Here is a 57,184-nt window from a genome sequence, read left to right as displayed (position 1 = left end):
ATATTTTCTATCACCTTGGATACTTTTCTTGTTGATACTCCTTGAACATACATTTCTAGCATGGTTGCAAATAGTGCTTTTTCATTTCTTTGATATCTTTCAAAGACTTCTGTTGAGAATTTACCATCTCTTGTCCTAGGTACTCTTAAAGTTAATGTTCCTATTTTGGTTGTATAGTCACGTTCATAGTAGCCATTACGATAAGTAGTTCTACTAGGATCTCTTTGATAGGCTGTATTTTCTAAATATTCATCTCTCTCTTTTTCCATAAGTTCATTAAAAACTTTTGTTAAGATAGATTTGGCAATTTTATTATCTACAGATTCATTAATTAAATTTTGTAATTCTTCTTGATTAATTGTAAAATGTAATTGGGTCATTTGTTCCTCCTAGTTTAGTTTTGGACTGTTAAAAACATTGTACTAGTTTAGGTTTCAAATGACCTTTTTCTTTTTACACAATTATACGGACTCTATCTCAATTTTTATTTTCAAAATTTTATATTAAATTTTCTGTTTTAAGAACTTCTCCATATAGTGGAAAAATTTCATTTATTACAAACTCATGTTGTTTCTCTTTTGGAGCTGATATTGCATCTTCAACAAAATATATCTTGTAGTTTAGTTGATATCCATCTCTTGCAGCTGTATCTATACCTATATGGGTAGAAACTCCTGCAAAAACAAGATTTTCTACATTATGACGTCTTAATTCTAAGTCCAAGTCTGTTCCGAAAAAAGCACTAAAACCTCTTTTTGTAACGAGATAATCGTTTTGTTTGAAATCTAATCTATTATCAATTTGATCAAAACTTTCTTTTAAATCTGAAAGAGATCGTAAGTTCTTATCTGCAGGTAAAATGTCTATATTATCTATAAAAGCAGTTCTAACAAAGGCTATAAAGCCATTTTCTTTTCTGAAATTTTTTATCAAATTGTTAGTATTTGCAATAATTTGTTCTGCCTTATGAGGTTTTAAGTCAACAGCAGTTACTCCTTTTTGCAAATCTATTAATATTAAAGCACTTTTTGAAATATCCATTTTAGTATTCTCCTTCTTAAATAAATTGTAAATAAATGTTCTTTATTTCTTCTTCTAAACAGAACTATACCTGTTTTTTGTTTTGATTTTCAACAAAATATAATAAATTGAAAAAAATTTTTTAATCAGTATAATATTTAAAATAGAATATTATAATTAAAATCATAAAGTATTGTAAAAATCGGATATTTATTCATTAAAAAAGTTGAGATGTATTAATATTTTAGTAATTGTGCAAGTACTTTAGCGTCTATTTTTATTGTAGTATGTAAGACTATGAGTGAAACTTGATGTGGCTGATAAGTAAGAAAATTATAGATGTATAAAAATTATCGTTTTGCTGCATTAAGAAATAAACTAAATAAAGGAAAAAATGTAAGATTAAATGATTCGTTAATAAAGAATTTAATTTTAGTATTTAAACAGTGAAAGGAGTTTCATATGAAAATTAGTGCCGCTCAAGCTTTGTTAAAAGAATTGGAACGTTGGGGAATTGATCATATTTATGGTATACCTGGAAGTTCTTTAAATGGAATGATGGATGCACTTGAAAAAGAAAAAGATAAGATAAGCTATATACAAGTAAGGCAAGAAGGAGCAGGTGCTATGGCAGCTACTGCTGATTATAAATTTTCTCATAAAATAGGGGTAGCATTCGGTTCAGGCGGGCCTGGTGCTAGCAATATGCTTAATGGACTTTATGATGCAAAGCTTGATAGAGTTCCTATGCTTGCTCTTGTAGCCCAAGGAGATTCTACTTTACAAAATACAAGTGGTTTTCAAGAAACAGAAGTTTTACCTTTGTATGAAAATGTAGGTATCTACAATAGGAAAGCTATGAATGCTAAATCTATTCCTTATATGGTAGAAGATGCAATTAGGGCAGCTTATGAATATAAGGGACCAGCTGTTATAATTTTGCACAATGATTTTATGGAGGAGAAAATTAAATATAAACCACTAAGAACTCCGTTAAATGAATTTCAATCACCTCATTATCCAATAAAGGATGAGCAAATTGACGAGGTTGTTGATTCTCTGTTAAAGGCGGAAAATCCTGTTTTATATCTTGGAGAAGGGGTTAGAGGATATAGAGATTTGGCTGTTGCAGTTTCAGAAAAATTTAATTTACCTACTTTATCATCAGCTCTTTCTACTGGGAATTCTTTCCCAAGTGAGCATAAAAATTATCTTGGTGCTTTTGGTAGACTCGGAACAAAGCCTGCTTTTGAAATAATGCAAAATACTGATTTAGTTTTATATGTTGGTTCAAATTTTCCGTTTGCCAGATATTGGAATAAATCTATAAAATTCATTCAAGTTAATAATTCATATAGAGATTTGGGTAGACAAATGCCTTCAGATTTGTCAATCTTAGCAGACAGTGGAGATTTCTTGAATGCTTTATTAGATAGAAAAGAAACAAGAAAAGAAAGCAAATTTTTACTTGCTGCAAGAGAAAATATGAAAAATTGGAGAGATTGGCTAAGGCAAATTGCTGATAGCGAAGCACCACATTTACTTGGGGAAACAGTAATGCTTGCTATAAAGGATAAACTAGCTAAGGATGATTCCTTGTTTGCTCTTGATGTAGGAAATAATAAGGCTCATGCTATAAGAAATTTACCTTTTAATGAGAACCAAAAGATGATTATGAGCGGTAGATTCGCTACTTTAGGTTATGGTCTACCAGGAGGTATTGCAGGAAAAATTTCATATCCTGATAGGGAAGTTTTCACTATTCAAGGAGATGGTGGCTATGCCATGAATATGCAAGAGATTGTAACTCAAGCAAAATATAATTTACCAATTATTAATATTTTGCTTACAGATTTAAGTTTTGGTTTTATTGAACATTCACAAAAAGAAAATTTAGAATATCCTTTTGGTATAAAGATAGCAGATGCAGATTGGGCAAAGACTGCTGAAGCTATGGGAGCTATAGCTTTTAGTGTAAAAACTAAAGAAGAATTAGATAAAGCTATAGAAGAAGTCAATAAATTACAAGAAAATGGCAATAGCAAACCAATTTTTATTGAAGCTAAGATTCTTTATAGGGATCCAGTTGATACAGGAAATATGAAACTTGATTTCAATAAATATTCAAAGGAAGAGATAGAAAAATTTAAAGAAGAATATAAAATAGATCTTCCTAATTATGAAGATTTGATTAAAAAATATTAAGAAAATAAGAAAATTTTAAATTGAGTTAATAAAAACACTCGAATAAGAAGTGTAAAATTTTATGTAAAAAATAGAACAAAAAAACTTAGTTGAGTCTATCCACAAAGTCAAGATTATTATATTTTGTAGATTAATCTATTTCGATATTTATTAATATTATAGTCTTATATAAATTATAGAAAACCATATTCACTCCTCGATTATATAAACGAGGAGTGAACCTATTAATAGGAGTCAGTTTCTTCTTCGTTTAAGTAAAAAAGACTTTTCGAATCTTTCATATAGTATTTCAAATCTTTTTTGTTAGCTATTATCTTATTCATATTTGATGGATATTTATTCTTTCATTTTTATGATTAGTTTTATATTTGTTATTTTTAAAATTGCTTTCAAGTCTTCTCTGATTCTTTTGTGTTTTTCTTTATCTAATATATTTTTATTAGGAGATACAATTAATTTAGAGTATATATTTCTTTAAAAGTTCTAATTTTAGATTTACTATCTCTAGTTTTTGATACTCTTAGATTTAAAGTACCTATTTTTGTTTTATAAACACGTTTAAAGTTATGCTTTCTTATCTAAATACTCATCTTTTTATTTCTACACAATTAAAGTGGTATCCTATTTTTAATCTTGCAAGATAAAGAATATTTTGCAAGATTTTTTATTTCACTAATTTCTACAAAAAAATACAATTAAGTATATAATAATATTAGGAAGAAAGGGAGGGTATTTATGACTTATGTGGAAAATTTTATATCATTTTTGTCCCTTATTAGGATAACTGATATTATTGATATAGCTTTGATTGCCTTTATTACCTACAAGCTATTTTCACTTTTGAAAAATACTAGGGCTGAACAGGTAATGAAGGGGTTTATTTTTGTCTTATTTTTTGCATCAATAGCTGATATTTTTAATCTTAATACAGTATCTTGGCTTATGAATCAATTTTTTACAGTAGCACTTATTTTTATAATTGTAGTTTTCCAACCAGAGTTAAGATCTGCTCTTGAAAGAATAGGTAGGGGGAAGAATTTTTTTGTAAGTGATTCTTATAATAAAAATGAAAGATCTATAGATGAGCTTGTTTCAGCTATGAGTTCTCTATCTAGGCAAAAAATAGGAGCTCTAGTAGTTCTTGAAAGAAAGGTTGGACTTAATGATATTATTGAAAGTGGAACCAATCTTTCAGCTGAGATATCAAGCGAGCTTTTGATTAATATTTTTATACCTAACACACCACTCCATGATGGAGCAGTTATAATAAGAAATGACATAATTGAGGCTGCAGCTTGCTATCTCCCACTTACTTCGAGCAATACCGTAGCAAAAGAGCTTGGTACAAGGCATAGAGCAGCTATAGGAATTAGTGAGAAAAGCGACTGTGTTGTTGTAGTAGTAAGTGAGGAGACAGGAACTATTTCTCTTGTAGAAAATGGAGTTATTAATAGGTACTTTGATGATGAATCTTTAAAAGATAGGCTTAAGAAAGAGCTAATAGAGGGTGAAGATTCAATATTTGATTTTGGAAAGAGTGATAAAGATGAATAAAAAAAATGATAGAAAGTTAATGATTTTATCCATTCTTGTTGCAATCATAATGTGGGCATTTGTTATGACTTCAACTAATCCATCCTTATCGAAGACTATAAGATCTGTTCCACTTACTATTAAAAACCAAGAACAAATCCAAGAACAAGGTTATGCTATTGTTGGAAAAGATGAGGTTTCTAGTGTAAATGTGAGAGTGGAAGGGGCAAGGTCAGATTTAATAGGACTTTCAAGTGAAGACCTTATAGCAAGTGTTGACTTAGGTTCAGCTAGTGAAGGAATAAAGACTGTAAATGTAAAGGTCAATGGACCGAGTGGGATAAGGGTTGAAAGTATTACTCCTTCAAACATAAATTTTAAGATCGAAAAGATTGTAGAAAAGAAATTACCTGTTGACATAAAGATTGATGATAAGATTAAAGATTCAAAGATTATTGAAGTTGCTGAGCAATCTCCTACAGAAGTTTCTGTAAAGGGACTTAGAAAAAATGTTGATAAGGTAGAAAAAATCTTGCTTAAAGTAAAAGATGAGAAGGTGCTAGATGGAAAAATTCATGACATAGGTATAATACCTGTTGATAAAGATGGAAATCTGGTCGAAAAAGTAGAACTTTCTCAAAATGATGTTTCAATTTCTTTTGATGTTTTAGCAAGTAAGGAAGTTGATGTTAAACTTGATACTGTAGGAAGCCTTCCTAATAATATGCAAATCAAAGAAGAGGATATTAATCCTCAAAAGGTAGTAATAAAGGGAGAGGCGGCTGTAGTTGAAAAAATCAATTCTATTTCTACTAAAAAGATTAACCTATCTGAGATTAGTGATAAGAATTTTGAAAAAAGTGTGGAGCTTGAAATTCCTAATGGGATATCCTTAAATGATAATGATGGTTATGTGAATGTTTCATTTAAAGTAGGAAAGTAAAATGAAAGATTATGAAAAAATCTTAAAAAGACTTGAGGAAAATGACTTTGAGTCCTATCTTGTCGGAGGCTTTGTAAGAGATAAACTTATGGGAAGAGAAATTCACGATGCCGATATTGCTACAAGAGCAAGACCAAAAGACATTATGAAAATATTCTCTGACATGAAACTTATAGATATAGGGAAAAAATTTGGAACTATTAAAGTAATATATAATTCAAAAGAATATGAAATAACAACATTTAGGGGAGAGGCTAAATATAAGGATAGAAGACATCCTGATGAGATTGTTTTTTCTGACAAAATCGAAGATGATCTTAAAAGACGAGACTTTACTATAAATGCGATGGCTGAAAGATTCGGAGAAATTATTGACCTATATAAGGGAAGAGATGACTTGAAATTGAAGGTCATTAAGTCTGTCGGAGATCCATTTGAAAGGATTGAAGAAGATTATCTAAGGAGTATGAGAGCTATTAGATTTGCTACAATTCTTAATTTTAGCATTGATGATGATTTAAAAAAAGCTATAAAAAAAGAAGCAGAGTATATTAATTATATAGCTAAAGAAAGAATTTCTGAGGAGTTCAACAAAATCCTTCTTTCAGATATTCCTTCTTATGGAATTAGACTCTTAGATGAGTGTAATCTTTTAGGTGAAATACTCCCAGAAATAAAGGTTATGGTAGGTTTTAATCAAAAGTCATCTCACCATGACCTTTCTTTGTTTGATCATACAATGAAAGTTTTAGATAATACTCCCAAAAACTTAAAGGTGAGAATGGCAGCCCTTTTTCATGATTCAGGAAAACCTGCTTCTATGTTTATAGATGAAAATGGTGAGGGAAGATTTTTTGGTCATCAAGATATATCAGCACAAATTGTAAAAAAAAGATTGAGAATTTTAAAATATCCCAAAAATTTTATAAAAGATTGTGAAAAACTTGTAGCTCATCATATGGATAATACCAATACATATACTAAAAAGTCAGTAAGAAAATTACTTAGAAAAGTTGGAGATGATAATATCTATGATTTATTTGAGCTTCAATGGGCAGATACAGCCGCAACTGTAAATCCATATATAGAAAATATAAAAAATGCCAAGGTTTTATTAAAGGAAATCTATGCAGAAAATTTACCTACAAAGAAAAAAGACCTAGCAATAGATGGTAGAGATATAATGAATTTGGGCTTTAAAGAAGGTAAGATAATAGGTATCATATTAAATGATGTATATGAATTAGTTTTTAATGAGTTATTAGTAAATAAAAAAAATGAAATTATTAAATATATAAAGAATAACTACATTGAAGTTGATAGAAAATAGTAGTATATTAAAATAATGAGTATGCAGTGTTTTAGGAGGAAATGATGACAGAATTAAAATCACATGAAAATAATATAGCAAAATTTGACCTAACAGTATCAGCAGATGACTTTGCTAAGGCTGTTGACAATGTATATAGAAAAAATAGGTCTAAATACAGGATAGATGGATTTAGAAAAGGAAAAGTGCCTAAAAAAATCATAGAAAAGATGTATGGTCCAGAAGTATTCTATGATGAGGCTATTCAACAAGTTTTCCCTGAACCTTATAACAAGGCTATTGATGAATTAGAGCTTGAAGTAATAGATCAACCATCAGTAGATTTTGACGATATTGAAAAGGGAAAGGATGTAGTATTTAAGATAGAAGTCGAAACAAAACCACATCCAGAACTTGGAGACTATTCAGAGCTTGAAGTTGAAGAAATTCCAACAGAAGTTACAGATAGCGATGTAGAACATGAACTTTCTCACCAACAAGATGAAAATGCGAGAATTATACCTATAGAAGATGGTGAAGCTAAAGAAGGAGATACAGTAAATATTGACTTTGATGGATTTCTTGATGGGGAAAGATTTGAAGGTGGAAAAGCCGAAGGATATGATTTAGTACTTGGATCAAAGTCATTTGTAGATGATTTTGAAAAGCAAGTCGAAGGTCACAAAGTAGGAGATAAATTTGAAGTTAATGTAACCTTCCCAGAAGATTATCAAGCTAAAGAATTCCAAGGCAAAAATGCTAAGTTTGAAGTTGAGATTAATTCGATTTCAAGAAAAGAACTTCCAGAAATTGATGATGAATTCGCAAAAGATATTTCAGAATTTGAAACTTTAGATGAGTTAAAAGAAGACATTAGAAAAAACCTCAAAGATAGAAAAGAAAAAGCAGTAAAAACACAAATTCAAAATGAGGCTATAAGAACCCTTGTTGAAAAATCAGATGTAAAGGCACCAGAAGCATTAATCAAACAAGAGATTGATCTTGAAATGCAAAATCTTGATCAAAGATTACAACAAATGGGTATCTCACTTCAACAATATATTGAAATGACTAAGATGGACCTAGATGCTATAAGAGGCCAATATAGAGCGATTGCTGAAGATAAAGTAAAGTCAAATCTTGTAATGGATGAAGTAGCCATAAAAGAAGGCATTGAAGTTACAGATGAAGAAGTAGAAGAAGAAATTAAAGATGCTGCTAAACAATATGGAGTAGATGATTACGAAAAATTCAAAGAAATCTTCGAAAAAAACATTTCTAGAGCCACAGTTGAAGAAAACATTAAGAGAAGAAAGGCTGTAGAAATTCTAGAAAAAAATGTAAAGTTAGTTCCTAAAAAGGAAGAAGAAAGTAAGGAAGATTAGTAACATAAACTCCAAGAATATAGAAGGAGATTTTATGAACGCAAAAAACTTTTTAGTTCCAACAGTTATAGAGCAAACTAATAGGGGAGAGAGAGCCTATGATATTTATTCAAGACTTCTTAAGGATAGGATTATATTCCTAACAGGACCTGTAGAAGATGGAGTAAGTGATATTATAATAGCTCAATTACTATTTTTAGAAAGCGAAGATCCTAACAAGGATATTCAATTTTATATTAACTCACCAGGTGGAGTTGTTACAGCAGGACTTGCAATTTATGATACCATGAACTATATAAAACCAGATGTATCAACAATTTGTATAGGTCAAGCTGCGTCAATGGGAGCAGTTCTCCTATCATCTGGAGCAAAAGGAAAGAGATTTTCTCTCCCAAATTCAAATATCTTAATCCACCAACCATCAGGCGGGGCTCAAGGACAAGCTAGCGATATACAAATTCAAGCTGAACAAATTTTAAAGATTAAGAAAAGACTTAATAAAATATTGGCTGATAATACTGGTCAATCAATTGATAAGATTCACAAAGATACAGATAGAGACTTTGCTATGGATGCCTATGAGGCTAAAGAATATGGCTTAATAGATGAGGTTATTGAGTAATTAGTATGAGTAGAATGGAATTAGAAGAAAATAGATGTTCCTTTTGTGGGAAAAGGGCTGATGAGGTTGATAGACTAATCGCAGGACCTGATGTATTCATTTGTAATGAATGTATCGAGCTTTGCTCATCTATTATAGAAAGGGAGAATATGGTGGAAAATACCTATTCTGAGCTAGAACTTGCTACACCAAGTGAGATAAAAGACTATCTTGACCAATATGTTATCCAACAAGAAATGGCAAAAAAGACCCTTTCAGTGTCAGTTTATAACCACTATAAGAGAATCAATTCAAATTATGCTCAAGACTCAGATGTTGAGCTTCAAAAGTCAAACATCTTGATGCTTGGACCAACAGGTTCTGGTAAGACCCTTCTTGCCCAAACTTTAGCTAAAAAGCTAAATGTACCATTTGCGATTGCAGATGCAACAAGCCTAACAGAGGCAGGATATGTTGGTGAAGATGTTGAAAATATAATCCTTAAATTGGTACAAGCTGCAGACTATGATATAGAGCTTGCTCAAACAGGAATAATCTATATAGACGAAATTGACAAAATAACTAGAAAAAGTGAGAATCCTTCTATAACTCGTGATGTAAGTGGTGAAGGTGTTCAACAAGCTTTACTTAAATTAATTGAAGGTACAGTAGCCAATGTTCCACCACAAGGCGGCAGAAAACACCCTAGCCAAGAATATATTCAAGTAGACACTACAAATATTTTGTTTATAGTAGGCGGAGCCTTTGATGGTATAAAGGATATTATTAAGCAAAGAACTAGCAAAAAATCTATAGGTTTTGGAGCAGAAGATAGCGAAAATAAGGATATTTCTTTAAATGATGTATCTACAGAAGACCTCCTTAAATATGGACTTATACCAGAATTTATAGGAAGGGTTCCTATAGTAGTATCGCTTGAAGACTTAGATGTAGATAGTCTTGTTAGAATTTTAAAAGAGCCAAAAAACTCCCTAATCAAGCAATACCAAAAGCTTTTTGAATTAGACGGAGTAAAGCTTACTTTTGAAGATGAGGCTATAAAAGAAATAGCAGAAAAAGCTTTCAAGCAAGAAACTGGAGCAAGAGGTCTAAGGACAATACTTGAAGACTTACTTCTTGATGTGATGTTTGATATTCCTTCAAAAACTGATATAAAAGAAGTGATAGTACCAAAAGGTGCAATAAAAGATAATAATAAATTAATATATAAGTAAAGGGAGACGTGGGTGCTCCCTTTTCCAACATAAGGAGTTAAGATGAATCTTATCTATAAAATAGATACAAATGAATATCCTATGGTCCCAGTTAGGGGGTTATGGGCATTTCCTGATACGCTAGTCCACTTTGATTGTCAAAGATCAGTCTCAAAAAAAGCGGTAGAAGATGCACTTTTAAATGAAACAGACATATTCTTGGTAAATCAAAAGGATATCTTAGAAGAAAATCCTAAAAAAGATGATGTATACGACTTTGGTACAGTTGCATCTATAAAACAAACCTTTAACCTTCAAAATGGAGAGCTTAGGGTTCTAATAGAGGCTAAGTCTGTAGCAAAGATTAAGGATATAACAATTAAGGAAGGTTTCTTTAAGGCAGAAGTCGAAGAGTATATTTTTAATGAAGAAGACTTTGAATTAAATCCAACTCTTGAAGCCTTGAATAAGCTTCTTATAGAAGACTTTCAAGCTTATGTTGCAATAGATAACTCTATACCTGCAGAAGTTGTATTCTCTCTTATAGAAGTTGATAACCTTGACAAACTATCAAATCTTATAGCCTACTACCTTCCCTTATCTCCCTCCGAAAATTACAAACTTTTAAAAGAACTTGATATAGAAGAAAAAATGCTAAATCTTCACAAGTTTATCCAAAAGGAAATTGAAATTAAAAATTTATCCAAAAAGATAGACCAAAAGGTGCAAGAATCTATAAATAGGGGTCAAAAGGAATATTATCTAAGAGAAAAACTTGATGCAGTCAAGAAAGAACTTAATGAGGTAATAGGAAAAGACCTAAATGAGGCTGATGGATTTAGGAAAAAAATATCTAAACTTAAAATACCGAAAGAAGACAAGGATATCTTACTTAAAAGTGTAGATAGGCTTGAAATGATACCAGAGATGAGTCCTGACTATGGTGTTATAACTTCATACCTTGACTTTGTTTTGGGACTTCCATGGGCTAAGAAATCAAAAGATAACCTTGATATAGACCATGCTCAAAAAGTACTTAATGAAGATCACTACGGACTTTATGAAGTAAAGGAAAGAATCCTTGAATCTATTGCAGTAAGAAAGAAAAAGGCTAACAACCAGGGCTCTATAATCTGTCTTGCTGGTCCTCCAGGAGTAGGAAAAACATCTATAGCTAAGTCCATAGCTCGTGCCCTAAACCGTAAATTTGTATCAATGAGATTAGGTGGGGTTACAGATGAGTCTGAAATAAGAGGCCATAGAAGAACCTACGTAGGAGCTATGGCGGGTAGAGTTTTATCAAATATCAATAGAGTAAAGGTCAAAAACCCAGTATTCTTGTTAGATGAGATAGATAAGCTTGGATCAGATTTTAGAGGAGATCCATCATCAGCCTTACTAGAAGTATTAGATCCTGAGCAAAATGATAAATTTATAGATCGTTATCTTGATATAGGATTTGACCTATCAGAGGTTTTCTTTATAACAACAGCTAATGATATATCTCAAATTCCCCAAGCACTTATAGATAGACTTGAGATTATTGAAATATCAGGTTATACCCAAAGGGAAAAAGAGGAAATAGCCAAAAGATATCTTATAAAAAAAGAAAAAGAAAACAATGGTCTTAAAGAATATGAGCTTTCAATATCTGATAATGTTATAGAAAAAATTATAAAATCTTATACCAGAGAGGCAGGAGTAAGAAATCTCGAAAGAAATGTAGCAAAAATAGCAAGGCGTGCAGTAAAAGAGATTTTACAAGGAAAAGAAAGGGTACAAGTAAGCCTAAATAACTATCAAAAATACCTTGGTAAGGAAAGATTCTTTGAAGATCAAAGACTTAAAGAAGATAAGGTGGGCGTTGCAAATGGTCTTGCTTGGACACAAGTAGGTGGTACCATCCTTACAATTGAAGTAAATGCTATGGAGGGAAAAGGAAACAATATGTTTACAGGCTCATTGGGAGATGTAATGAAAGAATCGGCTCAAGCAGCTATAACATATCTTAGAGCAAACTCCAAAGATTTTGATATAAACAAGGACTTTTACAAAACAAAGGATATCCATGTTCATGTTCCAGAAGGGGCGACACCAAAAGACGGACCTTCTGCTGGAATTACCATGACTACAGCCATAGCAAGTGCTCTTTCAGATAAAAAGGTAAGAAGCAATCTTGCCATGACAGGAGAGGTTACAATAACAGGAGAAGTTCTACCTATAGGAGGACTCAAAGAAAAAGCTCTTGCAGCCTACTCTTACAATATTACAGAGGTTATAATACCAAAAGATAATATAAAAGATATAGATGATATAGACAAGGATATAAGGGATAAGATAAACTTTATACCTGTCTCCAATGTAAAAGAAGTATTAAGGAAAGCATTAATATGAAGATAAAAAGTGTAAACTTAGACCAAGTGGCAGGATTTCCTAGCCAATTTCCAAAAGATGATTTTGATGAGATTGCCTTTGCAGGCAGGTCTAATGTTGGTAAATCTTCCTTTATAAATTCGTTTTTGGGAAAGAAAAACCTAGCTAAAACTTCATCAAAGCCTGGAAAGACAAAGACTATAAACTTCTACAAGATAAATGACAAATTTAGGCTTGTAGACCTTCCAGGTTATGGTTTTGCAAGGGTAAGCAAAAAGGAAAAGGAAAAGTGGAACAAGCTAATCCACGATTACCTTTATACAAGAGAAAACCTAAAAGAAGTTTTTCTTTTAGTTGATATAAGACATGCTCCAACAAAACAAGATATGCAAATGTATGATTGGATAATAGATTCTGGATTTACAGGTTTTGTTATAGCAACCAAATACGACAAGATTCCTAAAACACACCTTAAAAAACATATCAAAGAGCTTACAAAAACCCTAAACATAGATGATGAAGGTCTTGTATTTGCTTATTCATCTCTTACAGGACATAATAATGATGTTTTACTTGAACAAGTTGGAGTAATAATAGATAGTTAATTTAGCGATTTCAGATTGTATACAATAGATAAAATTTTAAAATTCTATCTACTTTATTTACACTCCAAGAGAGGTTATTGCAAAATTATGAATTTATATAGTTCCATCATTACAAGTTATTCATAGACAATTTGAGAATAGCCTGTAGGTTTATTAAGGTCAAATTGTTGTAATAATGATCTTGAAACTATTAATTCATTCTGCAGCAGCCTCTTTTTTGTGAAGAAATTTATAAGTTTTTTATTAGAAATTAGTCACATGAATTTATCTTCAAAAATTCGGGGATATTGGCTAAGAAATTTTCAAAAGATTATAATTATATATGGATATTTTTAATAATTTAACACATTTGATATTATTGACAATTAGATAATAAAATAAATCTTTGTACTTTTGAAATGAAAAGAATATGGAAATTTCTAGCCTGAAATCTTTCTACTAACAATTTTATTAGTGGTTGAAAATATTAAAAAAATATTAAAAATAAAAAAAGATGGCTTTTAACCATCTTAAATATGAAAAATTAATCAATAAAATCTATTTCTTTTCCATCCATATGACTTATTCTTGCTAAAGAGTAAACATCTATACCCATATCATCTAGAAGGGCTCTTCCATCTTGATATGATTTTTCTATAACTATTCCTATACCACATACATTTGCACCAGCTTGTTTGCAGATTGCAACCATGGCCTTTGCTGCTTGACCATTTGCTAAAAAATCATCTATTAATAAAACATTGTCTTCCTCACTAAGGAAGTTTTTAGATACCATTAATCTTTTCATTTCTTCTTTTGTGTAGGAATAACAAGTAGAGGAATATGTATTATCATCAGTTGTAAGAGATTTTTGCTTTCTTGCAAATACCACATCACAGCCAAGCTTTAATCCTGTTAAAAGGGCAGGGGCTATACCTGATGATTCAACTGTAAGAATCTTTGTTATATTTTTATCTTTGAAATGATCTGCAAATTCTTCTGCCATTTCTTGAATCAATTTTGGTTTTATTTGATGGTTTAGGAATGAATCAACTTTTAAAATATCTTTACCATAGACTTCTCCATGGCTCAATATTATTTCTTCTAATTTTTTCATTATAAATATTTACCTCCATAATCTTTCTATTATTATAAAGCAAAGGGGCTTTAAAAGTCAAAAGCACTTTATATAAAGTGTTTTTTGGGTAAGATAATAATATGGATAAATATAATATAATTAAAGATTTGTTAGGATTTATTGATAATAGTCCACTGAATTATTTTGCGGTGGAAAATTCTAAGAATCTACTAAAAGAAAATAGTTTTGTAGAACTTAAGGATAATGAAAAATGGAAGCTTAAAAGAGGTGGCAAGTACTTTATAGACCGAGAAGGTACTGCTCTTATAGCCTTTAGCGTAGGAGATGATTTAAGAAAGGGCTTTGATATAATAGGTTCACATACAGACTCTCCAACTTTTAAAATTAAGACTAAGGCAGAAATGACTAAGAATGGGTTTTTGAAATTAAATGTTGAAGCTTATGGAGGTATGATTGTTTCAACTTGGCTTGATAGGACCTTATCTTTGGCTGGCAAGGTGGTATTTGAAGATGGGGATAAGCTTAAATCAAAACTTGTAAAAATTGATAGAGATTTATTAACTATAGCAAATTGTGCTATTCATATTAATAGAGACTTAAATTCAGCTTATAAATATAATATACAAGATGAATTATCACCAATTCTAGCTTTAGTTGAAGATGATTTTGAAAAAAATGGTTTTTTACAAAAGCTTATTGCAGATGAAATAGGAATAGATTATAAATCTATAGTAGATTTGGATCTTGCCCTTTTTGATAGACAAAAAGGCTCTATTCTTGGTGCAAACAATGAGTTTATTCAAGTAGGAAGACTTGACAATCTAGCTAGTGTTCACCAATCTATAAGAGCTTTAGTGGAAAGTGAAAATAATAAATTTAATGTTTGTGTATTAAATGATAATGAAGAAATAGGTTCAAGGACAAGAGCAGGAGCACAATCTCCATTTTTAGATGAAGTTTTAGAAAGAATTTCTCTAAATCTAGGCTATGATAAAGAAGATTATATGATTGCAATTTCTAATTCATACCTAATATCAGCTGACCTAGCTCATTCTATCCATCCAAACTATACAAGTCTTTACGATCCAACAAACAATACTAGGATAAACAAGGGTATAGCTATAAAAATAGCATCCAATGGAGCTTATTCAACGAATATTGAAACTAGGGCTAGATTTTTAAAACATGCTCAAAATGTAGGAGCTAATGTTCAGACATTCCACAATAGGTCTGATAAAGTTGGTGGGTCAACCATAGGACCGATAGTTTCTGCTAAGTCTGGGATAAAATCAATAGATGTAGGAACACCAATTTTAGCTATGCATTCTATAAGAGAATTTGCAGGTGTAGAAGACCATATAAAAGCTATAGAAATTTTCAAAGATTTTTACAATAAGAAATACTGATTATTTTAAAAGTTATAATCTTAGAGGATTTAAGTTATTAAAGAGTTTGTTTTTGTTACAGGAAATATTTACAAGTCATCATTAAAAGCTATGTAATGTGGCATAGATGCTATAAAAAGAAAGGAATAAAAATGGCAGTATTAGAGCTAACAGTAGTACCAATTGGAACAAAAGAAACATCAGTATCAAAATATGTGGCAGGATGTGAAAAAGTATTACAAAACTATCCTGATCTCGAAATAAGGCTAAATCCAATGGGAACAGTCATCTATGGAGATATAGATAAAGCCTTTGAAGCAATAAGAGCTTGTCAAGAATCTGTTTTTGAAAATGGTGCAGACAGAGTTTACTCGGTAATCAAGATAGATGATAGGCGAGATAAAAAAGCCAGCCTTGATCAAAAAATTAAATCGGTTGAAGATAAAATGTAGTATAAAAGCTTCTATAATAATTGTGTTAGCAAAAGTATTATTTACTTTCATCAACACGATTATTATAGACTCAAAAAATTTTAAAAATTGTTCAAATAAATTATTTTTTAAAGGCTATGAGCGAATAAACTCATAGCCTTTTATCTTTTTTGTCTAAAAACTTCTTTTAATTAGTTTTTAAAAAATCCTAATCCAAAAAGCCTAAGGTTCTATTAGTATTATTTAATTTCAATTTCTGTACGCTCTTCATTATTTAGATGGTCTTCTTTTACCTTCTTTCTTACAGCTATATCTTCAGCTATAAGCTCCATCTCTTTTCTATCGAGTGGGTAGTGCCTGATGACAATCATTGTAACTATAATGCTTGCAAGCACAACACCTAGTATAATGAGCCCTCCCATAAATATAGATGGTGTTAGGGTATCTCCTGGTTGAGGATAGCCATCTGCATATCCAATACCAGCTACTATCCAACCGATAACAACTGGTGCAAGTGAAGAAGCTATTGAGTCGGTTAGTGAGAAGATAGTGCCTATAAGGCCAGGGGCAAACTTACCAGTCTTTGCTGTAACATAGTCTGTGATATCAGCACTCATAGTGAGGACTATAGAAGTAGGATATTGGACAGAAATTTTAGCTAAGATCCAAAGTACTATAAATATAATAGATAAGGTTGAGAAGCTAGAAAGGCTTCTTGTATCTGGAGCTATAAGTAAAAGTCCTATAACAGCTGCAAGTCCAATACTTGCGATAGTAACAGAGGACTTGTATGAGAATTTAAGATCTTTCTTTTGGGCAAATCTTGTAAATAGGAATACAAAAGCAAGCTGTGGTATTATTGTCCAAGCTGCTATATCACCAGAAAGCATGTAGTTGCCAACTATTATACCAAAGAAGATGGCAAGGAAGTTTTGATCTCCTATAACTGTCGCTGCAAACTTAATCATAGCTCCACAAAATGCAAGGACTTTTAGAGGCTTATTATCTTTAAGGATTGAGAAATATTCCTTAAGAGATTGTTTTTCACCTTCTTCTTCTCCAAGACCAAAGTACTTTGGATTATCCTTTCTTTTGATACCAAACATGGCAAGAATTGTAAAGCCAAAGGATATAGCACAAAGAAGAGGTAGGAAATTACCATAAAATTCCATATTGTATGCACCTATACGAGCAAATAGAATCCTAGTAACAAAAAGTTGGCCACCTGTAAACACGACTAAGTTAAATATAGAGTCAAAGATCGAAAATAAAGGTCTTTGTTCTGGATCATTAGTCAGTGAAGCTTGGGCTGCCTTGGTAACTGTTTGTTGGAATGAATACACAATTTTATGAAATATTAGTCCTATAAATAAGGCAACTACTGTTGGTATAGGCATCCTATGTATATTAAATAAAAATATAAAAGATAAAATCAAGCCTATATTAGATAGAAGCATGATTGGTCTATAACGTCCCCATTTTGTGTTTACATTATCGATAATAGTACCGATTGCTGGGTCGATAATACCGTCAAAAAGTCTTGCAAGACCTAGTACACTTGCTATAACAACTGTAGCCATGCCAGCTACACCTGTTGCATAAAAACCTAAAAATCCAAAGGCAAAGAGGTAGAAGTTTGAAGCACTATTGTTAAGTGAAAAAAGAGCAATCTCCCACATTTTGGCCCTATGGTAAGGCTCGGTCTCATGACCTGCTACATAAAGTTTCTTATCATCCATTTATTTCTCCTTATAAAATATTTACCGATACAAGATATGTGCAAAAGTTTACATAGGTTAAAAACCAATCATGTAATCGGTTACATCAATTAATAAAATACAATAATATTTAGGATTTGTCAAGCATTAACTCGATAAACTTTTTTCTATCCATATATCAAACAAATATGAAGAAATTGAATGAAAAATTGCAAATATTGCGGATGCTTTACTTGCTTTGCCTGATGTGAAAGTAATATAATAATACTAATTAATTTTTCTAAACTATCAATCCCTAGGGTTAACGCTTTTAATAATCTTTTAGTTAATATTTATTATTTTACACAACCTATCAGCATCTAGTAAGAAATTAAAGAATTCGTTTTTTAATCTATAGACCTAAATTGTTTCCAGATTTGTTCTATTGGGTTTATTCTTGTGTATATGCTGTTTACCATGTATTATTTCTTTTGATTTATATCATATAATCCTATCACAAATTAGTAAAATTATATATCTCTATTTTTTCATAATTATGTGATACTATATTTTTATATATGGCTTTAACAAGACTTTATATAAGCTATTAAGAAAAAGATAAAAAAGATTCCAAACTCATTTGAGCTTGGAATCTTTTAAATTATGCAAATAGTGGAATCATGTACCTTATTAAAAATAATATAGCTAGGATATAAACTAAAGGTGAAACTTCCTTTCCCTTTCCACATAGAAGTTTTACTATAGCATAAGAAATCATACCAAAGGCAATCCCTTCTGCTATAGAATAGGCAAATGGCATCATTATAATTGTCATAAAGGCTGGGAAGCTTTCTGTAAAGTCTCCAAAATTTATATCAACTATTGAGTCAATCATGAAAAGTCCTACCATAATTAAGGCAGCAGATGTAGCTTGTGCTGGGATTATTGCTATTAGTGGATAGAAAAATATTGCTAGTAGAAAGCAAAATCCTGTTGAAAGAGCAGTAAGTCCCGTTCTTCCACCTTCTGCAACCCCAGTTGCACTTTCTACGAATGTTGTAACAGTTGAAGTACCTAATAGGGCACCAATAGTTGTACCAACTGCATCAGCAAAAAGGGCTTTTCCTGCATTAGGAAGTTTTCCATCTTCATCGAGCATATTAGCCTTTGTTGCTACACCTGTAAGGGTTCCTACTGTATCAAATAAGTCAACAAATAAAAAGGCAAATACAACAGAGAACATCTCAAATGAAAATATAGATGAGAAGTCAAGTTTGAATGCTATAGGACTAAGTGTTGGAGGAAGCTGTACAATTCCATTTTCAGGTAGATGGCTTACCCCAGTAAAAAGTGCCAAAATTGTTGATACTACTATACCAATAAGGAGGGCCCCTTTTACCTTTCTAGCAGTTAAAACTGCCATTATTAATAAGGATATGAAAAATATAAAGCTTTCTTTGCTTACAAGGTTTCCAAGTCCTAAAGAAACATCAGTTTTTACAATAACTGTTGAATTTAAAAGGCCTATTAGGGCTATAAAGAGTCCTATACCTACTGAAACTGCTGTTTTTAAACTTCTTGGAATTGCGTTAAATATGGCTTCTCTAACATTAAAAAGGGATAAAAGTATAAATATAATTCCTTCAATAAACACTGCTGTTAGGGCAAATTCCCAACTTTTTCCCATAGTAAGTACTACAGTATAGGCAAAAAATGCGTTAAGTCCCATACCTGGAGCAAGTCCAAATGGAAGATTGGCATATAGGCCCATTACAAGTATTGCCACTATAGATGAGATAATTGTCGCAGTAAATACTGCACCCTTATCCATACCAGCATCTCCTAAGATTTGTGGATTGACTGCCAAAATATAAGACATAGTCATAAAGGTAGTAATCCCTGCCATAATTTCAGTTTTTACATCACTGCCATTTTTTTTGAGCTTAAAAAATCTTTCGGCAAGTGAATTTTGATTCTTTACCATTAATACCTCCTTAAGTATTTTACGGCACATATTATACCATAATTGCTTTAATTAATCACTTTATTTTTTTATAACCTTCTATTATAATGTATGTTAAGGAGGGCGTTTTGACGACAAAAAACATTATAGAACTTATAGCTATGATTACAGGTATTTTATTATCTGCATTTTTTTCATCATCAGAAACAGCTATTACATCGATTAACAAGTTTAAACTAAGGCAGCTTGAAGAAAAAGAAGTTAAGAATGCTAGTCTTTTGAAAAAATTAGTGGAAGATAGCCAAAACACAATAACAACTATCCTAGTTGGGAATAATATAGTAAATATACTTACTACTACTATAGCAACTTTATTTTTTACAGATATATTTGGGGCAGCAGGAGCTGCAATATCAACAGTTATTGTTACTATAACAGTACTTATTTTTGGTGAAATTACTCCAAAGATGGCAGCTCAAATAAATAGTGAAAAAATTGCCCTTAGATTTGCAAGAACTATTTATTTTATATCACTAATATTAAAACCACTTGTATTTTTGTTGGGAATTTTCACAAAGTACTTAACCAAGCTTATGTCAGATGAGGGTGTTGATAAAAACCAGGTTACAGAAGAAGACTTAAAGACCATAGTAGATGTTGGTGAAGAGCAAGGTGTCCTAAATAACGAAGAAAGTGAAATTATAAATAATGTATTTGACTTTGGTCAGTCTTTTGCATCAGATATAATGACTCCGAGGACTAACATGGAAACTATCTCAATTGATGCAAGCAAGAAGGAGTTAGATGAGTTTTTAATAGAATGTAAACATTCAAGAATTCCAGTTTATGGAGAAAGCATTGATAATATTGTAGGTGTCCTTCATATGAAAGACATAGTAACCTTTATAGCAGAAGGAAGAGATCCAAAATTAAAGGATATGTTAAGACAAACCTACTATGCCTATGAGAATATGAATATTATTGATTTGTTTAAGTCTATGAAGAAGATGAATGTTTCCCTTGCAATTGTAGTTGATGAATATGGTGGAACAGAAGGTCTTGTTTCCATAGAGGATATAGTAGAAGAGCTGGTTGGTGATATTTATGATGAATATGACCTAAATAATGAGAAAATCTATAAAGTTTCCGACAATGAATTTATAATTGAAGCTAGTATGCATATAAATGACTTCAATGATTATTTCAACAAAAATTTACAAGAAGTAAAGAACGATTCTATTGGTGGTCTTGTTATAGATTATTTAAATAGGTTACCTAAAGCTGGTGATTTGGTAAAAGTTTCAGGTATTACCCTTATATGTGAAAAGGTTGAAAGATATAAAATTGACTTAGTTAGGGTAAGATTTAATGAAAATTAAGAGGTGATTATGAAAGATACAGTATATATTACAGGGCATAAAAATCCAGATACAGACTCTATATGCTCGGCTCTTGCCTATGCTAATTTAAAGAATAGGCTAGGAGAAACAGATGCTATACCAATAAGGCTTGGACATATAAATCAAGAAACTCAATTTGTCCTAGATTATTTTGGAATGAAGGCACCTATATTCAAGGATTCAATGAAACTTCAAATAAAGGATATAAATTACGATAATTCTTATAATGTGGATGAATCTTTGCCAATTAGACATGCTTGGTCAATAATTCAAGAAAATAAGCTTAACTCGCTTTTTGTAGTAGATGAAAGAGAAAAACTTATAGGAGTAGCAAGTCTTTCAAATCTCACCCATTCATATATGGAAGTTTGGGATGATAAGATAATAGGAAGAACTCATACTTCTTTAGAAAATATTGCTGATGTGTTATCAGCTAAGGTTATAGTAAATCCTGAAAATCCAAGAGAGTTTACAGGAAAGATGATGGTATTTGCCATGAATGAGAAAGATTCTCCACAAAATGATTTGATTGGGGATGGAGATCTTGTAATCACAGGAAATAGGAGAGAAGCTCAAGAGTATTTATTAGAAAGAAATGTATCTCTTATAATCTTAACTAATGGCTCAGATATTAGTGAAGATTTAAAGGAAATGGCTAAGAACAATCACATAACAATAATTTCTACAGAGTATGATACATTCATGACGGCAAGGCTTCTTCCAATGTCCATTCCTATAGCAAATGTTATGAGTACAGAAAATATTGTATATTTTACACCAGATGATACTGTAGATACTGTTAGAGAGCTTATGGGTAAAACAAGATTTAGATCCTACCCTATCCTTGATACTAGGGGGAGAGTTTTAGGTGCAATTTCTAGATACCATCTTATAACAGATGATAAGAAAAAACTCATCCTAGTCGACCACAATGAACGTAATCAGTCAATAGATGACATAGACTATGCTGAAATAGTAGAGATAATAGACCATCATAGGGTGGCAAATGTTGTTACAAATTCACCCCTATTCTTTAGGGCAGAACCTGTAGGTTCAACCGCAACAATAGTTGCAAAGATGTTTTTTGAATCAGGAATTAGGCCATCAAAGGAGATTGCAGGCATTCTTTCTGCAGCTATTATCTCAGATACCCTTTTGTTTAGGTCGCCTACAACCACAGAGACAGACAAGAGAATTCTAAAAAGACTTACAAAAATAGCAGACCTTGATGAAGAAGATTTTGCTATGAAGATGTTTAAGGCAGGTACAAGTCTCAAAAACAAGTCTCCAGAAGATTTGATAGAAGGTGATGTAAAGACCTTTACCATAGGTGAAGATAAGATTAGGGTAGGTCAGGTTATGACTATGAATCCAGAAGAGCTTGAGCCTATAAAGGAAGAATTAGAAGAGCTGATGAAAGAGAAAATTAGATCAAAAGGAGAAAACACCTTTGTCTTGGTTCTTACAGATATATTTAATAAAAAATCTGAACTTTTAGTTGTAGGTAATTATTTATCTGATATAGAAAATGTGTTTGGAAATAAGGTTAAAAATGGTACAATATCAGCCCCTGGAGTTCTTTCAAGAAAGAAACAAGTTATACCCAAAATTACTGAAGCAATTGTAAATAGCCATAATAATTAATTTTACTTTTTAGGAAAATCATGCTATAATAATTTCAATTAAAACTTAGAGGAGATTAAAGTAATGAAAACCATAAATTTTGCACAATATAGCTTTTACTTTTTTTACTTTACTTTTAATAAGAGTAAGGCTATTTATCATGTGCAAAATCCAAAAACACTTTAAGTTTTGAATTTAGCTTCTTGGTAGATTGCCAAGAAGCTTTTTTTATTTAATTTGGAGGAAAAGAATATGATTATTAAACTAAAAAATGGAGTAAAAAAAGAAAAAATAGAAGAACTAATTAAAGAAATTGAAGATATGGGGCTTAAGGTATCCACTGCAGTTGGAGAAAATACTACTATCCTTGGTCTTTTAGGAGATACATCAAAAGTATCAAAAGATGATATGAAATCAAAAGAGGTTGTAGATGATGTTATAAGAATTCAAGAACCATACAAAAAAGCAAATAGAAAATTTCACCCAGAAGATACAATAATAAGACTAAATAATGGAACTCAAATTGGTGGAGGTACTTTTGTATATATGGCAGGTCCATGCTCTGTTGAAAGCGAAGAGCAAATTGTATCAATTGCAAAAAAAATAAAAGAATCAGGAGCTACGATACTTAGGGGTGGAGCGTTCAAACCAAGGACTAGCCCATACTCATTCCAAGGCTATGGTCCAAAAGCTATAGACTACCTAGTATCTGCTAAAAAGGAAACAGGACTTGCCTTAGTATCTGAGATAATGGAAATAAATCAATTAAAATACTTTGATGACATAGATATCCTTCAAGTAGGAGCAAGAAATATGCAAAATTTTGACTTACTTAAGGAACTTGGGAAAACTGACAAACCTATATTACTTAAGAGAGGACTTTCAGCAACTTATGAAGAGCTTTTAATGGCTGCTGAATATATTATGTCAAATGGAAATACCAAGGTTATTTTATGTGAAAGAGGAATAAGAACATTTGAAACAGCAACAAGAAATACCCTTGATGTAACAGCTGTACCTTTCTTACACGAAAAAACCCACCTTCCAGTAATTATTGATCCATCCCATGCGGCAGGAATAGCAAGATATGTAAGAGACTTATCCTTATCTGCAGTTGCAGTTGGAGCAGATGGACTAATGATAGAAGTACATGAAAATCCAGCTAAGGCCTTCTCGGATGGAGCTCAATGTATCATTCCAGATGAGTTTGATATGCTATTAAAGGCAACAAAACAAATTCATGAATTAAGAAAAAGCTTATAGGAGAAATAAATGACCCAAAGCTTTGGAAAAAATTTAAAGACAACTATATTTGGCTCAAGTCACCAATCTTTTATTGGGGTAGTAATGGATGATATAAAACCGGGCTTTGAGATAGACTATGAAAAACTTTGCACTTTTATGCAAAGAAGAGCTCCGGGAAAGTCTAAATATACTACAAAGAGAAAAGAAGTAGATAAACCTGAGTTTTTATCTGGTGTAATAGACAATAAAATTGTATCCAAGACCATAGTAGGGATTATAAGAAATGGAGATTATCTTTCAAAAGACTATAAAAACTTAATAGATGTACCAAGGCCTTCTCATGCTGACTACACTTCCCTTATAAAATATGGAAAAGATTTGGATATGAATGGATCAGGACCTTTTTCAGGTCGTATAACAGCTCCGCTTTGCCTTGCAGGAGGTATTGCTAAGCAAATAATTGAAAAAAAAGGTATAAAAATTCATGCTAGACTTAAAAATATAGGAGGAATAGAAGATAGGAAAATACCTTTGCTAAATCCTCCTATGGATGAGCTTGATAAAATAAAGAACAAAGAAATTGCAGTTCTTGATGAAAAAAAGGAAAAAGAGATAAGAGTCTTACTTGAAGATGTAAGGGGAAATCTTGACTCGGTTGGGGGAATCTGTCAAGTTTTTGCAACAGGAGTTCCAAAAGGTCTTGGAGATCCAAACTACGATTCTTTTGAATCAAGGATTGCCTACCTTTCTTATGGAGTTCCAGCAGTTAGGGCAGTTTCTTTTGGAGATGGCTTAGACTCTTTTAAAATGAGAGGGTCAGAACATAATGATCAATTTGAAATAATAGACGGAAAAGTAAGGACTAAAACAAACCATGCAGGTGGTGTTGTAGGTGGAATTACAAATGGTGAGGCTGTGGTATTTGATCTTATTTTCAAGCCTACAGCATCAATATCCCTTCCTCAAAAGTCATTTTCCTTAAAAGAAAAAAAAGAAAAAGAGCTTGTAATAAAGGGACGTCATGATCCATGCCTTGCCCTAAGAACGCCACCTATAGCAGAATCTATAATGGCCCTTACAATATTGGACTTCTTAAATGACTTATAAATATATATATGACTTAAAAAATAACATAGACAGATTTTCTGAAGATAAGCTAAAAGAAATTGAAGATATTATAAAAGATAGGTATCAATATATACTTCTTTCAAAAGAAGATGGAGAATTTTCAAAAAAAATATATCAAAAACTTTCAAAAAATCCTTTTATTAAAAAAGGTAAAATTGCAGTAGGAGGATGTAAGGGCTCTTATGCAGATCAGGTTGCAAATATAATTTTTGAAGATAAGAAAATTTCTTATTTTAAGAGATTTTCAGAAATTCTAGATAGCATAGAAAAAGAAAAATCTCAGTATGGAATTTTACCATTAGAAAATTCATCTTATGGATCTGTTAAAGAAGTTTATAATCTTATGCTTAAGAGAAATTTTTATATTATTGGGTCATTTAAGCTAGACATAAATCATTTTTTACTTGGAAATATAGATGCAAATTTAGCTGATATAAAAGAAGTATATTCTCATCCCCAAGCACTGGGTCAGTGTAGGGACTATATTTATGAAAGAAACTTTAAGGAAAATGAGTATTTTAATACAGCTCTTTCTGCAAAGTATGTTAAAGAATCTAATGATAAGAGTAAGGCAGCCATAGCTAGCAAATTTGCAGCAAAAGAGTATGGATTAAAAATACTTGATAAGAATATCCAAAATGAAGAAAACAACTACACTAGATTTATTATTGTAGCTAAGGATATAAAAATCTTTGAAAATTCAAACAAAATTTCCATAAGACTAAAGGCCCTAGATAAACCGGGATCTCTTATAGAAATAGTAGAATTTTTTAAAATTTTAGGTATAAATATGACTAAACTTGAGTCAAGTCCTATACCAGGTTCAGACTTTAAATTTATTTTTTATTTTGACTTTGATGGAAATATAAGAGAAAAGAAGGTAAGAGTACTTTTAGATATATTGAAAAAGGAAGCTGATGATTTTGAATTTATGGGAAATTATATAGAATTTTAAAGATAGTAAATTAATTTGACAAATCCTAAAAATGGATATATAATCATAATAACTTATAAGTTATTAGTTTTAGATTATTTTAAAACTTTGATCAGAAGTAAGTAAGTTTTACAATTCTTTTATAGAGAGCTTGTGTGTGGTGGAAACAAGTAAGGAACTAAGACTGAATGGATCTGAGAGTGCGAGGTGAATATAGTAGCCGAGTCGTTTCCCGCGTTATAGGGATATGATATGAAAGTTATTATGATTAGTATCAGAATAAAGATGTGCAGATTTTTTTGCATAAGTAGGATGGCACCGCGAATTTATACCATTTGCTCCTAATATAGGAGCAAGTGGTTTTTTATTGGGAATTTTTAAATATTAGGAAAAAAGGAGTTTATAATGAAAACAAGAACAATTACACAGTCAGCTATACTTTTAGCTATAGGAACAATACTTCACCTTATACCAGGTTTCGTAAATATGGTAAAACCAGATTTTATGTTAGTTTGCGTATTTACTATAATAATTGCAAATAAAGATATTAAAACAGCCTTAGCAGTAGGTGTTGCTGGTGGAATCCTTGCTGGAATTACAACAAGTGCTCCAGGTGGATTTGTTCCGAATTTTGTAGATAAGGTCATTTCAAGCTTATTTGTTTATGCAGGAAGTAAATTTATAGCTGAAAATAAAATAGGAAGTCTAGTATCAAAAGGAGCACTTTACTTTTTAGGAACATGTCTTTCTGGACTTATATTTTTATTTTTAATGAACTTAGCAGGAGCTCTTCCTAAAGGTGTTGGAGTGCCAGCTATGTTTTTAGCTCTAGTTATACCAACAGCAGCAGTAAATATAATAGTGGGTTTATTCTTTGACAAAATTTTAGGACTTTATAATAAAAGATTTGTATAGATAATTAAATATGAAATTTATGATTAGAAGTAAGAAATCCCTACAAGGCTTTAAAGAAAATAAGCATATGGTTGGAAGCTTATAGGATGAGTAAGGATGAATGGAGATATGAATGAGAGCTGAAGAAAGTAACTGAGTTGCTTTCTTCATCTATAAAAATAGGATTTGTAATTATCTGATAGAAAATCGAAAGCTTTAAGTATAGGATGGCATCACGAATTAACCATTTGTTCCTATAGGGGACAAGTGGTTTTTTATAGAAAAATTTAAGCAAAAATAAGGATTACTCTATATTACAAGCAAAATATTAGTTGCAAATAGGATGGTTAAATAATAGAATAAAAATATAAAAGTTATTAGTTAACTGATAATTGTATAGAAATTTATCCGACTTATTTTTTGAAGTAAGATTAGAAATTTGCTTTTTTTTAATAAAGTGCTTTGTCTCGGTTTTTTATACATATTTTTAATAGAATAATTTGCTATTTTACTTTATTAGATAATAAAATTTATTTATAACAGAGAAGGATAGAAGGTGTAATACTTGTGGAAACTTATTTAGAAGTCAATTTAAGTAATATAAAATACAATCTCAATGCTATGAGAAATTTAGATAAGGATGCTATGTTTTGTGCAGTTCTTAAAGCAGATGCCTATGGGTTAGGAGCTGTAAAAATTGCCAAAGAAATAGAGGGGGATATAGATTATATAGCTGTAGCAAGACTTTCTGAGGCTATAGAATTAAGAGAAAATAGTATCGATACTCCTATATTGATACTTGGATATGTTCCAGTAGAAAATATAGAAAAATGCATAAAATATAATATTGATATAGCAATTTATGATTTGGACTTAGCTAAGGCTATTAATAGTTGTATTGATAATAAAATAAAGGGTCACTTAGCTCTTGATACAGGACATAGTAGGATTGGCTTTAGAGATTTTGAAATTGATAAGATAAAAGAGCTTAAAAAACTAGATAATATAGATATAATATCTGCTTTCTCACATTTTTCTACTGCTGATGAAGAAGATAAGTCTTATACTAAGTTTCAGTATGAAACATTCAATAAGATAATAGATAAAGTAAAGAATGACTTTGATTTTAAATTTGTACATATTTCAAATGATGCATCAGCAATAGCTCACAATATTACAAAGGATATGGTAAGAAGTGGAATAAGTTTATTTGGAATATATCCATCTGATTATATGAGAGAATTAAATCAGATAGAAATTAAAAAAACTTTTGAATTATATTCAAGTGTGTCATTTATAAAAGAAGTTAAAAAAGGGACTTATATTAGCTATGGGAGAACATTTAAGGCACCTAAAAATATGAAAATTGCCACTATATCTATCGGTTATGCTGATGGTTACTTTAGAAAATTCTCAAATTGTGGAACAATGATTATAAATGGAAAGCCTTGTCAGGTAGTAGGTAGGGTTTGTATGGATCAAGTTATGGTTGATATTACCGGATTAGATTGCAAAGTTGGAGATAAGGTAATAGTTTATTCAGATATATATGAAGAAGCAAATAAGGTTGATACCATAGTTTATGAGCTTATGACCTCAGTAAGTACAAGAGTTCCAAGAATATATAAAAAATAATGATACTCTTGCAGCAAAGAAAATTTACTGCAAGAGTTTTTTTTATTTAAAAAATATTTAAATTATTTATTTTGTCTAAAGAAATAATATAAAAAAAGATTTTAAAATTTTCATTTTGCTTTATAATAAAAATATTAGTTTTTAATTAAAAAGGATGGAAACAATGGATAGAATTATAAAAATAAATACAGAACTAAGCAACTTTTTATGGGGATATCCAATGATTGTTGTACTTTTATTTGGAGGAATTTACCTTATAATAAAATCTGATTTTTGGGTCTTTAAGAACTTCTCATATATTTTTAAAAATACATTTGGAAGACTTTTTAAAGATTCAAAAAGTGATAAAAATTCAATTTCTCCCTTCCAGGCTGTATCAACTGCCCTTGCTGGAACAATAGGAGCTGGGAATATAGTTGGAGTTGCAACAGCTATTGAATTTGGAGGTGCTGGTGCTATATTTTGGATGTGGATTGCAGCCCTTATTTGTATGACTACAAAGATGGTTGAAGTGTCGATGGCTGTAGCTACTAGAGAAAATGATTATGATGGTAAGCTCATTGGTGGTCCTATGTATTATATATCAAAAGGTGCAGGATCTAAATTTTTAGCAAAACTTTTTTCTTTTTTTGCCTTCATTGCAATAATTGGTACAGGTGCCCTAGTTCAGTCTAACTCGATTTCTGAATCAGTTAATAGCATTACAGGTTTACCCCTATACATAACTGGAATAATAATTTTAGTATTTATGTTTCTAGTAATAGTTGGAGGTATAAAAAGAATAGGAGCTTTTGCGGCAAAGATAGTTCCATTTATGTCAATTTTTTATATTTTGGGTTGTATTTTAATTCTTATTCTTCAGATAGATAAATTACTGCCAGCTTTTAAAGAAATTTTTATAAGTGCATTTACTAAATCATCAGCTATTGGTGGATTTACTGGAGGAGGAATTCTTGTGTCTATAAGATGGGGACTAGCAAGAGGGATTTTTTCAAATGAGGCAGGTCTCGGAACAGCTCCTATGGCCCATGCCACAAGCCATACAGACCATCCTATAAGACAAGGTATGTGGGGAGCTGTAGAAGTTTTTGTATCATCAATGATAATATGTACCATGACAGCCCTAGTAATTATAACAAGTGGACTTTGGAAAAATCCAGAACTTCAAGGTGCAGCCTTAACAGCTCATTCCTTTTCAAAAGTTCTTCCTCTAGGGAAATATATAGTAGCTGTAGCCCTTATTCTTTTTGCTTTTACAACAGCTGTATCATGGTGTTATTATGGTCAAAGATGTGTAAAATATCTTACTGGTTCAAGTAAGTTGGCAGAAATTTTTAAGTATGCCTATATTGGATTTTGTTATCTAGGTTCTATCGGTGGTCTTAAATTCGCATGGGGTGTTGCCGATACAGCCAATGCTCTTATGGTAATACCAAATGTTATAGCACTTATTATAATGAGTAATACTTATAGAAAGATCTTAAAAGATTTTGATAAGTATAAGGATGGATCTTTAAGAGGGGATTATAAATGGACTTATGATAATAAGTGGAGAAAATATTTTGAAAATTAAAAACAAGTAAACAAAAATCAGCTGATTATAAAGTCAGCTGATTTTTATTAATTATTTAAAAGTTCAAGCATATAATTAGGATCTAGTCCATGTACCATACAAGCTTCATCAAGAGTTTCGTATAATGATGAAGGGCATGCTATACAACCCATTCCTACTTGTAGGAATTTATTTATTGATTCTGGTTTTGCTTGTATTATATCACCGATTAACATATCGTGTGTAATTTCTACCTTTTCTTTTCTTTTCTCTTCTAAAGCCATAAATAACCCTCCTTTAGTATAGATACATTTTACTATAAGATATATAAAAAATCAAAGCATTTTACTATGGATTGGAGTACAATTTACTTAGGAGTTATTATGGATAAGGAAAAATTAAATCAAATAAATGAACTAAGAGAAGAACTTAGAAAAATAGATGAAAAAATGATTGAATTATCAAATAAGGGGAATTTCCTTTTATTTTTTATTAAATCTATTCTTACAGCTATAGTCTTTGTATTAGTATCAAATCTTTTTAATCTTCCAAATCAAGCTAAAATTATAGTTTTTGTTCTTATTTTTATCATGGCAAATTTCTTTCAGGCTTTAATAATTAAGCATACTAGAAAAGATGAACTAGAAAATTTAAAAAAAGAGCAAATTAAAATTCAAGTTGAAATATTTAAACTTTCAAAAGACTTGAAATAGATTAACAATTGAAAAAGATATAAGTATTAGTATAATATTAGCAGTCGAAAGAGTAAAGTGCTAAGGAGGATTTATGAAAAAAGAATTTAAAGCTGAAGCTAAAAAAGTTATGGATTTAATGATTAATTCTATTTATACAAATAAGGATATTTTTCTTAGAGAATTAATTTCAAATGCTTCAGATGCTATTGATAAATTATATTATAAAGATTTAAAATCAGATAAAAATGTTGATAAAAGTGATTATTATATAGAAATTATACCAAATAAGGATCAGAGAAGTCTTACTATAAAAGATACTGGTATAGGAATGGATGAAACTGAACTTGAAGAAAATCTCGGAACTATAGCAAAATCAGGAACTGAGATATTCAAAAAAAATGTCAAAGATGAAAATATAGATAATCTTATTGGACAATTTGGTGTAGGATTCTATTCGGCTTTTATGGTAAGTGATAAGATTGTAGTAAATTCCAAAAAAGATGGCAAAGCTCATAAATGGATTAGTGAAAATGCTGAAAACTATGAAATAGAAGATTCAGAAAAAGAGGACCAAGGTACAGAGATTACCCTATTCTTAAAAGAGAATACTAAAGATGAAAATTATGACATCTACATTGACCAATATAAAATAAAAGAACTTGTAAGAAGATATTCCAACTATATTAGATATCCTATAAAAATGGAAGTTACAAAGTCTAGAAAGGCTGAAGACTCCACTGATGAAAATCCAAAATATGAAGAATATTCAGAAGTTGAAGTCCTAAATTCAGAAATTCCAATTTGGAAGAAGAATAAAAAAGATTTAAAAGATGAAGAATATATAAATTTCTATAAGGATCAAGGATATGGATTTGATGATCCACTTTCATGGATTCATTTAGACATAGAAGGTGCGGTTAGATTTAAGGCAATTATCTATATACCAAGAAAGGCTCCTTTTGATTTTTATTCAAAAGACTTTCAAAAAGGGCTTGAGCTTTACTCAAATGGTGTAAAAATAAAAGAAAGACATGAAGATCTTTTAGATGATGAATTTGCCTTCGCCAAGGGAGTTGTAGAAAGTGATGATATATCACTTAATATATCAAGAGAAACCCTACAACAAACAAGAGAGCTTAGGTTTATATCCAAACAAATAAACAAGAGAATAAAATCTCATCTTCTAGACTTAATGAACAATGACAGGGAAAAATATGAAACTTTCTTCAAAGAATTTGGGAACAATATTAAAGTCGCTATATATGAATCATACGGAGCAAAAAAGGATAAGTTAGAAGATTTACTTCTATTTTATTCAAGAAATGAAGATAAGCTAATTTCACTTTCCGAATACAAGGAAAATATGAAATCAACTGATGAAAGTATATTATATGCGGTTGGAGAAAGTTTGGAAAAAATAAAAGAATCACCAGCCCTCAAATCAGTTGACAAAGACTGTGATGTACTTCTACTTTATGAAAAGCTTGATGAATTCTTAATAAAGATGCTAGGAAAATACAAGGACATAGAGTTTAAGTCTATAAGTCAAGTAGAAGATAATGAAGAAGAATCAGAAGATGACAAGGATCTTATAGGAAAGATGAAAGAAATTTTACCAGATGAGGTAGTTGATGTAAAGATATCTGAAAATCTATCTGATGAAGTAATATCTATGATTAAGCAAAAGGGTGAAGTTTCTATAGAAATGGAGAAAACCCTAAAATTGCAAGAAAATGCTCCTCATATCAAAGCTCAAAAAGTTCTTGAAATAAATAAGAATTCTAAGGCTTATGACCTACTCAAAAAGGCAGATGAGAATGAATTAAAAATATTGACAAATATCTTATTTGACCAAGCAAAATTATTAGAAGGACTAGAAATAGAAGATCCAATGACCTATACTAAAAATATTTGGAAATTAATTTAGGAGAAATCATGACAGAGTATAAGAGAAAAAATGTTTGGCAAAATCTTACAACAGATGAAGAAAAAGAATTAGAGAATCTATCAAAAGATTATATGAATTTTCTTGATGTTGCAAAAACTGAAAGGCTTGCTTGTAGTGAAATTGTAAGATATGCCAAAGAAAATGGTTATGTTGATATCGAAGAAAAAATCAAAGACGGAAAACTCCAAGCAGGGGACAAGGTTTATGCTATAAATAAAAACAAAGCAGTAGCTATGTTTCATATAGGAAGTGAGGATTTCAGTAAGGGTCTTTCTATAGTAGGAGGTCATATAGACTCACCTAGGCTTGATTTAAAGCCAGTTCCACTTAAAGAAGATAATGGAATTGCCTATCTTAAGACCCACTATTATGGTGGAGTGAAAAAATACCATTGGACAAACATCCCGCTTGCCCTACATGGTGTAGTCTTTACAAAAGATGGTGAAAAAATAGATATTTCTATAGGAGAAAGAGAAGATGAACCTGTATTTTTCATCTCAGAGCTTTTAATTCACCTATCAAAAGAATTACTTACAAAAGCTGCTAAAGATGTTGTAACAGGAGAGCAACTTTCAATCATAGTTGGAAACAGACCTTTAAAAAATGAGGATGACAATCCAGTTAAAAAAAATATCCTAAAGATATTAAATGATAAGTACAATATTGAAGAAGAAGATTTCATTACAGCAGAACTTGAAGTAGTTCCAGCTGGAAAATCAAGAGAAGTTGGATTTGATAGGTCAATGATTGCAGCTCATGGACATGATGATAGGGTGTGTTCGTATGCGGCCTTAAGAGCCTTACTTGATATAAAGGAAACTAAAAAAACTCTAGTTGGGCTTTTTGTAGACAAAGAAGAAATAGGTTCTGTTGGAGCTACAGGCATGACATCACAATTTTTTGAAAATACCCTACTTGAGCTGATGAATTTAAAAGAAGCAGTAAATTTAGTGACTTTCAAAAGAGCCTTAAAAAATTCTAAGGTACTTTCAGCAGATGTTACTCTTGCTGACGATCCTAATTTTCCTGATGCCACAGAAAGCCAAAATGCAGCCCAATTATCTCATGGTGTAGCTTTAACTAAATATACAGGTTCAGGTGGAAAAGGTGGCTCAAATGATGCTAATGCAGAATATCTTTCAGAAGTACGTATTGCCTTTAATAAAGAGAAAGTTATTTACCAAACAGGAGAGCTTGGAAAGATTGACCAAGGTGGTGGTGGAACTATAGCTTATATACTTGCAGAATATGGAATGGATGTAGTAGATTGTGGGACACCAGTTATATCCATGCATGCACCAATTGAACTAATCTCAAAAGCTGACTTTTACTCTACATTTACAGCATATAAAGCATTTTATAAAAACATTTGACAATATATTTAATCTGTCGTATAATATTAAGCTGATTTGACAATTTATGCTTTCTATAGTATAATAGTTACAAATGCATGGAAGGTGGATATATGGAATTTAAATCAGTAAATGAAATAAGGACAGCTGTTGAAGAAAATGTAGGTAAGGAAGTTACACTTAAAGCTGATAAAGGTAGGAAAAGAATTGTCACAAAAAATGGTGTGATTTTAGACGCTTTCCCAAGTGTTTTTACAATAAAAGTAAATAATGATTTTAATACAGAAAGAACTGTATCTTACAGTTACTCAGATGTACTAACTTCAACTGTTAAGTTACAGATAAAAAACTAAATTAATATAAAAATCATCGTTGAGATATACGGTGATTTTTGATTTTTAGGTATAAAAAAATCTATTGCATTAATTTGCAATAGATTTTTTCTTTTTTACTTATTACTTATTTGAGCTAGCATCATTTGATTCTGGTTTGCTTGAATCGTTTGATTTGTCATCAGATTTAGCATTTGATTTATCATCAGATTTAGTCTTTGACTTATCGTTTGATTTATCATTTGACTTAGCATCATTTGATGCTGGAGCTGTTGTTTCTGTTGTTGTTGTAGAAGCTGGTTCTTCTTTTTTATTGTTTGAGTTTCCACATCCAACTAGTGCAATTGATAATGCTAATACTGGTAATACTTTTTTAATTTTCATTTTTAAATCCCCCTAAAATTATATTGCTACCTTACATTCCTGATAGCAATTATAATATACCTGAATTAATAAAAAATTCAAATATTAGTGGAACTTTATTCCAAATTAGCTAATATGATTAATAATAATAAATATTTTATATTTCTAAGTCAACCCACTTACCTTGTCTAAATCTATGCCACAAACCTAAAAATCTTGAGGCTTGGTCTGCTAAAACACCCATCCAGATTCCTTGAAGTCCAAGACCTAAAACATTTACAAAAAATAGGGTGGCCGCTGACCTTATTAAAGTTATAGCAATAAGACTTACTGCAAGAGTATATTTTACATCTCCTGCAGCTCTTAGGCATCCTCCAAATATAATTTGAGATATTTGGAATATCACTATAAATATTAAGTAGAATGTTATGATTGAACCCATTTCAATTATATGAGGATCATCAAAGAACATCATAAAGATATTTTTCCTAAAAAGAACAAGAATAATTGATATTATAACAGAAATAGTTAGACCTATTTGTTGACAAGTTTTTCCATATATAACAGCATCCTTTTTAAGCTTTGCACCTAAAGCTTTACCCGTTAGTGCAACCGCAGCAACTTGCATACCATCACCAAATGAAAATGATAAGGAAAGTAGGTTCATACCTATATTATGAGCTGCAAATTGATCTGTACCAAGCTTTGCAGCTGTAATAGCTGTTACTAAAAATCCAATCCTTGCTGCTATATTTTCAACAAATATATTTGAACCAAGTCCTAATATCTCTTTAAAAATAGCTTTTGAAAAGTGAAGCTTATCTCTAACTATTAACCTAAATGACATAAATGAACTTCTTCTAAATAGGGAAGATATGGACATAAGTGCTGCTACAAAAGTTCCTATAACAGTAGCAAGAGCAGCACCCGCAACTCCCATTTTTGGGAAACCAAAGTTTCCATTAATTAGTAAAAAGTTAAAACAAATATTTACAATAGAGGAGACTACATTAGTAGTAAAGGCTATTTGTGTGTTTCCCGAACCCCTTTGAGCTGCATTTATAGTCATAGATATTACATTAAAGATTAATCCTGCCATAATTATTGTAAAATAATCTACAGCCAAGTCATGAGTATCTTTTGAACTGCCTGCAAGCCTTATAATTGATGGAGTAAATACAACAAAAATAGTTGAAATTATCATACACAAGATTAAAGCAAATATAAGAGCTGTCACCATAGTTTGATTGGCCTTATGCTTATCCTCTTCACCTCTACGCCTTGCAACCAAAGCTGATACTGAAACACTGATAGCTATAAAAAATGAAAGAGCTATAAACTTAGGTTGAGTTGTAAGACCTATAGCTGCAACTGCGGATGAACCAATGCCTGATACCATAAAGGTATCTATGATACCAGCAAGTGAAATAAAAAACGACTCTAATACAGAAGGCCAGGCAATTTGTATGGCCCTTTTAACATACTTATTCTTAATCAAAATAATACCACCATTCTTTCTAAATATTTTTAAAAATCTCTCCTATATCTATATCACTTGTCTTTGGATCAATTTCCATTTGCTTTTTGAGAATTTTCTCAATCATTATCCTAGTTTTTTCTATAGATTCAATAAAGCTAAATCCAGCAAGGTAGAAATTTATAAATAAGGCATCGAACAAGTCACCAGTTCCTCCAAAGGAATGGGATATGTATTTAAATTCTACTTTAATAAAATCAAATTCCTTAGCATAGATGTAAAATTTATTTCCTTCTTTAACACTTGTAATAATGAGTTTTTTCCCAAAAGATGAAAAATAGTCTAAAAGGGACCTAGGATTGTCAAACTTATAATCAGTCAAAAGGCTTGCTTCAGTAAAATTAGGTAAGATAATATCAGCTACGTCTAAAATATCCTTGTATACCCTTATTATAGATTCATCCAAAGACTTATACAAAGAACCCTTGTCTCCCATAATAGGATCGAGAAAAATCGGACACTTATAATCTTTTACAAAGTCTTTAATAATATCTACCTGGTCTTTTTTTATAAAACCTATAAATATAGCATCATAGCTTTTTTCTTGCTCTTTAAATACTTTTAAGGTATTTTTTAAATAATCACTTTGTATAGAAATTTCTATAGGACTTATAGAAAACTTATTTGAAATTAAAGCTGTAGGAACAAAATCAACATTATAGGTATAAAAAGAAAGCACATCCCTAACAAGATTGCCCCCTATATTTCCACAGGATAAAAAATCACTTATAAGTAAAATCTTTTTAGCGCTTCTCTTTACCATTAAAACTCCTTTTAATTCTTTATATGTTATCATTATAGTGATTATTTAAAAAATAAGCAAATATTAAAGAAATATAAAGGTTTGACAGAATATATAATATTTGTAAAAAATTATTAATAGCAATTAAATGGGATTTTTTCTCACAATTGGTTATAATTATAGTATGAAGAATAATATTAAAATTAGTAAAGAGAAATACAAAAAAATAAAAGAAATCCTTAATAAAAATAGGTTTGTGAAAAAGACTAAGTCTTCAATAATAAGTCTTATATTTTCTAGAGTTGGTATTTATGCCTTTATAATATGCTTGCAAATATTCCTATTTTTCTATTTAATTAACTACATATCAGTAGATGCGACGGTAATTTTGGGATCATCAGTGTTACTATCTGCAATCTCACTTTTAGTAATTCTATCTATGGATATAAATCCATACCAAAAACTCTCCTGGTTTTTCCTAATAGCAGTAATTCCAAGTTTTGGAATTATATTTTTCATCTTATCGAGAATAGATATAGGAAAAAAGTTAGAAGAATCCTCAATCATAGATAGCGAAGAAGAAACAAACTACCTACACACCGTAGATGATGAACTTGTACAAACTTTAAAAAAAGAAGATAAGGAATTTTATAGGCTAGTCAAATATCTAAATGATTATGGATCTTTCCCAGTTTTTGATAATAATGAGGCTAAATATTATAGCGTAGGTGATGATGCTATGCCTGATATAATAGAGGCTATAAGAAGTGCCAAAGACTTTATCTTCTTAGAATTTTTCATAATAAATAAAGGTTATATGTGGGGAACCATACTTGAAGAACTTACCAAAAAAGCAGCTCAAGGTGTTGAAGTAAGATTGATGTATGATGGGACAAATGCCATACTTAGGCTTCCAAAAAATTTTCCTAAGGAAATGGAAAATTTGGGGATAAAATGCAAAGTATTCTCGCCTATCTATCCAATCATATCTACCTACTATAACAATAGAGATCATAGGAAAATCTTGGTAATAGATGGCAAGGAAGTTTTCACAGGTGGGGTAAATCTAGCAGATGAATATATAAATGTAGAAGAAAGATTTGGTCATTGGAAAGATACCTTTATAAGACTAAGGGGAGCTTGCGTTCAAACTTTCACTATAATGTTTTTACAATTATGGGATGCAGATGAGAAAGAAGATTTAAAAAGATACTTAAAAACCTATCCTAGAAATGGAGAAGGTTACGTCGTAGGACTTGGAGATAATCCTATAAGAAAGGAAAGATTTTTTAAAAATGTCTATATGCATATCCTAGATACAGCCAAAGACTATTGTTATATAATGACACCGTATCTTATTATTGACAATGAGATGATGAAATCTTTGACTTTTGCAGCAAAAAGGGGGATAGATGTAAGGATGATTCTTCCTGCCATACCAGATAAGAAAATTCCTTATTATTTAGCTAAGTCCCATTATAAAAAATTAATAGAGGCAGGAGTAAAAATATACGAGTACTCACCTGGCTTTATTCATGCTAAAACTTGGGTATCAGATCATAGGGAAGCGGTAGTAGGATCAGTAAATCTGGATTTTAGGGCACTTTACTTAAACTTCGAATGTGGAGTATACCTTCATGATCACCCAGTAATTTCAGATATACTTGATGATTTTAAAGTATGCTTTGACATATCAAAAAGAGTGAGCATGGAAGATGTAAAGAAATATCCACTTAACAAAAAATTAATGGCAATACTAGCAAAACCATTTGCTCCTTTGATGTAGAGCTTAAAAAAGATTCGATTTTTATCGAGTCTTTTTTTTGACTTTTTTTTAAGACCTGTTATAATTAAATCAAGAAGTGTATGGAGATATACCATACACCACACAATCAAAAGAAGAAAGGAGGGCCTATGTTTGATTTAAATCTTTCAGCTGAGATTCCTTTAAACGAGCAAATAGTCGAAAAAACAAAACTTATGATAGCCAAGGGAATATTAGCAAACGGAGATTCTATGCCAAGTGTAAGAGACTTATCAAAAAGTCTTCTTATCAATCAATCAACAGTACAAAAGGCTTATAACAAATTAAAGGAAGAGGGAATCTTAGTTTCTAAACCTGGACTTGGGACTTTTGTTTCAATTGATGAAGAAAAATTTGATTATGAAAGGGAAAATATAATAAAAGACCTATATCAAATTTTTTTAAAATGTAAGCTATATAATATAAATTTTGACAAGATTAAAGAAATTTATGAAAAAACTAGGGAGGATATATGATTTTAGAAGTAAAAGATTTATCTAAGTCATTTGAAAGTGAAAGAGTCTTGGATAAGCTAAGTTTTAATCTTGAAGATGGGCAAATCCATGGACTTGTTGGAAGAAATGGTTCAGGTAAAACCACACTTCTTAAGATTTTAGTGGATATTTTAAATATGGACGAGGGGAGTCTTAAAATTTTAGGTAAAAGCTATAAAGAAGATAGGCATATAATTGAAAATATAGCATATTTGCCTGATAGGTTTGATTATTTTGACTATGATAGTATTTTAAAGATTAAAGATTATTATAAAATACTTTATCCAAACTTTGATGATAACTTTTTTAAAATAGAACTTAAGAAAAACAAGATAGATGGTAAAAAAACTTTGAGATCTTTTTCTAAAGGTTATAAGAATCTTATTGGACTTTTAGCGATTATAGCAAGTAATGCTAGAATTGTTCTACTTGATGAAATCCTAGATGGTATGGATGTCTTAAATAAGGAACTTATAATCTCTTATATTCTTGATATGAAGGATCAGGGAAGAACTGTCCTTGCCTCAAGTCACGAACTTGAAGAATTAGCTAAAATTGTTGATGTTTGCCTATATCTAACAAAAGATGGAAAGATTAGAAATATATCAAAGAGTAAGAATTCTTTCATAAAAGTTCAGATAGTTGTAAAAGATAAGCTCGATGAAGCTATCCTAAACCACTCTGTCCTAAGGTTTAATATGGGTAGGGTTTATGTGATTTTACTTGAAAATAAAGACAATATAAGGAATATCTTAGATGAAAATAAAACAATTGTTCAATATGACATCTTGGATTCAAAGATAGAAGATAGCTTTTATTGGGAGAAAGGAAGGAGTAAATAATGACAGACTTAAAAAAACAAGGTCAAATTCTTTTAAAAAGAAATGGTTTTTGGATATTACTAACCTTTTTACTAGCCTTACTTTTTACAGGAATAATCCAAAACAATTCACTTGATTCTACTCATTCGACCTTAATTGCCAATGCAAATGACCTTAATTTGATGGGTGAAACTGGTAGAAAATATAGTCTTGATACAAGAATTGATAAGAAATTCTTCGATGAAAATGAAAAATTATATGAAGAGCTTTCTGAAAAATATGAAGTTGATAAGTATAAAGATTTTGATTACAATGAGGCAAGTGAAAAAGAACAGAAAGAGTTTGATGAGTATAATTTAAAAAATGGAGAGTACCTAAGTAGCTTAAAGTCTTATAAGTTCACTAAGGAAGGACTACTTTTTAATAGGGATATGTATATGTTTGATGGCTTGGGAATTGTTCTGGTTCTAGCTTTAGCCTTTCTATTTACTTCAATGGAGCATGCTACAAGCTATTATGAATTCTCTAAGATGTATCCTTGGTCAAGAAAAAAAGACTTTTTGATGAAAGTTCTAATAGGAAGTGGGATAATATTTATCTTTTCAATCCTATCATCTATCCTTTCTTATATGATTATAAGCACATCTAACTTTGATATATTAAAAATAGGACTTGGCTTTATTCCAGCAATATTAAAAAATATTATCTACCTTTTGGTAATGTTTGTGATATTTATGTCAACTGGAATACTTGCAGGAAATGTCATAGGTCACTTTGGTCTAAGTGTAATGTTTTTATTCTTCCTAGACCTTCTAGATTTAATCTTTGCAAATATTAAAAATATATTTACAGGTGGATTTGAATGGGAAGGTGGAATCTATTCTATAATAGATAGGATATTTCCTGAAGGAAATAGGATAAATACAGTAATTAGGACAATACTTAGACCGATTAATGAATTTGACCGTACAAATGCGAGCCGTTTGGGCTTATTAATCTTTTCAATAATAGTATTTTTCATCGCCTTAAGTCTTATAGATAGGCTTAAGACAGAAAATTCTGGAATAATGATAATGATAAAGCCTATAGAAATTCTTGCAAAAGTTATGATAACTTTACTTGTAGCAAGTTATGGGACATTGATATTTCAAAATTCGGTATTTGATGGCTTCTCAATTGTAAATATCTTTATATTTATAATTCTCACATATGTATTTATAAAGATATTTAATATCTTATTTAAGCTGAAATTAAAGGTATAAGATGAAAAAGAAAATATTACTTCTCCTAAGTCTTTTCTTACTGATAGGGTGTGAAAATAATAATTTAAAAAAGAAAGAAGCTTCAAATGAAGAAAAAAGTCAAGATTATAAAAAAATAGAGATAGAGCAAAAGTTTGTTGATATGCCAATAAAGACAGGAAAATTAGGGGAATTCTATGAAATATCAATTCAAAAAGCTGAAGAGATTTCAAAAAATGACTTGTCAAGTGAAAAGATTCTTTCAAAAGATAAAATAAATGAGGATAAATCCTATATTATTTTAGAATATATTATAAATGACCTAAGACCAAATCCGGACTATAGTACAAAATCAAACTACACTGAAAATATAACTTGTAAAAGTTATGATGGAGAAATAGTCAAAAAAGAAGAAATATCATCTTCAAAAATAAATCCTATAATTAGAGAAATTATAGAAGTAGAAAGTGTTGGAAAAAAGATTGATATAAATTTTAAAGCAGAAAAAGATGAACTTGATATGAAAGTAATATTATGAAATGGGGCTGTTTAAGAAATAATTCTTAGACAGCTCTTTAATTGCTGATATTTACTTACAAATTTGGTAAAATAGTATATACAGATAGTTTAAGGAGTGATATTATGGCAAAAGATAGACTAACTTGGGATGAATATTTCATAAAACTTGCCCATATGGTTGCTATGCGTGGGACTTGTGATAGGGCTTATGTAGGTTGTGTAATAGTAAATAGTGAAAATAGAATAATTTCTACTGGATACAATGGCTCAATCAAGGGAAATCCTCACTGTGATGAGGTGGGCCATACTATGAGAGATGATCACTGTATAGCAACAATCCATGCTGAGATGAATGCTCTTTTATATTGTGCAAAAGAAGGAATATCAGTCAAAAATGCCAAGTGCTATGTGACCCATTTTCCTTGTCTTAATTGTACTAAATCACTAATTCAAGCAGGAATTAAGGAAATTTATTATTCAAATGCATATAGGGTAGATGATTATGCTTTAACACTTTTGGAAAGAAATAACATAAAATTAAAGCAAATTGAAAATAGAAGTTGAAAAAAATGGGATATAAAAAAAGAAAGATTGATATAATTAGGGAATTTCTAAACCTAAATCTACTGATAGATGCAAGAGAAGTTTTTAAGAAAAAAACTGACAAAACACAAAAGGACATAGAAAGAGAACATAGGTTTGGCAAAAATCTTAGGACATTATTCGAAGACTTGGGTCCTGTTTTTATTAAATTTGGTCAGCTCTTATCGACTAGAAGAGATATATTCTCAGAAAATATAATAAATGAACTTGAGAAACTTCAAGATGAGGTAAAAGAAGAAAACTATGATCATATAAAAGAAGTTATAGAAGATGAATTCGGTAAAAAAATAGAAGAAATTTACGATGAATTTGATAAAAAGCCTCTAGCTACAGGCTCTATTGCCCAAACTCACCTGGCCTATCTTAAAGTCGGGTCAGCAAGGAAAAAAGTTGTGGTAAAGGTTCAAAGAAAAGATATAGATAAAAGAGTTAGGATTGATCTTGAAATAATAACAGACCTTTATAAAAGGCTTGAAAGAAGACTTGAAGGAATTAAATCATTTAATCTTGGTGAGATAATAGAAGAATTTAAAATTTCTTTAAATAAGGAAATAGATTTTAATATAGAAAAAGAAAATATCAAAAAATATAGGGCCCTAAACACTCGAGATGATGATCTTAAGGCACCAGATGTTTATGAGGATTATTGTAGGGGAAAAGTCATTACTATGGAATACATAGAAGGAGAGTCTGTAAGATCTATCTACAATAAAAGATCAGATATAAGAAAAAAGATAGGAGAAGATATCATTAAAGCTTATGTAAATCAAATGTTCTCCTATGGTTACTTTCACGCAGATCCTCACCCTGGAAATATATTCGTAAATGATAAGCTTGAAATTTATCTTTTAGATTTTGGGATAGTTGCAAGTCTTTCTGAAAATTACAGGTATCAGATAATGAAAGTGTTTTTGGGAGCAAGCTTCAATGAGGTAAAGATGATAACTGATGCCATTATAGGTATGGGTCTTTTGGAATTTGATTCTAAGCAAATATCTGACTTTGAGAAAAGAATACAAAGACTTTTGGATAAGTATATGGTAATTAGTTTAAATCAAATTAAGCTTGCAGACCTTATAAATGATTTTTATACTTTACTTGTAGATTATTCGATTAAAATTCCATCGGAACTTACAAACTTTGCCAAAACAATCTTTACTTTAGAAGGTCTTATTGAAAAATTAGTTTACAAGGAATCTTTCATAGAACTAGCTCTACCAATAGCAAAAAAGATGGTATTTAAATTAATAAATCCTAAAATTGTATCAGATAGACTAAGACCAAAGCTTTATGATATATATTCACTAATAAAGGAGTTTCCACAAAGTTCCTTAAACATATTAAGACAACTTTCAAATGGTGATTTTAGGCTAATAAATCAGAAATCTATAGAAGAGAAAAAATCATATGAAAATGTAGAAAATAAAAAAAGTCAAGCACTCATATTTATGGGTTTATCTATGATAATATCAACAACTATAATATCACTTATTATCTTAGGATACAAAACAAGGTCTATGGAGGCCTTTTTAATCTTAGTACTTAGCATAAGTCTTGTAATGGCTTGTGGAATACTCATAAATATATTTAGAAGGGAAAATTAAAGGATAAAAATGAAAACAAGTAAAGAATTTATAATAGAAAACTTTCTAACAAATAGTGACGGCTATCTTAAAATGAAATATCTATTGGGACTTATGTTTGAAGTATCCTTTGACCAAGCAGATAAACTAGAAGATAAGAATTTAATGAAAGATAAAAGATGGATAGTCTACTCTTGGGATATAAAAATAAATGAGCCTATAAAGGCACGTGATAAGCTTAAAATAACAACATTTGCCATAGATATGAAAAGATTTTATGCTAATAGAAACTTTATTATAGAAAGAGATGGAGAAACTATAGGACTTGCTTTTTGTTCTTTCTTACTTTTTGATTTAAACAAGATGAGAGCTATAAAAATTCCTGATTTTTTAATAAAAGCATATGGGAAAGAAGAACCGGCTTATATAGGAAAAAGACAAAAATATTCCAAAAACTTTGAAGAAGCTCAAAAAATTTATATAAGAAAAAATGATATAGACATAAATGGTCATGTAAATAATGCATCTTATATGGACCTTATAAGGGAAATATCAGATATCAAAGACCAAGATATAGGATATATAAATATAGTCTATAAAAATGAAATTAGAGATAAGAACTTTGTTCTTGGAGAAATTGGAAAAGAAGAAAATGAAGAATCTTATAGGATTATAAGTGAAGATGGGAAAATTTACACCTATGGAAAGATAGGAAGAAGAAATGTATAAGAAAAATTACGGAAATATTCCAAATAAAGATAAAATTCACTACTACCTAATAGAAAGTAATGAAAATTTAGGAGAGTGGGTTTCCCATTCAAAGCTTATAGGAAAAAGTGCAAGAGACATTGCAGATAAGATAGGGCTTGATAAAGATATTGCCTACGCTATAGGCTCTCTTCATGATATAGGAAAAAGCAAAAGGAAAACAGGTCTTTCTCAGATAATGGAAAGCTTCTATATGCTTCGTAATGAAGCCTACTTTTTTCCTGCAAAAATTTCCATCAGTCATTCTTTTATAATAAAAGATATCAAAGCATATGTAGGAGACGATAATATAGGAAAAAGAGATAGGAAAATATTAGAAAATTTTTTAATATCTCACGATTACAATGACTATGATAAATTAATTCAGCTATTAGATAATTCAATAACAGATACATTCGTAGGGATAGAGAAAAAACAAGAAATTCTAAAAGAAAAATATGGTAAGATTCCTTTTGAAAAAGAAAAATACAAAATCTTAAAAGAATACGAAATGTATTTTGAAGAAAAACTTGGAGAAAAAATTGAATATTTCTTAAGAAAGAATGGTCCTTTATCAAATGGTCTTGGTAGACAAAAATAAACACAATCAAGAAGCAGGAAGTAGAACATGCTACTTCCTGCTTTTTGATTTCTTAAAACTAAAATTCTAGTCATAAAAATTATAGTCCTAAAATTAACAAAAGCTCTAAAACCAATAGGATTAAATAGCCTTAATAAAAAATGTAAATGATTAAATAAGTATACTTTTTTCAATAAAAAATCGCATTATTAAAAGTATCATCTACTTTCACCAATACGATTTATTATAGACTAATATTATAGGATAGTTTACAAAGTCTCTAGATGTCCAAAGATTTGTTAATTGCGGAACTTTGGATTTTAATTAAAGTAATCTGGATATTTGTTGTTTAGAATTTTCATATCATCTATAAGTTCTAGTATGTGGCTTGTTATTAAACGGGAAGCTTCTTTTGGAGAGTTATTTTTTATTAACTCTAATATATTTTTATGCTCATCAATATAATTTGTTTGTCTAATATTAGCTTTTAACCTTAATATTCTCATTCTTATAAGATATGAAGTATTATTCTCTATTATTTTTGGGATTTTTTTATAATTTAGCTCTTCAAATATTAATTCGTGAAATCTATTATCTAATTTTATTAACTTTTCAAAATCATTAGTTTGATGTAACATTTGCTCTTTTTCAATTATTTCATTAAACTCTTTTTCAAGTGTTAAATTTCCTTTTTTACATATTTCTATAACTGCATTTTGTTCTAAACTTGACCTGAAAAATAGCAGTTCTTTTGACATATCTATATTTAGAAAAGAAATAAAAGTACCAATTTGTGGCTTTATATCTAAAAGTAAGCTAGAGTTTAAGTCAATGAAAGCTTCTCTAACAGGAGTTCTAGATAAATTTAAAAGGTCAGATATCTGATTTTCACTTATTTTTTCACCAGGTACTAAATTAAAAAACAAAATATTGTATCTCATATTTCTTATTACATAGTCTTTTGTTTTTTCTCTATCTTTTCTTTCTAATATTTTAAAATTCATTTTATCACCTCTTATATTATATCAGAATAGTTTGTATTTTAGGAAATATGTAAAAAAATATTTTTTTCTTGACATCGTTTTACTTTGATGCTATTCTAATAGTGTACTAGTATACTAGAATTCAAGATATCAATAACGGAGGATACGATGAAAGCAGTAAGGATTAATAAAGTAGAAAACTTAGAAATAGTAGATTTAGAAGAAGTTCAAATAAAAGAACCTGATGATGTGAAAATAAAAATCAAAGCTGTAGGAATATGTGGTTCTGATGTAGGAATATATAAAGGTTCCAATCCTATGGCAAAATATCCAAGAGTAATAGGTCATGAAATGACAGGAATTGTAGAAGAAGTTGGAAAAGAAGTTAAAAATTTTAAAAAGGGTGATAAGGTTGTAGTTGATCCTGTTATAAATTGTGGTGAGTGTAAAAACTGCAAAAATGGAAGACCAAATATTTGTGAAAATCTTAAAGTAAGAGGTGTACATGTTGAAGGTGGATTTAGTGAAAAGATTGTAGTAAAAGATTATCAAACTTATAAAGTTAATAAAGATATGCCATTTAACAGGAGTGTACTTATAGAACCATTTTCTATAGGTTTTCAAGCAAATAGAAGAGCAGATGTTAAAAAAGATGATGTAGTATTTGTTATGGGAGCTGGAACAATAGGTCAAACAGTAGCCAGAGTAGCTCAATATTTTGGAGCTAAAGTTTTCACATCTGATATGGATCAAAAAAAACTTGAAAGAGCAAAGAAATTTGGAATGATTCCAATAGATGTTAATACTCAAGACCCTATCGAATTTATTAAAGAAAATAATGAAGGCAGACTTGCTGATGTTGTAGTAGATGCTATATGTACTCCTAAAACATTTGAAATAGCTGTAAAATCAGCAGCAAGTGCTGGAAGAGTTATAAATTTGGGCTTTTCAACACAACCTTCACAAATAGCATCAGTTGATATTACTTCAAAAGAATTAGATATTCTTGGTTCAAGATTAAGCAATAAGAGATTTCCTGAAGTGATTGAGGCATATAATACTGGAAAATTATCATTTGACGATTTAGTAAGTCATGAAATGGAATTTGAAGACGCTGAAAAAGCTATAAAAATGATTATAGATAAAGATATATATACAGAAAAAATAGTATTAACTTTGGAAAACTAAAGCTGGAGGATAGAAATGAGAAAGAATAAATTATTTAGCTTAATTATAGCAATATTTTTTTTGTTCTCTCTAACATCATGTAGTGATGATACTTCTGGTAATGGTGGCCAGCTTGTAAAAGTTGCCACCGTTGTAGCACCTACTCACCCTGTAAATATAGCTATGAGAGAAGTTTTTTTACCTATGATTGAAGAGGAAACTAATGGTAGATATAATGTTCAACTATATGATTCTGGTAGACTTGGAGGAGAAAAACAACTCTACGATTATACTAGATCAGGAATTATTGAAATATCTGCAGTAGGTACTGTTATGTGGTCTGAAATAGACATGATGGCTACGCCAGATTTTCCATTTATATTTAGAGATGTAGAACATGCTAGGAAAGTATATGAAGGAGAAATTGGGGATGAGATAGCTAAATATTTAGAAGATAGGGAGCCACTTAAGTTTATGGCTTGGGCTCCAAATGGAGCAAGAGTGTTTTCTTCATCTAAAGATCTCAAAAAAATAGAAGATTTTAAAGGTCAAAAATTAAGAATGCCTAATAATCCTATCCACGTTAAATTAGCTGAGTCCTTAGGTGCAAACGTTGTTATTATGGATATGAGTGAAGTATTTACTTCGTTAGAACAAGGGGTTATTGATGGACAAGACAACCCACTATCAACATTTAGACAAGAAGGATGGTATACTGTTTCAAAAGATATATATGAAACAAATCATATGGTATCCTCTATAGAAATGTTGGGCAATAAAGAGTTCTTAGATAGTCTGCCTAAAGAAGATAGGGAAATTTTTGAAAAAGTAGCAAAAAAAACAGCTCAAAGAGCTTGGGATATATATGAGAAAAGTATAGAAGACGATAAGGAGTTCTTGAAAAAAGAAGGTTTAAATATAACCGAACCTACAGAAGAAGATAGACAAAAAATGAAAGAAATGGCTAAGCCAGTATATGATTATTTATATAAAAAATATGATTGGGCTGAAGACCTAATTAAAAGAATTGAACAAGTAAAGTAGGAGAACTAAATGAAAAAGTTTAATAAAATATATAAAGCTATTGATATCTTATTAGGAATAATGATGGGGATAATGGTAGCGTTTGTATTCTTGAATGTAGTTTTAAGATTTATTTTCAATACAGGACTTGCTTCTTCAGAGGAGATATCAAGATATACATTTGTATTTATGACATTTATAGGTGCAATAGTTGCTATGAGAGAGAACGAACACCTAAGTGTGGATATGTTAGTAAAAAGATTTCCTAGAAAAGGACAACTTATATCTTTTATTATAGTAAATTTGATAATAATTGCTATGATGATAATTTTATCACTAGGATCTATAAAGATGGTAATTCAAAGTTCTGGAGCAAGAACAGCTGTTCTTGGAATCCCATTTTCATTCTTATATTCTATTTGCATAGTTTCAGCAGTTTTAATTGGAGTTATAGCAATCGAAAAAATATATACTGCTATTATAAATCCAAATGAAATTGATTTTTGCGAAGATGATTATATAGAAAAGGAATTTAAAAAAATTGATAATAAGGAGAAAAATATATGACTCTTATAGTATTTATAATATCTTTATTAGGCTCCATGGCAATAGGATTGCCTATAGCATTTGCCCTGATTTTTAGTGGTGTAAGCATGCTTGCATATCTTAATGGTTTTGATGTTCAAATAATTTCTCAAAACATGTTTAATGGAGCAGATAGCTATTCAATGATGGCTCTACCATTTTTTATGCTTGCTGGAGACTTGATGAATAGAGGTGGACTTACAAATAGATTAGTTGATGCTGCTGGTGCATGGGTTGGCCATTTTAGAGGTGGTCTGGGATATGTAACAATAATTGCAACATTGCTTTTTGCAAGCATGGTAGGCTCAGCAGTGGCTTCTACAGCAGCTTTAGGTGGAATACTAATACCGATGATGGTTAAAGCAAATTATGATAGAGATGATGCGACTGGTCTTGTAGCTGCTTCAAATCTTTTATCACCAATTATGCCACCATCAGCACCAATGATTGTATTGGGTGTAACAGCTAATATACCTGTATCACATTTGTTTTTAGCCGGAGTAGCACCTGCAATATACATATCTGTAGGATTATCTATAATGTGGTTTATAGTGGCTAAAAAAAGAAGTGTAGCCCCTCTTCCTAAAGCTCCTGTAGAAAAAAGAATAAAGGCAACGGTTGATGCAATATGGGCTATTTTAATGCCAGTTGGAATTTTGTTGGGTTTGCAAACAGGGGTTTTTACTCCTACAGAAGCAGGTGTGGTTGCAGTAGTTTATTCAATGATAATAGGACTTGTAGTTTATAAAGAGTTAAAAATTAGAGATTTAATTGAAGGATTAATATCTTCAGCTAAATCGGCTGCTACGATAATGTTCTTAGTTGCTGCTTCCGCAATTTCATCATGGGTAATGACTGTTGCAAATATTCCATTATTAGTTTCAAATTTATTACATCCTTTTATAGGGTCCCCTAGAATTTTAATGCTTATAATACTAGGATTAATATTAATAATTGGTACAACTATGGATGTAAATCCAACTATACTAATATTAGCACCAGTTGTTATGCCAGTTATAAGAGAAGCAGGAATTAATGAAGTGTACTTTGGAGTAGTATTTGTAATATCTATAGTTATGGGACTTCTGACTCCACCAGTAGGGACGGTATTAAATGTAGCGAGTGCTGCAGGTGGCATAAGTATGGAGAGAGTAGTAAAATCAGTTCTTCCATTTTTACTTGTTGAAGTAATAATTATAGTTCTTATGATTATATTTCCACAAATAGTTATATTTCCTTTCCAAATTTTATCTGGAGTTTAAAATTTATTTCTTATTCTAAATAAAGGTGGTGTTGCAGAATAGAATTATCTGTTCTGTAACATCACCTTTCTTATAATTTTAACTATTAGTATATAAAAAACTTATACTTTCTTAAATTTGTATTTAAGTTTTTGAATTTTTAAAAAACATATATTTTTCTTGCAAACGTTATAAATATATGTTAGAATAAAAAAAGAAAACGAAAGGAAATGAAATAAAACGAAATGTTTTTAGAAGAAAGGCTTAGTTTTATCACTAATAAATTAAATGAAAAAAATAGGGTAAATGTATCTGATTTATCGGAACAACTTAAAGTTTCCGAAGTAACTATTAGAAAAGATCTTAAAGAACTTGAAGATAGAAAAATAGCTATAAGGACTCATGGAGGAGCTATAAAGGTTAAAGAGCATGTATTAGAAAATCCTATAGATAATAAAATTTTAGATAATATAGGCTTAAAAAAAATTATAGCTAAGAAAGCTAGAAAATATCTAAGAGATGATATTACAATTTTCTTAGATGCTGGGACCACTACTAGAATGCTAATAGAGTATATATCTAAACTAAAAAATGTAATGGTTATTACTTATGATTTAGATATAGCTACTCTTTTATCTAAATACAATTCTATAAATACATATTTATTAGGTGGTTATATAGAAAAGAAAACAAGGACTTCTTTGTCTATTGAAGGATTTCAAAATTTATCAAGTTTTCATGGGGATATTTGCTTTATAGGTACAGATGCCTTTGATGATGAATATGTTTATTCTACCTCTGAAAATAAAGGGAAAATAAAAAATATGATGATTGTTAATTCAGAAATAAGCATATTGTTATGTGATAGTACTAAGTATGGTAAAACTGGTTTATACTCATTTTATAAAAGTAAAAATTTCGATTATTTTATAAGCGATAAGAAAATAGAGGGGTTAAGCAATGTATAAATTTTGGAGGCATATATGAGTGAAGTTATTATTATAGCTGATGATTTAACAGGAGCTAATGCTAATTGTGCTTTAATGAAGAGTATAGGATTAAGAGCTGCAAGCGTTACTGGAGATGACATTAAACATCTTGATGAAGATATTGATGTTTATGCATTTACAACAGATTCAAGAGCTATGACTAAAGATCAAGCTTATAGAAGAGTATATGATAGAGTAAGAAAATTAAAAAAAGAAGATGTAATCTTATACTCAAAAAGAATAGACTCTACCTTAAGGGGAAATCTAGGATCAGAACTTAGGGCATTTCAAGATGCATTAGAGACTAATAACTTAGCTATATGTGTGCCATCTTTTCCAGATTCGAAAAGAATTGTAGTAAATGATTTTATGTATGTTGATGGAGTTCCTTTAATGAATACGGATGCTGGTAAGGATTCAAAGATATCAGCTGTTTCAAATTTTGTAACAGAAAATTTTAGTAAGGATTATAAAGGTGAAATAATACATATTTCTATAGATGAAATAGAAAAAGGTATAGAAAATATTAGTAAAAAAATTATCGAAAATAAAAATAAAGACTTGATAATATTTGATGCAATTACTAATAAGCAAATAGAAAATATTGCAATTGCAAGTGTAAGTACTAATATTAGATTTATTAGTGTCGACCCAGGTCCATTTACAAAAGAAGTTACTAAAGTGATGTATAAAAAAAGTAGTATTAGTACTAAATCATTAGCCATTATTGGATCGGTAACAAATGTAACCATTAATCAGATGAAAGCCTTATATGGAAACTTTGATATTTTTAAAATTGAAGTAGATCCTTTAAAATTAATTGATATAAATCTAGCATTAAATGAAATTGATAGATGTAGTCTTTTGGCTAGAGAAAAGCTAAATGATAATAATCTCATTATTATAACTACTACACCAGATGATATTTCTCAAAGATTAAATTTAAAGGAAATATCTGAAAGTAGGGATATGAGTATAGATGATTTGTCCTTAATGATATCAAGAGGACTTGCAAAAATTGGTAAATCAATAGTTACAAAAGATAAATCGATTTCAGGAATATTTTCATCGGGAGGTGATGTAACGATAGCAGTAACAGAAGAATTAGGTAGTCAAGGAATAGAAATTAGAGAAGAAATAGAGCCTTTAGTAGCGTATGGAAGACTTATTGGTGGAGAAGTAGATGGTCTAAAAATTGTTAGTAAGGGTGGAATGGTAGGAAGTGACTCGGTTATGGTTAAATGTATAGCTAGATTATTAAGCAAAGGAGAATAACATGAAAAAAAGTAGAATTGCAGTAACACTTGGAGATCCAGCAGGAATAGGCCCAGAAATAGTAGTAAAGACATTTGCTAAAAAAGAATTATATGAAGATGCAGATATAGTTTTAGTAGGTGATAAAAATGTAGTAGAAAAGGCTCTAGAAGTTACCAAGCTTGGTTTAAAAATTAATGTAATAGATCATGTTAAAGATGGTCTATATGAATATGGAACAATAGATTTAATAGATCTTAATAATATGAGTAAAGACTATGAATTCGGAAAAGTTAGCGCTGAATGTGGTAAAGCAGCATATGAATATATATTTAAAGCAGGGGAATTAGCGATGAATGGAGAGGTTGAATCAGTAGCGACATCACCAATTAACAAAGAATCATTAAGAGCTGCAGAAATACCTTTCATAGGTCATACAGAAATGTTTGAAGAAATATCTAAAGTATCAGATCCTCTAACAATGTTTGAAGTTGAAGGTCTAAGAGTTTTCTTTTTATCAAGACATTTATCTTTGAGGGATGCCATAGATGAGGTTAAATATGACAAGATTTATGAATACATTCAAAGATGTACAGAAGCAATGCATAGGTTAGGAGTAGAAGGAACTTTAGCAGTTGCTGGACTTAATCCTCATTCAGGAGAACATGGCTTATTTGGATATGAAGAAGTAGATGAGATAATTCCTGCAATAGAAGATGCTAAGAAAAAAGGATATGATGTTGTAGGACCAATAGGAGCAGATTCGGTTTTTGCTCAAGGGCTTCAAGGAAAATATGCAGCTGTATTATCACTTTATCATGATCAAGGTCATATAGCCACAAAAACATATAATTTTATGAAAACTATATCTCTAACAAACTCTATGCCATTTTTAAGAACATCTGTAGATCATGGTACAGCATTTGATGTTGCTGGGAAAAATGTAGCATCAGAGGTTAGCATGGTAGAAGCTGTAAAATTAGCAGCTAAATATGGACCACAATTTAGAAAAAATTAGGAGTTTATTATGTCAGATAATAGGATAATAATTGCTTTAATAATTGGACTTATTTTATTAATAGGTCTAATTGTTAAGACAAAAATACATACATTTTTAGCATTAATAATATCAGCTTTGTTTATAGGTATTGCTGGGGGTATGCCTTACGAAAATGTAATAAAAAGTGTAACCGATGGATTTGGTGGAACTTTAGGTTCTATAGGAATAATAATTGGTTTTGGTGTTATGATGGGGCAGCTATTTGAAATATCAAATGCAGCAAAAAGGATGGCTCTAACTTTTATCAAGATATTTGGTAAGGGAAGGGAAGACTTAGCTATGGCAATAACTGGATTCTTAGTATCTATACCAATATATTGTGATTCTGGTTTTGTTATATTATTTCCTGTGGCAAAAGCATTGTCAAAGAATACAAGAAAATCAATAATAACATTAGGACTTGCTTTGGCTTCAGGTTTAGTTATAACCCACACTCTTGTACCTCCAACACCTGGCCCTGTTGGAGCTGCTGGAATTTTTGAAGCTAATGTAGGGGCAGTAATCCTATGGGGTATTGTTATAGCTATACCTATGGTTATTGCAACATTGTTATATGCAAGATTTTATGGAAAAAAGATTTATCAAATACCAGATGAGGAAGGCAATTGGATAAGGCCTGAGAAATCATCTTTAGCAGATATTAATGATTATACAATTGAAGATAATGAAAAAATGCCATCAACACTGATAGCGTTTTTACCGATTATAATACCAATAATTTTAATTCTAATAAACACAATTTTATCAACAATTTCTAAAGTATCAGGATTAGAAATAAAAGGAATTTATTCTGCTTTGTCATTCCTAGGAACACCTATTGTAGCTGTAGGTATAGGTTTAATAATAGCTATTATTACATTAACTAAGGGCATGAGTAGAGATAAGGTAATAAAAGAGTTAGAAGTTGGGATACAATCTGCAGGAATTATAATTTTAGTTACAGGTGGTGGTGGAGCTTTAGGTAAAGTTTTAACTGAATCAGGAGTAGGGGCTGATATAGCTAATTCTATATCGAAAATGAATATAAACCCTCTATTACTTCCTTTTATTATATCTACCTTAATTAGATTTATACAAGGCTCTGGAACAGTAGCCATGCTTACATCAGCTTCAATTTCAGCACCAATAGTATTACCTTTAGGTGTTAATCCTGTATTTGCAACACTATCAGCATGTGTAGGCTCACTTTTTTTCTCATATTTTAATGATTCATTCTTTTGGGTTGTTAATAGATCATTGGGCTTAACAGATGCAAAAGAACAAATTAAAGGATATTCAATTATATCAACTATAGCATGGGCAGTAGGATTTGTTACTATTGTTTTATTAAATTTAATATTTGGATAAAATAAAAAGTAACATTTATAAGTAGTCAATAAAATAACCTCAAAAGGTTGGAAGCCAAAATTCAACTTTTTGAGGTCATTATTTTATTTGTCTATTTTTTATTTGAATACCAAATTTCATCTGCTGTTTCTTTCCATACTTCAGCATAGTCGTCACATTTTCCACAAAGATCATCTACATCTTCTTTTACTAATATATCTGTTGATTTAGCTTGTGATTTTTTAACCATATCTCTAAGTAGAGTTGGATTTTCAAGCATTGGACAAGGTCTTAACATATTATCATTAAATGGTTGTCCGTTACGATATGCCACAAACAATGGTGATTGCAAAGCCTCTATTAAAGTTTTATCCTTAATATTAGAATCAGAATAATGAATGAATACACAAGGTTCCATATCTCCATTTGCATTTATATGAAAATAGTTTCTTCCTCCTGCTATACAACCACCTACATATTCTGCATCATTTTGGAAATCTAAGAAGAATAGTGGCTTTGTTGCTCTAAATTTTCTAATTTGTTCATACACATGTTTCCTTTGATAAGGTTTTAGAAGTAATTGCTTACTTGTTGACTTTCCTACAGGCATAAAATGGAAGTACCAAGCAAACAAAGCACCCTTATCTATCATATAATCAACAAATTCTTCACTAACTATAGATTCATAATTTTCTGAAGTATAACAACAAGATATACCAAATGGAAGTTTATAATTGTTCAATATTTCTATAGAATTCATAATTTTTTTATAAGTACCTTTACCTCTTCTAGAATCTGTAGTAAATTCAGATCCTTCTATAGATATTGCAGGTATTATATTTTTGATTCTTAGCATTTTTTTAGCAAAATCTTCATCAATCAAAGTTGAATTTGTAAAAATTAAAAATTCACAATCTTTATGTTTTTCACATATTGTTAGGATATCTTTTTTTCTAGCCAAAGGTTCTCCACCCGTAAAAATGTAGAAATATATACCCATATCCTTACCTTGATTTATAATATCATCTATTTGTTCATTAGATAAATTTAAACTATAACCATATTCTGCTGCCCAACAACCCTTACATTTTAGATTGCAAGCTGTTGTGGGATCTAAAAGTATAGTCCATGGAACATTACAATTATATTTAGTCCTAGTATCTTGTTTTATTTCTTCAGAGAATAATGTAGCATTTAATAAGAAATTTTCAATGAAAGTATCAACAACATCCGAATCAATTCTATCAAGTATGTCAAGTATATATTTATAATAGACATTATCTTTATCATTTACAGTTTGCTCTATCAAATCTATTTGACTTTTAAAATCGTTAGGTGAAATTTTTTTCGCAAAATCTATCGCCTTTGGTAAATTGTTTTCTGGATCTTTGTGTACATATTTTAATAACTTATCTAATCCATAAGCTTTCATTTTTTGATCTAAACTAAGTTTCATAATTTCTCCTTTAAAATTTTAGTTATTTACAAAATGTATTCTAATTTTTTATATGTATCTTTTAAAAGTTCAAGCAGTTCCTCTTCTTTTTCTGGATTTGCATCATGAAGTTTTATTGCGAAAAGTATTGGGGAATAAAATATTGTGGAAATAACTTTTAAACTTCCATATTTACTTAAACCATAGTAATTTATTATCTCTTCTTGTTTTCTCATAGGAGTTTCTATGAATCTATCAACATAAAATTTCATGGCTTGAGGGTTTTTATACATTTCTATAGAAATCATCTTTCTTACTCTAGAAACATAAGAATCGTTAAGCAGATAGGAAAAAATATCTATTGCTAATTTTTCGATATTTAGACTTTTTTTACCATCTCTAATAATTTTATAATCTTCAGCATCATGAATCTTTTCATCTAGGCTTATTATTGCATTATTTAAAATGGTATCAAAAATTTCTTCCTTTGATTTAAAATGTTTATAAATAGATGGAGCTTTAATCCCAACCTCGTTTGCTATATCTTTCATACTAACGTCTGAATAACCAAACTTAGAAAATAAAAATAAAGCCTTATCTAAAATTA

At 30.3% G+C, this 57,184-nt stretch carries 52 protein-coding genes and 1 other annotated feature; of the genes, 40 read left to right on the top strand and 12 right to left on the bottom strand.

Features of this window, described 5'->3' with window-relative positions:
- Both SOR60_RS07890 and SOR60_RS07885 read right to left on the bottom strand, forming a co-directional pair.
- A partial coding sequence (locus SOR60_RS07890) for a transposase (protein WP_320595638.1) occupies positions 1-380 on the bottom strand: 380 nt, incomplete at its 3' end.
- 118 nt (positions 381-498) lie between these two features.
- Positions 499-1,041, bottom strand: coding sequence for a cysteine hydrolase family protein (locus SOR60_RS07885; RefSeq protein WP_154540246.1), 543 nt, complete (start codon positions 1,039-1,041; stop codon positions 499-501).
- 441 nt (positions 1,042-1,482) lie between these two features.
- Between SOR60_RS07885 and SOR60_RS07880 the strand changes: the two genes are divergently transcribed.
- The 9 genes from SOR60_RS07880 (at position 1,483) to yihA (ending at position 13,188) form a co-directional block, all read left to right on the top strand.
- Positions 1,483-3,225 carry a thiamine pyrophosphate-dependent enzyme gene (locus SOR60_RS07880; RefSeq protein WP_154540248.1) on the top strand — a complete coding sequence of 581 codons (1,743 nt, stop codon included), beginning with the start codon at positions 1,483-1,485 and terminating at the stop codon, positions 3,223-3,225.
- A gap of 735 nt (positions 3,226-3,960) precedes the next feature.
- On the top strand, positions 3,961-4,779 hold the full coding sequence (gene cdaA, locus SOR60_RS07875; protein ID WP_154540250.1) for a diadenylate cyclase CdaA: 819 nt from the start codon (positions 3,961-3,963) through the stop codon (positions 4,777-4,779).
- Positions 4,772-5,701 (top strand): CdaR family protein, encoded by a 930-nt coding sequence (locus SOR60_RS07870; RefSeq protein WP_154540252.1) that lies wholly within the window; start codon positions 4,772-4,774, stop codon positions 5,699-5,701. Before cdaA ends, SOR60_RS07870 begins: the two co-directional genes overlap by 8 nt.
- A 1-nt stretch (position 5,702) precedes the next feature.
- Positions 5,703-7,031, top strand: a complete 1,329-nt coding sequence (locus SOR60_RS07865) for a CCA tRNA nucleotidyltransferase (RefSeq protein WP_154540254.1) — start codon at positions 5,703-5,705, stop codon at positions 7,029-7,031.
- Between the two features lie 44 nt (positions 7,032-7,075).
- On the top strand, positions 7,076-8,395 hold the full coding sequence (tig, locus tag SOR60_RS07860; protein WP_154540256.1) for a trigger factor: 1,320 nt from the start codon (positions 7,076-7,078) through the stop codon (positions 8,393-8,395).
- 34 nt (positions 8,396-8,429) lie between these two features.
- Complete coding sequence (gene clpP / locus SOR60_RS07855; RefSeq protein WP_154540258.1) at positions 8,430-9,017, top strand: ATP-dependent Clp endopeptidase proteolytic subunit ClpP; 588 nt, start codon at positions 8,430-8,432, stop codon at positions 9,015-9,017.
- Between the two features lie 5 nt (positions 9,018-9,022).
- The gene (clpX, locus tag SOR60_RS07850) at positions 9,023-10,231 is read left to right on the top strand and encodes an ATP-dependent Clp protease ATP-binding subunit ClpX (RefSeq protein ID WP_154540260.1); all 1,209 of its coding nucleotides are present in this window, start codon (positions 9,023-9,025) and stop codon (positions 10,229-10,231) included.
- A gap of 42 nt (positions 10,232-10,273) precedes the next feature.
- Entirely contained in the window at positions 10,274-12,604 is a 2,331-nt protein-coding gene (gene lon, locus SOR60_RS07845; protein ID WP_154540262.1) for an endopeptidase La, read from the top strand.
- Positions 12,601-13,188 (top strand): ribosome biogenesis GTP-binding protein YihA/YsxC, encoded by a 588-nt coding sequence (gene yihA, locus SOR60_RS07840; protein ID WP_154540264.1) that lies wholly within the window; start codon positions 12,601-12,603, stop codon positions 13,186-13,188. The genes lon and yihA overlap by 4 nt, the downstream gene beginning before the upstream one ends.
- A 523-nt stretch (positions 13,189-13,711) precedes the next feature.
- Here the strand turns inward: yihA and SOR60_RS07835 are convergent.
- Positions 13,712-14,284 (bottom strand): xanthine phosphoribosyltransferase, encoded by a 573-nt coding sequence (locus tag SOR60_RS07835; RefSeq protein WP_154540270.1) that lies wholly within the window; start codon positions 14,282-14,284, stop codon positions 13,712-13,714.
- Positions 14,285-14,385: 101 nt separating this feature from the next.
- Here SOR60_RS07835 and SOR60_RS07830 point away from each other — a divergent pair, with 101 nt between their 5' ends.
- Together SOR60_RS07830 and SOR60_RS07825 are read left to right on the top strand one after the other, a co-directional pair.
- On the top strand, positions 14,386-15,672 hold the full coding sequence (locus SOR60_RS07830) for a M18 family aminopeptidase (protein ID WP_154540272.1): 1,287 nt from the start codon (positions 14,386-14,388) through the stop codon (positions 15,670-15,672).
- 131 nt (positions 15,673-15,803) lie between these two features.
- On the top strand, positions 15,804-16,103 hold the full coding sequence (locus SOR60_RS07825) for an MTH1187 family thiamine-binding protein (RefSeq protein ID WP_154540274.1): 300 nt from the start codon (positions 15,804-15,806) through the stop codon (positions 16,101-16,103).
- A 218-nt stretch (positions 16,104-16,321) separates the two neighbouring features.
- Here the strand turns inward: SOR60_RS07825 and SOR60_RS07820 are convergent, their stop codons facing one another.
- Positions 16,322-17,821 (bottom strand): MFS transporter, encoded by a 1,500-nt coding sequence (locus tag SOR60_RS07820; RefSeq protein WP_154540276.1) that lies wholly within the window; start codon positions 17,819-17,821, stop codon positions 16,322-16,324.
- 619 nt (positions 17,822-18,440) lie between these two features.
- Positions 18,441-19,763 carry an NCS2 family permease gene (locus SOR60_RS07815; RefSeq protein ID WP_154540278.1) on the bottom strand — a complete coding sequence of 441 codons (1,323 nt, stop codon included), beginning with the start codon at positions 19,761-19,763 and terminating at the stop codon, positions 18,441-18,443.
- 107 nt (positions 19,764-19,870) lie between these two features.
- Here SOR60_RS07815 and SOR60_RS07810 point away from each other — a divergent pair, with 107 nt between their 5' ends.
- The 8 genes from SOR60_RS07810 to SOR60_RS07775 all read left to right on the top strand — a co-directional run bounded on the left by SOR60_RS07810 (position 19,871) and on the right by SOR60_RS07775 (position 30,174).
- Positions 19,871-21,121, top strand: a complete 1,251-nt coding sequence (locus tag SOR60_RS07810) for a hemolysin family protein (RefSeq protein ID WP_154540280.1) — start codon at positions 19,871-19,873, stop codon at positions 21,119-21,121.
- 9 nt (positions 21,122-21,130) lie between these two features.
- Positions 21,131-22,786 (top strand): putative manganese-dependent inorganic diphosphatase, encoded by a 1,656-nt coding sequence (locus SOR60_RS07805; RefSeq protein ID WP_154540281.1) that lies wholly within the window; start codon positions 21,131-21,133, stop codon positions 22,784-22,786.
- Positions 22,787-23,017: 231 nt separating this feature from the next.
- A complete protein-coding gene (aroF, locus tag SOR60_RS07800; RefSeq protein ID WP_154540283.1) occupies positions 23,018-24,028 on the top strand; it encodes a 3-deoxy-7-phosphoheptulonate synthase in 1,011 nt (336 codons plus the stop codon).
- A gap of 9 nt (positions 24,029-24,037) precedes the next feature.
- Positions 24,038-25,117 (top strand): chorismate synthase, encoded by a 1,080-nt coding sequence (aroC, locus tag SOR60_RS07795; RefSeq protein WP_320595637.1) that lies wholly within the window; start codon positions 24,038-24,040, stop codon positions 25,115-25,117.
- A complete protein-coding gene (locus tag SOR60_RS07790) occupies positions 25,107-26,093 on the top strand; it encodes a prephenate dehydratase (protein ID WP_154540287.1) in 987 nt (328 codons plus the stop codon). Before aroC ends, SOR60_RS07790 begins: the two co-directional genes overlap by 11 nt.
- Before the next feature lie 78 nt (positions 26,094-26,171).
- Positions 26,172-26,418 (top strand) — a binding site (T-box leader).
- A 59-nt stretch (positions 26,419-26,477) separates the two neighbouring features.
- Positions 26,478-26,987 carry a tryptophan transporter gene (locus tag SOR60_RS07785; protein ID WP_154540289.1) on the top strand — a complete coding sequence of 170 codons (510 nt, stop codon included), beginning with the start codon at positions 26,478-26,480 and terminating at the stop codon, positions 26,985-26,987.
- Between the two features lie 546 nt (positions 26,988-27,533).
- Positions 27,534-28,601: an alanine racemase gene (alr, locus tag SOR60_RS07780; protein ID WP_320595636.1), complete on the top strand. Its 1,068-nt coding sequence runs from the start codon at positions 27,534-27,536 to the stop codon at positions 28,599-28,601.
- Between the two features lie 163 nt (positions 28,602-28,764).
- Complete coding sequence (locus tag SOR60_RS07775) at positions 28,765-30,174, top strand: alanine/glycine:cation symporter family protein (RefSeq protein ID WP_320595635.1); 1,410 nt, start codon at positions 28,765-28,767, stop codon at positions 30,172-30,174.
- 47 nt (positions 30,175-30,221) lie between these two features.
- Here SOR60_RS07775 and SOR60_RS07770 read toward each other — a convergent pair whose 3' ends face one another.
- Entirely contained in the window at positions 30,222-30,437 is a 216-nt protein-coding gene (locus tag SOR60_RS07770; RefSeq protein WP_320595634.1) for a DUF1858 domain-containing protein, read from the bottom strand.
- Positions 30,438-30,536: 99 nt separating this feature from the next.
- On the opposite strand from SOR60_RS07770, the gene SOR60_RS07765 reads away from it, so the two are divergent.
- From SOR60_RS07765 to SOR60_RS07750, 4 genes are all read left to right on the top strand, one after another.
- Positions 30,537-30,866 (top strand): hypothetical protein, encoded by a 330-nt coding sequence (locus SOR60_RS07765; protein WP_154540295.1) that lies wholly within the window; start codon positions 30,537-30,539, stop codon positions 30,864-30,866.
- Between the two features lie 73 nt (positions 30,867-30,939).
- The gene (gene htpG, locus SOR60_RS07760; protein ID WP_320595633.1) at positions 30,940-32,775 is read left to right on the top strand and encodes a molecular chaperone HtpG; all 1,836 of its coding nucleotides are present in this window, start codon (positions 30,940-30,942) and stop codon (positions 32,773-32,775) included.
- A gap of 8 nt (positions 32,776-32,783) precedes the next feature.
- Positions 32,784-34,169, top strand: a complete 1,386-nt coding sequence (locus SOR60_RS07755; protein WP_176270084.1) for an aminopeptidase — start codon at positions 32,784-32,786, stop codon at positions 34,167-34,169.
- Between the two features lie 92 nt (positions 34,170-34,261).
- Positions 34,262-34,501 carry a Veg family protein gene (locus SOR60_RS07750; protein ID WP_154540301.1) on the top strand — a complete coding sequence of 80 codons (240 nt, stop codon included), beginning with the start codon at positions 34,262-34,264 and terminating at the stop codon, positions 34,499-34,501.
- A 102-nt stretch (positions 34,502-34,603) separates the two neighbouring features.
- On the opposite strand, the gene SOR60_RS07745 is transcribed toward SOR60_RS07750, so the two are convergent.
- The 3 genes from SOR60_RS07745 to SOR60_RS07735 form a co-directional block, all read right to left on the bottom strand.
- Positions 34,604-34,864, bottom strand: a complete 261-nt coding sequence (locus SOR60_RS07745) for a hypothetical protein (RefSeq protein WP_154540303.1) — start codon at positions 34,862-34,864, stop codon at positions 34,604-34,606.
- A 136-nt stretch (positions 34,865-35,000) separates the two neighbouring features.
- A complete protein-coding gene (locus tag SOR60_RS07740) occupies positions 35,001-36,341 on the bottom strand; it encodes an MATE family efflux transporter (protein WP_154540305.1) in 1,341 nt (446 codons plus the stop codon).
- A 19-nt stretch (positions 36,342-36,360) separates the two neighbouring features.
- Positions 36,361-37,143: a PfkB family carbohydrate kinase gene (locus tag SOR60_RS07735; RefSeq protein ID WP_229771212.1), complete on the bottom strand. Its 783-nt coding sequence runs from the start codon at positions 37,141-37,143 to the stop codon at positions 36,361-36,363.
- Between the two features lie 163 nt (positions 37,144-37,306).
- On the opposite strand from SOR60_RS07735, the gene cls reads away from it, so the two are divergent.
- From cls to SOR60_RS07690, 9 genes are all read left to right on the top strand, one after another.
- Complete coding sequence (gene cls, locus SOR60_RS07730; RefSeq protein ID WP_154540309.1) at positions 37,307-38,908, top strand: cardiolipin synthase; 1,602 nt, start codon at positions 37,307-37,309, stop codon at positions 38,906-38,908.
- Between the two features lie 128 nt (positions 38,909-39,036).
- On the top strand, positions 39,037-39,402 hold the full coding sequence (locus tag SOR60_RS07725) for a GntR family transcriptional regulator (protein WP_154540311.1): 366 nt from the start codon (positions 39,037-39,039) through the stop codon (positions 39,400-39,402).
- Positions 39,399-40,262 (top strand): ATP-binding cassette domain-containing protein, encoded by an 864-nt coding sequence (locus tag SOR60_RS07720; protein ID WP_154540313.1) that lies wholly within the window; start codon positions 39,399-39,401, stop codon positions 40,260-40,262. The genes SOR60_RS07725 and SOR60_RS07720 overlap by 4 nt, the downstream gene beginning before the upstream one ends.
- On the top strand, positions 40,262-41,503 hold the full coding sequence (locus SOR60_RS07715) for a hypothetical protein (protein ID WP_154540315.1): 1,242 nt from the start codon (positions 40,262-40,264) through the stop codon (positions 41,501-41,503). Before SOR60_RS07720 ends, SOR60_RS07715 begins: the two co-directional genes overlap by 1 nt.
- A gap of 1 nt (position 41,504) precedes the next feature.
- Entirely contained in the window at positions 41,505-42,020 is a 516-nt protein-coding gene (locus SOR60_RS07710) for a hypothetical protein (protein WP_320595632.1), read from the top strand.
- 104 nt (positions 42,021-42,124) lie between these two features.
- A complete protein-coding gene (locus tag SOR60_RS07705; protein WP_176270086.1) occupies positions 42,125-42,565 on the top strand; it encodes a deoxycytidylate deaminase in 441 nt (146 codons plus the stop codon).
- A gap of 5 nt (positions 42,566-42,570) precedes the next feature.
- The gene (locus SOR60_RS07700; RefSeq protein ID WP_154540321.1) at positions 42,571-44,208 is read left to right on the top strand and encodes an ABC1 kinase family protein; all 1,638 of its coding nucleotides are present in this window, start codon (positions 42,571-42,573) and stop codon (positions 44,206-44,208) included.
- Between the two features lie 9 nt (positions 44,209-44,217).
- Positions 44,218-44,916: an acyl-[acyl-carrier-protein] thioesterase gene (locus tag SOR60_RS07695; protein WP_154540323.1), complete on the top strand. Its 699-nt coding sequence runs from the start codon at positions 44,218-44,220 to the stop codon at positions 44,914-44,916.
- Positions 44,909-45,535 carry an HD domain-containing protein gene (locus tag SOR60_RS07690; protein WP_320595631.1) on the top strand — a complete coding sequence of 209 codons (627 nt, stop codon included), beginning with the start codon at positions 44,909-44,911 and terminating at the stop codon, positions 45,533-45,535. The genes SOR60_RS07695 and SOR60_RS07690 overlap by 8 nt, the downstream gene beginning before the upstream one ends.
- Before the next feature lie 299 nt (positions 45,536-45,834).
- On the opposite strand, the gene SOR60_RS07685 is transcribed toward SOR60_RS07690, so the two are convergent.
- Positions 45,835-46,518 (bottom strand): GntR family transcriptional regulator, encoded by a 684-nt coding sequence (locus SOR60_RS07685; protein ID WP_154540327.1) that lies wholly within the window; start codon positions 46,516-46,518, stop codon positions 45,835-45,837.
- A 147-nt stretch (positions 46,519-46,665) separates the two neighbouring features.
- Between SOR60_RS07685 and SOR60_RS07680 the strand changes: the two genes are divergently transcribed.
- From SOR60_RS07680 to SOR60_RS07645, 8 genes are all read left to right on the top strand, one after another.
- Positions 46,666-47,685 carry a zinc-binding alcohol dehydrogenase family protein gene (locus tag SOR60_RS07680; RefSeq protein WP_154540329.1) on the top strand — a complete coding sequence of 340 codons (1,020 nt, stop codon included), beginning with the start codon at positions 46,666-46,668 and terminating at the stop codon, positions 47,683-47,685.
- 15 nt (positions 47,686-47,700) lie between these two features.
- A complete protein-coding gene (locus tag SOR60_RS07675) occupies positions 47,701-48,708 on the top strand; it encodes a TRAP transporter substrate-binding protein (RefSeq protein WP_154540331.1) in 1,008 nt (335 codons plus the stop codon).
- A 9-nt stretch (positions 48,709-48,717) separates the two neighbouring features.
- Positions 48,718-49,254, top strand: a complete 537-nt coding sequence (locus SOR60_RS07670) for a TRAP transporter small permease (protein ID WP_154540333.1) — start codon at positions 48,718-48,720, stop codon at positions 49,252-49,254.
- The gene (locus tag SOR60_RS07665; protein WP_154540335.1) at positions 49,251-50,534 is read left to right on the top strand and encodes a TRAP transporter large permease; all 1,284 of its coding nucleotides are present in this window, start codon (positions 49,251-49,253) and stop codon (positions 50,532-50,534) included. Before SOR60_RS07670 ends, SOR60_RS07665 begins: the two co-directional genes overlap by 4 nt.
- 224 nt (positions 50,535-50,758) lie before the next feature.
- Complete coding sequence (locus tag SOR60_RS07660; protein ID WP_154540337.1) at positions 50,759-51,481, top strand: DeoR/GlpR family DNA-binding transcription regulator; 723 nt, start codon at positions 50,759-50,761, stop codon at positions 51,479-51,481.
- A 15-nt stretch (positions 51,482-51,496) separates the two neighbouring features.
- A complete protein-coding gene (locus SOR60_RS07655) occupies positions 51,497-52,777 on the top strand; it encodes a four-carbon acid sugar kinase family protein (protein WP_154540339.1) in 1,281 nt (426 codons plus the stop codon).
- A 1-nt stretch (position 52,778) separates the two neighbouring features.
- Positions 52,779-53,774 (top strand): 4-hydroxythreonine-4-phosphate dehydrogenase PdxA, encoded by a 996-nt coding sequence (gene pdxA / locus SOR60_RS07650; RefSeq protein WP_154540341.1) that lies wholly within the window; start codon positions 52,779-52,781, stop codon positions 53,772-53,774.
- A gap of 9 nt (positions 53,775-53,783) precedes the next feature.
- On the top strand, positions 53,784-55,163 hold the full coding sequence (locus tag SOR60_RS07645; protein WP_154540343.1) for a GntP family permease: 1,380 nt from the start codon (positions 53,784-53,786) through the stop codon (positions 55,161-55,163).
- 91 nt (positions 55,164-55,254) lie between these two features.
- Here SOR60_RS07645 and SOR60_RS07640 read toward each other — a convergent pair whose 3' ends face one another.
- Both SOR60_RS07640 and SOR60_RS07635 read right to left on the bottom strand, forming a co-directional pair.
- Positions 55,255-56,598: a radical SAM protein gene (locus SOR60_RS07640; protein ID WP_320595630.1), complete on the bottom strand. Its 1,344-nt coding sequence runs from the start codon at positions 56,596-56,598 to the stop codon at positions 55,255-55,257.
- A gap of 26 nt (positions 56,599-56,624) precedes the next feature.
- A complete protein-coding gene (locus SOR60_RS07635; protein WP_320595629.1) occupies positions 56,625-57,182 on the bottom strand; it encodes a TetR/AcrR family transcriptional regulator in 558 nt (185 codons plus the stop codon).
- Positions 57,183-57,184: the final 2 nt, after the last annotated feature.

This window comes from Anaerococcus porci (assembly GCF_034090325.1).
Lineage (GTDB): Bacteria > Bacillota > Clostridia > Tissierellales > Peptoniphilaceae > Anaerococcus > Anaerococcus porci.
The sequence above is the reverse complement of the archived record's forward strand: the minus strand, read 5'-3'. Positions and strand labels throughout refer to the sequence as shown.

Bases quoted from the DNA above. Each gene is read 5' to 3' on its own strand.
- SOR60_RS07745 (WP_154540303.1), bottom strand. From the start codon at position 34,864: ATGAAAATTAAAAAAGTATTACCAGTATTAGCATTATCAATTGCACTA.
- SOR60_RS07685 (WP_154540327.1), bottom strand. From the start codon at position 46,518: ATGAATTTTAAAATATTAGAAAGAAAAGATAGAGAAAAAACAAAAGAC.
- SOR60_RS07835 (WP_154540270.1), bottom strand. From the start codon at position 14,284: ATGAAAAAATTAGAAGAAATAATATTGAGCCATGGAGAAGTCTATGGT.
- SOR60_RS07880 (WP_154540248.1), top strand. From the start codon at position 1,483: ATGAAAATTAGTGCCGCTCAAGCTTTGTTAAAAGAATTGGAACGTTGG.
- SOR60_RS07825 (WP_154540274.1), top strand. From the start codon at position 15,804: ATGGCAGTATTAGAGCTAACAGTAGTACCAATTGGAACAAAAGAAACA.
- cls (WP_154540309.1), top strand. From the start codon at position 37,307: ATGAAGAATAATATTAAAATTAGTAAAGAGAAATACAAAAAAATAAAA.
- yihA (WP_154540264.1), top strand. From the start codon at position 12,601: ATGAAGATAAAAAGTGTAAACTTAGACCAAGTGGCAGGATTTCCTAGC.
- clpP (WP_154540258.1), top strand. From the start codon at position 8,430: ATGAACGCAAAAAACTTTTTAGTTCCAACAGTTATAGAGCAAACTAAT.
- SOR60_RS07830 (WP_154540272.1), top strand. From the start codon at position 14,386: ATGGATAAATATAATATAATTAAAGATTTGTTAGGATTTATTGATAAT.
- SOR60_RS07790 (WP_154540287.1), top strand. From the start codon at position 25,107: ATGACTTATAAATATATATATGACTTAAAAAATAACATAGACAGATTT.
- lon (WP_154540262.1), top strand. From the start codon at position 10,274: ATGAATCTTATCTATAAAATAGATACAAATGAATATCCTATGGTCCCA.
- tig (WP_154540256.1), top strand. From the start codon at position 7,076: ATGACAGAATTAAAATCACATGAAAATAATATAGCAAAATTTGACCTA.
- SOR60_RS07700 (WP_154540321.1), top strand. From the start codon at position 42,571: ATGGGATATAAAAAAAGAAAGATTGATATAATTAGGGAATTTCTAAAC.
- SOR60_RS07805 (WP_154540281.1), top strand. From the start codon at position 21,131: ATGAAAGATACAGTATATATTACAGGGCATAAAAATCCAGATACAGAC.
- SOR60_RS07750 (WP_154540301.1), top strand. From the start codon at position 34,262: ATGGAATTTAAATCAGTAAATGAAATAAGGACAGCTGTTGAAGAAAAT.
- SOR60_RS07775 (WP_320595635.1), top strand. From the start codon at position 28,765: ATGGATAGAATTATAAAAATAAATACAGAACTAAGCAACTTTTTATGG.
- SOR60_RS07710 (WP_320595632.1), top strand. From the start codon at position 41,505: ATGAAAAAGAAAATATTACTTCTCCTAAGTCTTTTCTTACTGATAGGG.
- SOR60_RS07690 (WP_320595631.1), top strand. From the start codon at position 44,909: ATGTATAAGAAAAATTACGGAAATATTCCAAATAAAGATAAAATTCAC.
- SOR60_RS07885 (WP_154540246.1), bottom strand. From the start codon at position 1,041: ATGGATATTTCAAAAAGTGCTTTAATATTAATAGATTTGCAAAAAGGA.
- SOR60_RS07720 (WP_154540313.1), top strand. From the start codon at position 39,399: ATGATTTTAGAAGTAAAAGATTTATCTAAGTCATTTGAAAGTGAAAGA.
- aroF (WP_154540283.1), top strand. From the start codon at position 23,018: ATGATTATTAAACTAAAAAATGGAGTAAAAAAAGAAAAAATAGAAGAA.
- SOR60_RS07725 (WP_154540311.1), top strand. From the start codon at position 39,037: ATGTTTGATTTAAATCTTTCAGCTGAGATTCCTTTAAACGAGCAAATA.
- htpG (WP_320595633.1), top strand. From the start codon at position 30,940: ATGAAAAAAGAATTTAAAGCTGAAGCTAAAAAAGTTATGGATTTAATG.
- SOR60_RS07735 (WP_229771212.1), bottom strand. From the start codon at position 37,143: ATGGTAAAGAGAAGCGCTAAAAAGATTTTACTTATAAGTGATTTTTTA.
- SOR60_RS07680 (WP_154540329.1), top strand. From the start codon at position 46,666: ATGAAAGCAGTAAGGATTAATAAAGTAGAAAACTTAGAAATAGTAGAT.
- SOR60_RS07715 (WP_154540315.1), top strand. From the start codon at position 40,262: ATGACAGACTTAAAAAAACAAGGTCAAATTCTTTTAAAAAGAAATGGT.
- SOR60_RS07670 (WP_154540333.1), top strand. From the start codon at position 48,718: ATGAAAAAGTTTAATAAAATATATAAAGCTATTGATATCTTATTAGGA.
- SOR60_RS07770 (WP_320595634.1), bottom strand. From the start codon at position 30,437: ATGGCTTTAGAAGAGAAAAGAAAAGAAAAGGTAGAAATTACACACGAT.
- SOR60_RS07755 (WP_176270084.1), top strand. From the start codon at position 32,784: ATGACAGAGTATAAGAGAAAAAATGTTTGGCAAAATCTTACAACAGAT.
- SOR60_RS07645 (WP_154540343.1), top strand. From the start codon at position 53,784: ATGTCAGATAATAGGATAATAATTGCTTTAATAATTGGACTTATTTTA.
- SOR60_RS07865 (WP_154540254.1), top strand. From the start codon at position 5,703: ATGAAAGATTATGAAAAAATCTTAAAAAGACTTGAGGAAAATGACTTT.
- SOR60_RS07695 (WP_154540323.1), top strand. From the start codon at position 44,218: ATGAAAACAAGTAAAGAATTTATAATAGAAAACTTTCTAACAAATAGT.
- SOR60_RS07785 (WP_154540289.1), top strand. From the start codon at position 26,478: ATGAAAACAAGAACAATTACACAGTCAGCTATACTTTTAGCTATAGGA.
- aroC (WP_320595637.1), top strand. From the start codon at position 24,038: ATGACCCAAAGCTTTGGAAAAAATTTAAAGACAACTATATTTGGCTCA.
- SOR60_RS07640 (WP_320595630.1), bottom strand. From the start codon at position 56,598: ATGAAACTTAGTTTAGATCAAAAAATGAAAGCTTATGGATTAGATAAG.
- SOR60_RS07705 (WP_176270086.1), top strand. From the start codon at position 42,125: ATGGCAAAAGATAGACTAACTTGGGATGAATATTTCATAAAACTTGCC.
- SOR60_RS07675 (WP_154540331.1), top strand. From the start codon at position 47,701: ATGAGAAAGAATAAATTATTTAGCTTAATTATAGCAATATTTTTTTTG.
- SOR60_RS07815 (WP_154540278.1), bottom strand. From the start codon at position 19,763: ATGGTAAAGAATCAAAATTCACTTGCCGAAAGATTTTTTAAGCTCAAA.
- SOR60_RS07870 (WP_154540252.1), top strand. From the start codon at position 4,772: ATGAATAAAAAAAATGATAGAAAGTTAATGATTTTATCCATTCTTGTT.
- pdxA (WP_154540341.1), top strand. From the start codon at position 52,779: ATGAAAAAAAGTAGAATTGCAGTAACACTTGGAGATCCAGCAGGAATA.
- cdaA (WP_154540250.1), top strand. From the start codon at position 3,961: ATGACTTATGTGGAAAATTTTATATCATTTTTGTCCCTTATTAGGATA.
- SOR60_RS07660 (WP_154540337.1), top strand. From the start codon at position 50,759: ATGTTTTTAGAAGAAAGGCTTAGTTTTATCACTAATAAATTAAATGAA.
- SOR60_RS07820 (WP_154540276.1), bottom strand. From the start codon at position 17,821: ATGGATGATAAGAAACTTTATGTAGCAGGTCATGAGACCGAGCCTTAC.
- clpX (WP_154540260.1), top strand. From the start codon at position 9,023: ATGAGTAGAATGGAATTAGAAGAAAATAGATGTTCCTTTTGTGGGAAA.
- SOR60_RS07655 (WP_154540339.1), top strand. From the start codon at position 51,497: ATGAGTGAAGTTATTATTATAGCTGATGATTTAACAGGAGCTAATGCT.
- SOR60_RS07765 (WP_154540295.1), top strand. From the start codon at position 30,537: ATGGATAAGGAAAAATTAAATCAAATAAATGAACTAAGAGAAGAACTT.
- SOR60_RS07665 (WP_154540335.1), top strand. From the start codon at position 49,251: ATGACTCTTATAGTATTTATAATATCTTTATTAGGCTCCATGGCAATA.